The 55,122-nt window shown below is 65.6% G+C and carries 54 protein-coding genes, 1 tRNA gene and 1 pseudogene (2 of these 56 running past the window's edge); 26 read left to right on the top strand and 30 right to left on the bottom strand.

From position 1 onward, the window contains the following. The 4 genes from ALTAJ2_RS16200 to ALTAJ2_RS16185 all read right to left on the bottom strand — a co-directional run. Positions 1-540: the 5' portion of a protein-L-isoaspartate(D-aspartate) O-methyltransferase gene (locus ALTAJ2_RS16200; RefSeq protein WP_007110255.1), read on the bottom strand. 90 nt of this gene lie to the left of the window's left edge; the window shows 540 of its 630 coding nt (coding positions 1-540); the start codon lies at positions 538-540; the stop codon falls past the left edge of the window. A 92-nt stretch (positions 541-632) separates the two neighbouring features. Beyond that, positions 633-1,286, bottom strand: coding sequence for an HVO_0476 family zinc finger protein (locus ALTAJ2_RS16195; protein ID WP_007110254.1), 654 nt, complete (start codon positions 1,284-1,286; stop codon positions 633-635). Between the two features lie 57 nt (positions 1,287-1,343). Next, complete coding sequence (locus ALTAJ2_RS16190; protein WP_007110253.1) at positions 1,344-1,925, bottom strand: LURP-one-related/scramblase family protein; 582 nt, start codon at positions 1,923-1,925, stop codon at positions 1,344-1,346. Positions 1,926-2,050: 125 nt separating this feature from the next. Beyond that, positions 2,051-3,007, bottom strand: a complete 957-nt coding sequence (locus ALTAJ2_RS16185) for an aminopeptidase (protein ID WP_007110252.1) — start codon at positions 3,005-3,007, stop codon at positions 2,051-2,053. 234 nt (positions 3,008-3,241) lie between these two features. Here ALTAJ2_RS16185 and ALTAJ2_RS16180 point away from each other — a divergent pair, with 234 nt between their 5' ends. Together ALTAJ2_RS16180 and ALTAJ2_RS16175 are read left to right on the top strand one after the other, a co-directional pair. Beyond that, positions 3,242-4,258, top strand: coding sequence for a type II glyceraldehyde-3-phosphate dehydrogenase (locus ALTAJ2_RS16180; protein WP_007110251.1), 1,017 nt, complete (start codon positions 3,242-3,244; stop codon positions 4,256-4,258). A 117-nt stretch (positions 4,259-4,375) separates the two neighbouring features. Continuing rightward, the gene (locus ALTAJ2_RS16175) at positions 4,376-4,777 is read left to right on the top strand and encodes an Hsp20/alpha crystallin family protein (protein WP_007110250.1); all 402 of its coding nucleotides are present in this window, start codon (positions 4,376-4,378) and stop codon (positions 4,775-4,777) included. 29 nt (positions 4,778-4,806) lie between these two features. Here ALTAJ2_RS16175 and ALTAJ2_RS16170 read toward each other — a convergent pair whose 3' ends face one another. The 3 genes from ALTAJ2_RS16170 to ALTAJ2_RS16160 all read right to left on the bottom strand — a co-directional run bounded on the left by ALTAJ2_RS16170 (position 4,807) and on the right by ALTAJ2_RS16160 (position 6,852). Next, on the bottom strand, positions 4,807-5,679 hold the full coding sequence (locus ALTAJ2_RS16170; protein ID WP_007110249.1) for an ATP-grasp domain-containing protein: 873 nt from the start codon (positions 5,677-5,679) through the stop codon (positions 4,807-4,809). Between the two features lie 305 nt (positions 5,680-5,984). Continuing rightward, a complete protein-coding gene (locus ALTAJ2_RS16165; protein WP_006182876.1) occupies positions 5,985-6,515 on the bottom strand; it encodes a 50S ribosomal protein L16 in 531 nt (176 codons plus the stop codon). A 103-nt stretch (positions 6,516-6,618) separates the two neighbouring features. Beyond that, positions 6,619-6,852 (bottom strand): hypothetical protein, encoded by a 234-nt coding sequence (locus ALTAJ2_RS16160; RefSeq protein WP_007110248.1) that lies wholly within the window; start codon positions 6,850-6,852, stop codon positions 6,619-6,621. 252 nt (positions 6,853-7,104) lie between these two features. Here ALTAJ2_RS16160 and ALTAJ2_RS16155 point away from each other — a divergent pair, with 252 nt between their 5' ends. The 5 genes from ALTAJ2_RS16155 (at position 7,105) to ALTAJ2_RS16135 (ending at position 11,205) form a co-directional block, all read left to right on the top strand. Further along, positions 7,105-8,319, top strand: coding sequence for a CBS domain-containing protein (locus tag ALTAJ2_RS16155; RefSeq protein ID WP_007110247.1), 1,215 nt, complete (start codon positions 7,105-7,107; stop codon positions 8,317-8,319). A 199-nt stretch (positions 8,320-8,518) separates the two neighbouring features. Next, a complete protein-coding gene (locus tag ALTAJ2_RS16150; RefSeq protein WP_007110246.1) occupies positions 8,519-8,701 on the top strand; it encodes a hypothetical protein in 183 nt (60 codons plus the stop codon). Between the two features lie 142 nt (positions 8,702-8,843). Continuing rightward, positions 8,844-9,857, top strand: coding sequence for an ABC transporter ATP-binding protein (locus ALTAJ2_RS16145; RefSeq protein WP_007110245.1), 1,014 nt, complete (start codon positions 8,844-8,846; stop codon positions 9,855-9,857). After that, positions 9,857-10,660, top strand: coding sequence for an ABC transporter permease (locus tag ALTAJ2_RS16140; protein ID WP_007110244.1), 804 nt, complete (start codon positions 9,857-9,859; stop codon positions 10,658-10,660). Before ALTAJ2_RS16145 ends, ALTAJ2_RS16140 begins: the two co-directional genes overlap by 1 nt. A 59-nt stretch (positions 10,661-10,719) precedes the next feature. Next, entirely contained in the window at positions 10,720-11,205 is a 486-nt protein-coding gene (locus tag ALTAJ2_RS16135) for a zinc ribbon domain-containing protein (RefSeq protein WP_007110243.1), read from the top strand. Positions 11,206-11,332: 127 nt separating this feature from the next. Here the strand turns inward: ALTAJ2_RS16135 and ALTAJ2_RS16130 are convergent, their stop codons facing one another. Together ALTAJ2_RS16130 and ALTAJ2_RS16125 are read right to left on the bottom strand one after the other, a co-directional pair. Next, a complete protein-coding gene (locus tag ALTAJ2_RS16130; protein WP_007110242.1) occupies positions 11,333-12,139 on the bottom strand; it encodes an alpha/beta hydrolase in 807 nt (268 codons plus the stop codon). A gap of 121 nt (positions 12,140-12,260) precedes the next feature. Next, a complete protein-coding gene (locus ALTAJ2_RS16125; RefSeq protein ID WP_007110241.1) occupies positions 12,261-13,277 on the bottom strand; it encodes an NADP-dependent oxidoreductase in 1,017 nt (338 codons plus the stop codon). A 132-nt stretch (positions 13,278-13,409) separates the two neighbouring features. Between ALTAJ2_RS16125 and ALTAJ2_RS16120 the strand changes: the two genes are divergently transcribed. Next, complete coding sequence (locus tag ALTAJ2_RS16120) at positions 13,410-14,129, top strand: carbonic anhydrase (protein WP_007110240.1); 720 nt, start codon at positions 13,410-13,412, stop codon at positions 14,127-14,129. A 15-nt stretch (positions 14,130-14,144) separates the two neighbouring features. On the opposite strand, the gene ALTAJ2_RS16115 is transcribed toward ALTAJ2_RS16120, so the two are convergent. The 3 genes from ALTAJ2_RS16115 to ALTAJ2_RS16105 form a co-directional block, all read right to left on the bottom strand. Beyond that, positions 14,145-16,601 (bottom strand): DUF2309 domain-containing protein, encoded by a 2,457-nt coding sequence (locus ALTAJ2_RS16115; protein WP_007110239.1) that lies wholly within the window; start codon positions 16,599-16,601, stop codon positions 14,145-14,147. Next, the gene (locus ALTAJ2_RS16110; protein WP_007110238.1) at positions 16,591-18,087 is read right to left on the bottom strand and encodes a proton-conducting transporter transmembrane domain-containing protein; all 1,497 of its coding nucleotides are present in this window, start codon (positions 18,085-18,087) and stop codon (positions 16,591-16,593) included. The genes ALTAJ2_RS16115 and ALTAJ2_RS16110 overlap by 11 nt, the downstream gene beginning before the upstream one ends. A 299-nt stretch (positions 18,088-18,386) precedes the next feature. Then, a complete protein-coding gene (locus ALTAJ2_RS16105) occupies positions 18,387-18,848 on the bottom strand; it encodes an Lrp/AsnC family transcriptional regulator (RefSeq protein ID WP_007110237.1) in 462 nt (153 codons plus the stop codon). 83 nt (positions 18,849-18,931) lie between these two features. Here ALTAJ2_RS16105 and ALTAJ2_RS16100 point away from each other — a divergent pair, with 83 nt between their 5' ends. The 6 genes from ALTAJ2_RS16100 (at position 18,932) to ALTAJ2_RS16075 (ending at position 23,233) form a co-directional block, all read left to right on the top strand. Then, positions 18,932-19,150: a hypothetical protein gene (locus ALTAJ2_RS16100; protein ID WP_007110236.1), complete on the top strand. Its 219-nt coding sequence runs from the start codon at positions 18,932-18,934 to the stop codon at positions 19,148-19,150. Between the two features lie 88 nt (positions 19,151-19,238). Further along, positions 19,239-19,433, top strand: a complete 195-nt coding sequence (locus ALTAJ2_RS16095) for a cold-shock protein (protein WP_006184028.1) — start codon at positions 19,239-19,241, stop codon at positions 19,431-19,433. 181 nt (positions 19,434-19,614) lie between these two features. Further along, a complete protein-coding gene (locus ALTAJ2_RS16090; protein ID WP_007110235.1) occupies positions 19,615-19,980 on the top strand; it encodes a cupin domain-containing protein in 366 nt (121 codons plus the stop codon). Between the two features lie 122 nt (positions 19,981-20,102). After that, positions 20,103-21,212: a FecCD family ABC transporter permease gene (locus ALTAJ2_RS16085; protein WP_007110234.1), complete on the top strand. Its 1,110-nt coding sequence runs from the start codon at positions 20,103-20,105 to the stop codon at positions 21,210-21,212. Next, complete coding sequence (locus ALTAJ2_RS16080) at positions 21,212-22,069, top strand: ABC transporter ATP-binding protein (RefSeq protein ID WP_007110233.1); 858 nt, start codon at positions 21,212-21,214, stop codon at positions 22,067-22,069. Before ALTAJ2_RS16085 ends, ALTAJ2_RS16080 begins: the two co-directional genes overlap by 1 nt. 54 nt (positions 22,070-22,123) lie before the next feature. Beyond that, positions 22,124-23,233: an ABC transporter substrate-binding protein gene (locus ALTAJ2_RS16075; RefSeq protein ID WP_049900734.1), complete on the top strand. Its 1,110-nt coding sequence runs from the start codon at positions 22,124-22,126 to the stop codon at positions 23,231-23,233. A 10-nt stretch (positions 23,234-23,243) separates the two neighbouring features. On the opposite strand, the gene ALTAJ2_RS16070 is transcribed toward ALTAJ2_RS16075, so the two are convergent. Beyond that, positions 23,244-25,598, bottom strand: a complete 2,355-nt coding sequence (locus tag ALTAJ2_RS16070; protein ID WP_007110231.1) for a methyl-accepting chemotaxis protein — start codon at positions 25,596-25,598, stop codon at positions 23,244-23,246. Between the two features lie 174 nt (positions 25,599-25,772). Here ALTAJ2_RS16070 and ALTAJ2_RS16065 point away from each other — a divergent pair, with 174 nt between their 5' ends. After that, complete coding sequence (locus ALTAJ2_RS16065; protein ID WP_007110230.1) at positions 25,773-27,839, top strand: DEAD/DEAH box helicase; 2,067 nt, start codon at positions 25,773-25,775, stop codon at positions 27,837-27,839. Between the two features lie 55 nt (positions 27,840-27,894). Here the strand turns inward: ALTAJ2_RS16065 and ALTAJ2_RS16060 are convergent, their stop codons facing one another. Next, positions 27,895-28,149: a pro-sigmaK processing inhibitor BofA family protein gene (locus ALTAJ2_RS16060; RefSeq protein WP_007110229.1), complete on the bottom strand. Its 255-nt coding sequence runs from the start codon at positions 28,147-28,149 to the stop codon at positions 27,895-27,897. A 160-nt stretch (positions 28,150-28,309) separates the two neighbouring features. Here ALTAJ2_RS16060 and ALTAJ2_RS16055 point away from each other — a divergent pair. From ALTAJ2_RS16055 to ALTAJ2_RS16045, 3 genes are all read left to right on the top strand, one after another. Continuing rightward, positions 28,310-28,382: transfer RNA gene (locus ALTAJ2_RS16055), tRNA-Pro, on the top strand. A 430-nt stretch (positions 28,383-28,812) separates the two neighbouring features. Next, entirely contained in the window at positions 28,813-29,412 is a 600-nt protein-coding gene (locus ALTAJ2_RS16050) for a methyltransferase family protein (protein WP_007110228.1), read from the top strand. Positions 29,413-29,879: 467 nt separating this feature from the next. Further along, on the top strand, positions 29,880-33,398 hold the full coding sequence (locus tag ALTAJ2_RS16045) for an LAGLIDADG family homing endonuclease (protein WP_007110227.1): 3,519 nt from the start codon (positions 29,880-29,882) through the stop codon (positions 33,396-33,398). 161 nt (positions 33,399-33,559) lie between these two features. Here ALTAJ2_RS16045 and ALTAJ2_RS16040 read toward each other — a convergent pair whose 3' ends face one another. From ALTAJ2_RS16040 to thrC, 3 genes are all read right to left on the bottom strand, one after another. After that, on the bottom strand, positions 33,560-34,459 hold the full coding sequence (locus tag ALTAJ2_RS16040) for a transcription initiation factor IIB (protein WP_049900731.1): 900 nt from the start codon (positions 34,457-34,459) through the stop codon (positions 33,560-33,562). A gap of 104 nt (positions 34,460-34,563) precedes the next feature. Then, positions 34,564-34,902, bottom strand: coding sequence for a hypothetical protein (locus tag ALTAJ2_RS16035; protein ID WP_007110225.1), 339 nt, complete (start codon positions 34,900-34,902; stop codon positions 34,564-34,566). 90 nt (positions 34,903-34,992) lie between these two features. Then, positions 34,993-36,252 (bottom strand): threonine synthase, encoded by a 1,260-nt coding sequence (gene thrC, locus ALTAJ2_RS16030; protein ID WP_007110224.1) that lies wholly within the window; start codon positions 36,250-36,252, stop codon positions 34,993-34,995. A 272-nt stretch (positions 36,253-36,524) separates the two neighbouring features. Between thrC and ALTAJ2_RS16025 the strand changes: the two genes are divergently transcribed. Further along, complete coding sequence (locus tag ALTAJ2_RS16025; protein WP_007110223.1) at positions 36,525-37,010, top strand: hypothetical protein; 486 nt, start codon at positions 36,525-36,527, stop codon at positions 37,008-37,010. Between the two features lie 42 nt (positions 37,011-37,052). Here ALTAJ2_RS16025 and argF read toward each other — a convergent pair whose 3' ends face one another. From argF to ALTAJ2_RS15975, 10 genes are all read right to left on the bottom strand, one after another. Beyond that, positions 37,053-37,973, bottom strand: a complete 921-nt coding sequence (gene argF / locus ALTAJ2_RS16020) for an ornithine carbamoyltransferase (protein WP_007110222.1) — start codon at positions 37,971-37,973, stop codon at positions 37,053-37,055. A gap of 52 nt (positions 37,974-38,025) precedes the next feature. Continuing rightward, positions 38,026-39,135 carry a [LysW]-lysine hydrolase gene (locus tag ALTAJ2_RS16015; RefSeq protein WP_007110221.1) on the bottom strand — a complete coding sequence of 370 codons (1,110 nt, stop codon included), beginning with the start codon at positions 39,133-39,135 and terminating at the stop codon, positions 38,026-38,028. Beyond that, entirely contained in the window at positions 39,132-40,286 is a 1,155-nt protein-coding gene (locus tag ALTAJ2_RS16010) for an aspartate aminotransferase family protein (RefSeq protein ID WP_007110220.1), read from the bottom strand. The genes ALTAJ2_RS16015 and ALTAJ2_RS16010 overlap by 4 nt, the downstream gene beginning before the upstream one ends. Continuing rightward, positions 40,283-41,155: an acetylglutamate/acetylaminoadipate kinase gene (locus ALTAJ2_RS16005; protein ID WP_007110219.1), complete on the bottom strand. Its 873-nt coding sequence runs from the start codon at positions 41,153-41,155 to the stop codon at positions 40,283-40,285. Before ALTAJ2_RS16005 ends, ALTAJ2_RS16010 begins: the two co-directional genes overlap by 4 nt. Before the next feature lies 1 nt (position 41,156). Next, positions 41,157-42,236, bottom strand: coding sequence for an N-acetyl-gamma-glutamyl-phosphate reductase (gene argC, locus ALTAJ2_RS16000; RefSeq protein ID WP_007110218.1), 1,080 nt, complete (start codon positions 42,234-42,236; stop codon positions 41,157-41,159). Next, positions 42,236-43,111 carry a lysine biosynthesis protein LysX gene (gene lysX, locus ALTAJ2_RS15995; RefSeq protein WP_007110217.1) on the bottom strand — a complete coding sequence of 292 codons (876 nt, stop codon included), beginning with the start codon at positions 43,109-43,111 and terminating at the stop codon, positions 42,236-42,238. The genes argC and lysX overlap by 1 nt, the downstream gene beginning before the upstream one ends. A gap of 2 nt (positions 43,112-43,113) precedes the next feature. Further along, on the bottom strand, positions 43,114-43,278 hold the full coding sequence (lysW, locus tag ALTAJ2_RS15990) for a lysine biosynthesis protein LysW (RefSeq protein ID WP_007110216.1): 165 nt from the start codon (positions 43,276-43,278) through the stop codon (positions 43,114-43,116). Positions 43,279-43,506: 228 nt separating this feature from the next. Continuing rightward, on the bottom strand, positions 43,507-45,045 hold the full coding sequence (gene argH, locus ALTAJ2_RS15985; protein WP_007110215.1) for an argininosuccinate lyase: 1,539 nt from the start codon (positions 45,043-45,045) through the stop codon (positions 43,507-43,509). A 2-nt stretch (positions 45,046-45,047) separates the two neighbouring features. Further along, entirely contained in the window at positions 45,048-46,286 is a 1,239-nt protein-coding gene (locus tag ALTAJ2_RS15980; protein WP_007110214.1) for an argininosuccinate synthase, read from the bottom strand. A gap of 332 nt (positions 46,287-46,618) precedes the next feature. Further along, positions 46,619-47,743, bottom strand: a complete 1,125-nt coding sequence (locus ALTAJ2_RS15975) for a helix-turn-helix transcriptional regulator (protein ID WP_007110213.1) — start codon at positions 47,741-47,743, stop codon at positions 46,619-46,621. Between the two features lie 86 nt (positions 47,744-47,829). Here ALTAJ2_RS15975 and ALTAJ2_RS15970 point away from each other — a divergent pair, with 86 nt between their 5' ends. Together ALTAJ2_RS15970 and ALTAJ2_RS15965 are read left to right on the top strand one after the other, a co-directional pair. Then, positions 47,830-48,024, top strand: a complete 195-nt coding sequence (locus ALTAJ2_RS15970; protein WP_006184830.1) for a DUF7554 family protein — start codon at positions 47,830-47,832, stop codon at positions 48,022-48,024. 72 nt (positions 48,025-48,096) lie between these two features. Continuing rightward, entirely contained in the window at positions 48,097-48,597 is a 501-nt protein-coding gene (locus ALTAJ2_RS15965) for a 2'-5' RNA ligase family protein (protein WP_007110212.1), read from the top strand. A 14-nt stretch (positions 48,598-48,611) separates the two neighbouring features. Here ALTAJ2_RS15965 and ALTAJ2_RS15960 read toward each other — a convergent pair whose 3' ends face one another. Further along, complete coding sequence (locus tag ALTAJ2_RS15960) at positions 48,612-50,783, bottom strand: ATP-dependent DNA helicase (protein WP_007110211.1); 2,172 nt, start codon at positions 50,781-50,783, stop codon at positions 48,612-48,614. 129 nt (positions 50,784-50,912) lie between these two features. On the opposite strand from ALTAJ2_RS15960, the gene ALTAJ2_RS15955 reads away from it, so the two are divergent. Both ALTAJ2_RS15955 and ALTAJ2_RS15950 read left to right on the top strand, forming a co-directional pair. Beyond that, positions 50,913-51,536, top strand: coding sequence for a class I SAM-dependent methyltransferase (locus ALTAJ2_RS15955; protein ID WP_007110210.1), 624 nt, complete (start codon positions 50,913-50,915; stop codon positions 51,534-51,536). Positions 51,537-51,624: 88 nt separating this feature from the next. Continuing rightward, positions 51,625-52,035, top strand: coding sequence for a hypothetical protein (locus ALTAJ2_RS15950; RefSeq protein WP_049900777.1), 411 nt, complete (start codon positions 51,625-51,627; stop codon positions 52,033-52,035). Positions 52,036-52,052: 17 nt separating this feature from the next. Here ALTAJ2_RS15950 and ALTAJ2_RS15945 read toward each other — a convergent pair whose 3' ends face one another. Continuing rightward, positions 52,053-52,997, bottom strand: coding sequence for a cation diffusion facilitator family transporter (locus ALTAJ2_RS15945; protein WP_007110208.1), 945 nt, complete (start codon positions 52,995-52,997; stop codon positions 52,053-52,055). A 154-nt stretch (positions 52,998-53,151) separates the two neighbouring features. Between ALTAJ2_RS15945 and ALTAJ2_RS15940 the strand changes: the two genes are divergently transcribed. Next, positions 53,152-53,727, top strand: coding sequence for a metallophosphoesterase (locus ALTAJ2_RS15940; protein ID WP_007110207.1), 576 nt, complete (start codon positions 53,152-53,154; stop codon positions 53,725-53,727). 384 nt (positions 53,728-54,111) lie between these two features. Continuing rightward, positions 54,112-54,258, top strand: a complete 147-nt coding sequence (locus ALTAJ2_RS19830) for a DUF7859 family protein (protein ID WP_007110206.1) — start codon at positions 54,112-54,114, stop codon at positions 54,256-54,258. Positions 54,259-54,264: 6 nt separating this feature from the next. Here ALTAJ2_RS19830 and ALTAJ2_RS20170 read toward each other — a convergent pair. Beyond that, positions 54,265-54,560 (bottom strand): annotated as a pseudogene (locus tag ALTAJ2_RS20170) (low specificity L-threonine aldolase); the annotation flags it as partial. Between the two features lie 54 nt (positions 54,561-54,614). Here ALTAJ2_RS20170 and ALTAJ2_RS15935 point away from each other — a divergent pair. Then, a protein-coding gene (locus tag ALTAJ2_RS15935) for a hypothetical protein (RefSeq protein ID WP_049900774.1) crosses the window boundary here: on the top strand, positions 54,615-55,122 show its beginning. Its footprint extends 587 nt past the window's final position; only the first 508 of its 1,095 coding nucleotides appear in the window; it begins with the start codon at positions 54,615-54,617; its stop codon lies off the right edge, out of view.

Genomic DNA, 55,122 nt, shown 5'->3' with positions numbered 1-55,122 from the left:
GCGGCCGGCACCGATCGGCCCGAGCAACTGCCCGCCGGCACGGACCTGCTCGACGATCGGTTCGGGAAACGAAACCGCCGCGCAGGTGACGTACGCCGCGTCGTAGGGCGCGTGCTCGGGCCATCCCTGCCGGCCGTCACCGACGCGCACCGAAACGCCGTCGTAGCCGAGCGCCGCGAGTCGATCGCGCGCCTGCTCGGCCAGTTCGTCGCTGTATTCGACGGTGTAGACGTGCTCGTCGCCGACCAGTTCGGCCGTGACGGCGGCGTGATAGCCACACCCGGTGCCGATCTCGAGGACCTCGTCGCCGGGATCGGCGGCGAGCAGATCGGTCATGATCGCGATCATGTGCGGGGCGCTGATCGTTTGCCCGTCACCGATCGACAGGGGTCGGTCCGCGTAGGCGCGGTCCCGGTGGGCAGCGGGAACGAACTCGTGGCGGGGGACCGACGCCAGGGCTTCGAGGACCCGGTCGTCGTCGACGCGCGGCGCGACCGTCTCGACCATCCGCTGGCACGGTGCCTCGTAGCTGTCGGACATGGCTCGAGGGCGACTACGCGCTCGAGAACGGTAGGGTTCCGGGTGGCGCGTCCCGGGTCTCGGGGACGGTGCGAGTCGGCTGCAGGAACGGATTACCAGGCCGACCAGGCGCTGCTCTGCTCGTCGTAGGCGTAGACGCGCTTGACGTCTTTCGCCAGGGCGGTGTCGCCCTCCATCTCGAACCGGTCGCGCCGGTAGCCGTCGGCGTCGCCGCGGACGACGAAGGCGTCGATCTCGAACTCGTCGTCGCCGAAGGACTCGACCGCGCCGACCTCGAACTCGTAGTCGCCGGGGACGTGGACCGTGATGCTCCGGCTGTCGTCCCGCGAGCCGTCCTGTGGGTGGACGGTGACGTTGACGCCGACGTTGTCGACCTCGCGGGTCCAGACGGTTTCGACTTTCTCCGCGGTGGACTCCTCGACACGCTTCTGGCCGTCGAGTTCGACGCTGGTCACGCGGACCGTCGAAAGCACTTCCTCGGTCTCGAGGATGAACTCGTCGCCGACTTCGATGGTCTCGTCTTCGGCCGTGGTGACGTTCGCCGTGAAGGACTCGCCGCCCTGGGAGACGACCACGTCGAGGGTGACTTCAGGCGTGCGCTCGGGGCGGACCTTGTGGACGTGACTACACTCGCTACACCGAACGGTGAGGGTTCCGCCGCCGTCCGTCAGTACTTCGTGGACCGTCTCGAGGTCCGGCGAGCACGACGGACAGGCCGTCGGAACGCGCTCCGGGAGATCGCTCATAGGCCACTGTAACGGCTACGTACCTAAAAGCCGATTGAACCCGTCGTCTCCCACCGGCTAGTTCCCCTGGATCGCGTCGATGACCATCGCCGCGGCGACGATGGGCTCTTTCGGGACGGTACTCGCATCGTCGATGACGATCTCGTAGCGGTCGCGCAGCGAGAACTGTCCCTCGATGGAGCCGACGTGAGTGCCCTTCTGGTCCGTGATCTCGTACTTATGAGGTATCCAGCCGCCGAACGGAACGACGTTCCGGGCCACCGTCACCATCGCGCCGCGGGAGTTGATCTCGGCCAACTTCGCTTCGGTAGTCGCGTCGCGGATCTTCCACGTGTCCTGGAGCAGCGAATAGTCGTTGTCCAGGATCACGATGTCCTCGCCGGTCTGCGCGTCCGAGAGCACGTAGTTGTTCGCGACGTCGATGAGCCCGCCGGCCTTCACGGTGAATACCTCGTTGCCGTCGGCGTCGACGAAGGGGAACTTCTCTTTCATCTTCAACATCTTCTGTTTCCCCCGTAAAACGACGTTCCCGTCGACGTCGAGCGCCTTGTACTTGTTCCGAACGAATCCCTGTTCGACCGTATAGCGGTCGTCAGTGAGCTCGATCCCCTGAATATCGTATCCCCGAGTACCGCTCATCGGACCGATGTCACGCTAGCAGCACTTCAAACCACTCGGTTCTCACATAACGACGAGCGATTTCGCCCTGCCCCCAAGAACCGGCTCGAGAGCCGTTCGAGAGCCCGGGTCGACTGGGGCCGATCTCAGGCGTTGTCCGCCGTCGGCAACTCGACAGGGGTGCCGTCGGCGACGACCGTCGGCTCGCGAAGGATGCCGTCGAGGTGGATCGGCGCTTCCGTCTCGCCCCCGATGCCCGCGTTGTCGCCGATGGCGATATGGACGGTACCGCCCGCCTTCTCGTCTAGGAGGACCGAGCCGACGAGATCGGTGACGGCGACGTTCGTGCCGATGCCGAGTTCTGCGAGGTTGTACGCGGCGTCGCCCACGTCTTCGGCCGCGTCCTCGACCGTCGCTCGAATCTCGTCGTCCGAAATGGTCGTGACGAGGCCGTCCTCGACCTCGAAGGTGAGCCGCTGGTCGGACTCGAGCAGCCCGTGCGGGCGCATCGTCCCGTCGACGACGAAGGTGCCGTCGGCAGTCTCGGGACTGATGAAGACCTCCCCCGCAGGGAGGTTCGACATCTCGCCGGGGTCGTGGACGATGCCGGTATCGGAGAGCCACTCGCGATCGCCGATACCGAACGTGATGTCGGTTCCAGCATCGGTCGTCACGCGGATCTCGTCGGCTCCGTCGACCTGTTCGCGGACCGCCGCACAGTGGGCCGCGATCGACTCGTAATCCGCCGCCAGCCCGGTCGTGAAGACGTCCTCGGTGATCCCCGGGAGCGTCGCGACCCGCGCACCGGCCTCGTTGGCCTCAGTGCGGGCGCGCGTGTGGCTCAGGCTCTTGGTCGTCGGTGCGAGCACCACGTCGGCTCCCGCCATCGCCGCCGCCACCGGTGCCGGCGGTTCGCTGCCGTGGGTCTCGCCCGGCGGATACCGAACGATCACGGCGTCGTCGGTGATCTCGCTCGCTACGTCGTAGATCGCCGTCCCGATCGGCTCGCGTTTGTCGTCGGTGACGACCGCACACGACTCTCCCGACTCGAGGCTCAGACACTGGCGGACCGCCGTCTCCGCCGCGGCTCGAAGTGCTGCCATACCGTAACGTCGGGCAAGCGAGCCGATATGTCTTCCCTTCGACCGCGCTCGCAAGCGTTCGAGCGGGGACGCGGGACCACCATCGCGGTCCCACACCGCGGGACCGTCGGCGAGGTGCGTACGAGGGTGTCCCCCGAAACCGGCCTCGAGAGGGATCGAAAACTCCGATCCGAGTAAACATCGGCTGACAGGCCTCGAAACGATTATCCCGCTCGGTGGTCCACTCCCGAGCATATGCAACAGGTCGCCATCAACGGCTACGGCACGATCGGCAAGCGCGTCGCGGACGCGGTCCGGCAACAGCCCGACATGGAAGTACTGGGCGTCGCCAAGACGCGCCCGAACTTCGAGGCCGAGACAGCGATCGACAAGGGGTTCCCGCTCTACGCGGCCGTCGAAGAGCGCGCGGAGTTGTTCGCCGAGGCCGGCCTCGAGATCGCAGGGCCGGTCGAGGACCTCGTGGCCGAGGCCGACGTCGTCGTCGACGCCACGCCGTCGGGCATCGGCGCGCAGAACAAGGCCCTCTACGAGGAGTACGACACGCCCGCGCTCTATCAGGGCGGCGAGGACGCCGACCTCGTCGACGTGAGTTTCAACGCGCGCTCGAACTTCGAAGACGCCGTCGACGCCGACCACGTGCGCGTCGTTTCCTGTAACACGACCGGGCTCTCGCGGGTCATCGCCCCCCTGCGCGAGGAGTACGGCGTCGAGAAAGTCCGTGCGACGCTCGTCCGTCGCGGCGGCGACCCCGGACAGTCCGATCGCGGCCCGATCAACGACATCCTCCCGAATCCGGTGACGATCCCGTCTCACCACGGGCCGGACGTCGAGACCATCTTCCCCAACCTGGACATCGACACGCTCGGGATGAAGGTGCCCGCGACGCTGATGCACATGCACAGCCTGAACGTCACCCTGGAAGAGGACGTCGACGCTGCGGACGTCCGTAACCTGTTCGCCGACGAGTCGCGCCTGTTCCTGATCCCCGAGCGCATGGACATCGATGGCAGCGGAAAACTCAAGGAGTACGCGCTGGACGCCGGCCGCCCCCGCGGCGACCTCTGGGAGAACTGCCTCTGGGCGGAGTCCATCTCGACCGAAGGCCGGGACTTCTACTGCTTCCAGGGCATCCACCAGGAGAGCGACGTCGTGCCGGAGAACGTCGACGCCATCCGCGCCGTGACCGGCGCTGCCGACGCCGAGGAGAGCATCGCAACGACCGACGAGGCGCTCGGTATCGGCCTCCGATAGAGGGCCGCCGATCGAGACTGATCCGCCGGAGGGCGGTTCCGACGCGAGCCGGCGGTGCGGTCCGGATCGTATAGCGACGACAGAAAGTTTTTGCCACGGGATACCCTAGGGTCCTCCATGCGCCGAGACGACCGCGACGAACCCTTCGACGACCTGTTCCGCGAGATCGAGCGAATGATGAACGAGATGATGAACGGTGCGGACGGGAACGTAAACTTCGACTCTTCGAACAACGTCGATAACGGATTCGGCATGGACACGCACGTCGATATCCACGAAACCGACGAGGAGGTCCGCGTCGTCGCCGACATCCCCGGCGTCGAGAAGGACAACATCGAACTCGAGTGCGACGGCAAGACCCTGACGATCTCCGCGGAAAGCGACCACCGCCAGTACGACGAGCGCGTCTCCCTGCCGACCCGCGTCAACGAACACACCGCCGCCGCGACCTACAACAACGGCGTCCTCGAGGTCGTCTTCGACCGCGCCGAACAGTCCTCGGACATCAGCCTCGAGTAAGCGGACCGTCGCGGTCGTGGTTTTTCCGGTTACCCCTGGGCAGCGGTGCGTATCGCGGCCGCGAGTCGATCGTAGAAGTCCGGGTCGTACTTCGTCTCCTCGTCGATCGTCGGCCGGGCGTTCGTCTCGTTGACCACCAGTCGGTCGTCGGTCTCGAGCAGGTCCACGCCGAGGAAGGGGATCTCGAGTTCGGTCGCGACCGACTCCGCGAGGTCGCGCCACGCGTCGGGGAGGGCAACGCCGGTCGCGTCCGCGCCGCGGTGGACGTTGTGTTTCCACTGGCCCTCGCTGACCGCCTCGTCGGGTAACCGTCGCTCGACCGCGCCGACGTACTCCCCCTCGAGAACCATCACCCGATAGTCGGTCGCGTTCGGGAGGTACTCCTGGACGAGAAAGGACTGGTCGCCGGTCGCTCGGTAGTCGTGGACCAACGAGAGGTAGTCACAGATGCCGAGGAAGGAATCGAGGTCGTGGGCCTTCGCGACGCCGACTCCCCGGGTCGTCGAGTTTGGCTTGACGACTACCGGCGGCTCGAAGCGATCGAAGACCGCCGCCAACTCGGCCTCGCTCACGTCGTTCGAGACGTAGACCGACCGCGGGACCGGGAGGTCGGCTCGCTCGAGACGGGCCAGCACTTCGGCCTTGTTCCGCGACGTCAACACCGTCTCGTGATCGTTGAGCCACGGCACCTCGAGCAGGGCGTCCGCGACCCCACCTTCCATGAGGCGACCGGGATAGACGAACCCCACGTCGTACTCGTCGGGGTCCCACGGCGCGTCCGCACCCAGCGGGACAACGCGCTCGCGCACGGGCACGTGATGAACCTGAATCCCACGCTCGGCCAGCGGCTCCCCCATCCGCTCGAACGTCTCCTGGTCGTTCGCGACCGCGAGATCGATCATACTCGATACTCGAGAAGAGAGGCAAAAAGGTGCTCGAGACGGCGATTCGGCATCGAACTGCAGCGGCCGGGAGTGCGTCTCGAGCAGACGCGAGAGACGCACGACCCGGAGGAGGGCAGGCGGGTCACCGAATCGACCGCGAGTGAGTGCCGAAGGCACGAACGAGCGGGCCGACGACTGATGTGAGTGGGGACTGGACGGACGAGCGAACGGAAGGAAGAGTGCTTTTGATCGAAATTTTACCGAGGGACATCGCGGTCGTGGCGGTTTGCGACCGCGATAGACCGCAGCGTAAAATTTCGTTCTTAGGCGATCAGCTGTTCTTCACCGCGCTCGACGACGACGCGACACGGCGGCGAAATCTTGTTGTAGGAGCGCCGCAGGGCGTCCTTGGCGAACTCGGCGTCGTCGACGTCACACCAGATGGTGAAGATGCGCTCGCCGGCGTCGATGCGCGCGGCGGTCCCGACGATCTTCCCGAAGGCCTGGCGCATCCCGTCGGAGACACGGTCCGCACCCGCGCCCGTCGCCTGCTTGTTCTCCCGGATGACGTGGTGGGGGAACTTGCGCAGGACCATCTTGTAGTTGTTCTCGCCCGCGTTTTTCAGCATGTGACGGTTCGCCGAGAGGCGAGAGGCCTCGAGGCTTCCGTGGCGGATCTGGACCTCTTCCTCCGTGATGAGGCTGATCTGGACGGGGTAGTCCTCGGCGTTTGCCTGGGCGTCGCCCATCTTGTGCTGTGCGATCTTCGACCCCGGGATGCCGGTGATGTATTCGCGGCGCGTGTAGGCCGGCTTACTGATCTCCCGGTACATGGAGGCAGGTTTGTCGGACATGGTGGTTACTTACGAAAACGGAAGCCCACCGAGCGGATAAAGGCTTCGAAGCGCCGCGTCGAGTCGATGGCGGGGCCGACGGCCCGGTTCCCAGAACCAGCGTTCAGTTCGCCGGGACGTACGCGGACCCAGTCTGCTCGATCAGGCCCGCGCTCGAGAGCGAGGAGAGGACGCTCAGGATCGAGAGTTTCCGCATGTTCAGACCGTCGCTCAGGTCCGTGACCGTCGCGCCGCCGGTCGCCTCGAGGGTGAGGTAGACGAGCTTGCTCTGTGCGGAGTCGAGTTCGGTCGGAAGGTGGTCGATCCGATCGGTCGTCTGCGCGGTTTCCGTCAGCATATCTCCACGGTCCACGAATCACCATATAACTCTATGGGGCAGAGGGTATATAGGAGCTAGAAGATATTATTGTGTTAAAATATCACAATTGGTGGCTCGGATCGTCATCACAGCCGGGCACGGATCGCGATCGAATCGAACGCCGCCGGGGACGACATCGGAACTGCCGACACGCGGTTCCGGGCGCCGAACGGCCGGCCGCTCGGCCGACCCGGCGGCGTATTTAAGGTTCCGCCGCCGAAACCAATGTCCATGAGGAGCTTTCGGATCGGATCCCTGTTCGGGATTCCGATCAAACTCGATCTGACGTTCCTGCTGGTACTCCCGTTGTTCGCGTACCTCATCGGGACACAGATCGAGGACGTCGCGGGGATACTGAACGACGGGCTAGCGGCGGGGATCGATATCGGGGCGATTAGCGGCGGGACGACGCCGCTGTTACTCGGGTTGGCTGCGGCGGTCGGTCTGTTCGTCGGCGTCGTCCTCCACGAATTGGGGCACTCACTGACCGCCCAACGGTACGGGTTCCCGATCGACTCGATCACGCTCTGGCTGTTCGGCGGCATCGCCGCCTTCTCCGAGATGCCCGAGGACTGGCGGCAGGAACTCAACATCGCCGTCGCCGGCCCGATCGTCAGCGTTCTGGTCGGCGTCGGCTCCTACGCGCTCTTCGTCGTCACCCCCGAGAGCCTCAGTGGCGTCCGGTTCGTCCTCGGCTACCTCGCCGTCCTGAACGTTGCGCTCGCGTTCTTCAACATGCTTCCGGCGTTCCCCATGGACGGCGGGCGGGTGTTACGAGCGTTGCTCGCTCGCAATCAGCCCTACGCGAAGGCGACTCAGCAGGCCGCCAGCATCGGCAAACTGTTCGCGGTCCTGATGGGACTGTTCGGCCTCTTCTCAGTCAACATCATCCTCATCGGCGTCGCTTTCTTCGTCTACATTGCCGCCTCGAGCGAGGCCCAGCAGGTGACGATGAAGGCGGCCTTTCAGGACGTCACCGTCGGCGACATCATGACGCCGGTCGAGGACCTCCATACGGTCGAACCCGACACGACGGTCGCGGAGCTGATCGAACGGATGTTCCGGGAGCGACACACCGGCTACCCGGTCGTCGAACGCAGCGCGACCGGCGAGCGCCTCGTCGGACTCGTGACCCTGTCCGACGCCCGCGAGGTCGATCAGGTCGAACGGGAGGCCTACACCGTCGCGGACGTGATGACGACCGACCTCCAGACGATCACGCCGGACTCGGACGCGATGACGGCGATCGAACGGATGCAGGAACACGGGATCGGCCGCCTCCTCGTCGTCGAGGTGCCCGACGCGGGCGGATCGTTCGGCGACCCCCGGCCCGAAGACGGCGACCTCGTCGGGCTGATCTCACGAAGCGACGTGATGACTGCCCTCGATATCGTCCAGCAAAGCGGCGCGGTCACGCCCTCGAGTCGGCCGCGGACCGCGGACTGAGAGTCTCCGGCGGTCGGGGACTCGAGACGCCGCTGTACGTGATCGTACCGCCGCAACCGTCGAGTACGGCCGTGGCCGGTATCGTATCCGCAAGTCGTGACTGGAGTGACGATTTTAGTACGTAGACCTCCTCTTTCCATAGAACCAACAAATATAACACGATTCACAATGGTTATATTATAAGAACTAACGGAGAAACATGGAGCGGATAAAAATCCAGAGTGTAAAGGAACTCTCGTTACTCGTAATCGGCCTGGTGTTGTTATCGAACGGCATCTTCGGAGTTCCACAAATCCCCTACGAAGGGCCATTCTTCATAGTAGCCGCAGTGATACTCTTCGCTTCCGCTGTTCATTCGCTGCTTCAGGAGAGGGGGACCTGAGTACGCGGAGACGACAGCGACAGCCCACGTGGGCAATACTCACCGATACAGGAGCGTCTCGTCGGTCATCGGTGACAGCCGCCGTGGCAGGGAGTTACTGCTAACAAACGGTTTAACCGTCGGCGGTGCCGACGCTGTATCGATGCCACCGGCCATCGAGACCGTCGATCTCGTGAAGGAGTACGGCGATCTGCGCGCCCTACAGGAGCTATCGCTGACCGTCGAGAAAGGCGAGTTCTTCGGCCTGCTCGGACCCAACGGCGCGGGAAAGACGACCTTTATCAACACGCTGGTCGGACTGGTCCGCAAGTCCGGCGGCGAGGCGCGGGTCTTCGGCCACGACGTCGAGGACGACTACCAACAGGCCCGCGACGCGATCGGGCTCGCACCCCAGGAGTTCAACGTGGACCGCTTTTTCCCGATCAAGGAAGTCCTCACCCACAAGGCCGGGTACCACGGAATCCCGGCGTCCGAGGCCGCCGAACGGGCCGACGACGTCCTCAAGCGAGTCGGCATCTACGACAAACGCGACGAGCGCTTCGACTGGCTCTCGGGCGGGATGAAGCGCCGCCTACTGCTCGCTCGAGCCCTCGTCACCGAACCCGACCTGCTCATTTTGGACGAGCCGACCGCCGGCGTCGATGTCCAGTTGCGCCACGACCTCTGGGAACTGGTCACCGAACTCAACGAGGAAGGGACGACGATCCTCCTCACGACGCACTACATCGAAGAGGCGGAACGCCTCTGTGACCGCGTCGCGATCATGAACGAGGGTCGAAAAGTGACCGTCGCGACGCCGGCCGAACTGAAACAGCGCGGTACCGATACCATCGCCGTGCGCCTCGCGTCCGCGCCGGCTGCCACACCGGACCTCGGATCCTACGCACACGAAACGACGGTCTCCGGCGACCGGCTCGAGGTACGGGTCGACGACGGCGGTTCGACCGCGCCGCGACTCCTCAACGATCTCGAGGCGATGGGTCACGAGATCGCCGACCTCGAGATCACGCGGACGTCGCTCGAGGAGATCTTCGTGGATCTCACTCGAAGCGAGGATCGGACCGTGACGCGATCCTCGGCGGAGAGCGCGGGCGATGACGACCCGCCGGCGAACGACAATCGGGAGGGCGAACGAGAGCAGGAGGGGGTCGCCTGATGCTCTCGGTCGGCTTCCGAGCGCTCTTTCGGCGCGAGATATTGCGGTTCGTCCGCCGGCCGAAGAACACGTTCATGCCGCCGGCGATTACGAACGTGCTCTACTTCGCCGTCTTCGGCGTCATTCTCGGCGGCCGGATCGACGAAATCGCCGGCTATCCCTACATCCTGTTTATCGTGCCGGGACTCGTCGTCCTGGGCGCGATCTCGAACGCGTTCGAGAACGCCTCGTTCTCGATCTTCCACGGTAGATGGAACGAGTACATTCACGAGACGCTCACCTCGCCGCTGTCGTACGTCGAGATGGTCGTCGCGTACGTCGGTGCCAGCGCGGTCCGGGGCCTCGTCGTCGGCGTCATCATCGCCGCCGTCGGCCGGGCGTTCGTGCCGATCGGGATCGAACACGGCCTGTTTCTCGTCGCCACGATGATCGTCATCACGGCGCTGTTCGCCGGCCTCGGTATCATCGGCGGGCTCGTCGCACGGGACTTCGACGACCTGACCGTGATGAACCAGTTCATCCTCCGTCCCCTGGTCTTCTTCGGCGCGGTCTTCTACTCCCTCGAGACGTTCGAGCAGGCCTGGCAGATCAATCTCTCCTTGCTGAATCCGATGGTCTACATGGTCGACAGCGTCCGGTTCGGACTGCTTGGCCACTCGGATCTGATCGGGGTCGGCATCCTCCCCGGTCCCTACGCCGACTTCGCGCCGCTGGTCTCGCTGGGCGTGCTCACGACGGGGACGCTCCTCGTCATGGCGATCGACGTCTACCTGTTCAAGATCGGTTACGGACTGACCGACTGACCGCGTTCGGTCGGACCGGTCGGGATACAGTTATTCGTCCGGCGACTCGATGTCGGAACATGGTTCGCGACAGCTGCCCGAACTGTGGTACCTCGCTCTCGCCGACCGCGAACTACTGCAGCGAGTGCGGTGACGCGGTCGACGACGACTCGTGGGGCGTCTCGAGCACGGAGAGTAGTTGGGGCTCGGACGGCTCGCGGGGCGACTCGCAGACGGAGTACGGGTCAACCCGCCGGACCGACAGGGACACAACGATGGCGGCGATCACGCACGTCCTCGCGATATTCACGTGGGCAATCGGACCGCTGATCGTCCTCATCGCGACTGACGACCCGTTCGTCGAGGAAAACGCACGGAACGCGCTGAACTGGCAGATCGCGTTCACGGTCTACATGCTCGTCTCGTTCATCCTCGTCTTTGCCGTCGTCGGCATCGTACCGGTACTGCTCTTGCCGTTCGTCGATCTGGCGTTCTGTGCCATCGCCGCGGTCAAGGCCGCCGACGGCGAGTCGTGGTCGTATCCCGCGACCCCTGCGATCGTCTGAATCCCCGAACGACCCCCGTCGACAGCGGGTGTGGCTTATTTCTCGTACTTGGAGACCCGAACCAGTTGCTTCCCGGTGGTGTCGCCCCCGAACAGTCCGAAGAACGGAACGCGTTCACTCGGGTCGATCAGTCGGCCAGCCCGACGACATCGTCGCGGACCGAACACAGGGTGCCCAGGTGATCGTCGTCGATCTCGCGGAGGGTGACGGACGGGCGGCCCTCGTAGGCGGCTCGAACCGGATCGATCGGAGCGTTTTCGTCGTCGACCCCGTGCCACACCGTCACGTCGCCGTCGGGGAGCGACGGCGACCACTCCGTCGCAAACGCGCGACTCTCGCGGACTGCGCCGGACGGACCGGCCGACAGTCCGACGCGGAAATCGCGACCGACGATGCGGGCGGTCTCGTCGTCGACGGACCGATCGGTCAATTGCTCGACAACGGCCCGATCGCCCCGGAGTCGTGCGACGACCGCGCCGAACCGGAACGCGAGGCCCAGCAGACGGGGAAACCGAACGAGCGGGCCGAACGGCCCGCCACCGTGTGCCGGAACCGGAGCGCCGACAACGCCAACGTCGGCAACCCGGTCGGCGTAGTGTGTAGCCACGGCCAGCGCGTAGGGACCGCCGCCCGAAAATCCGGCGACCGCGACCGACTCGAGTCCCAGGGCGTCGACGAGCGCTCGACAGTCCGCGGCCCACGTTTCGAACGTCCCGTCCGGGTTCGGATCGGACCGCCCGTATCCCGGCCGACTCGGCGCGATCACGCGAACGCCGCGAGTGCGGGCGGGGTCCGAAAGCAACGCCCCGAGGTGCGACGAGCCGGGCGTTCCGTGATGGAAAATCAGCGGTCTCCCGTCCGGATCGCCGTACGTCGCGAACGCCAGCGTCCGGCCGTCGGGGAGCGAGATCGACTCCGACTCGGAAACGACCATACGAACCGTCACTCCGCACGACGGATTGCCGTTACGATAGCGATACTAGCGGCTCGAAACGCCGCCGTTCGGTCGCGACGGGTGCCACCCGCGGCTCTCGGCGAACTCGAGTCACATCGCGCTATTCGTCGTAATCGGCGACCTTGACCAGTTGCTTCCCGATGTTGTCGCCCTCGAACAGTCCGAGGAACGCGTCGGGGGCGTTCTCGAACCCGTCGACGACGTTCTCACGGTACTGTACGTCGCCGTTCCGAACGAACGTCGAGAGTCGCTCGAGCGCCTCGCCCCACCGGGGCTGGTAGTCGCTGACGAGCAGGCCCTCGACCGTCGCGCGGGACTCGATGAGTTTGGCGAGCTTTCGCGGTCCGGTCGGCACGTCGGTCTCGTTGTAGAGTGCGATCTGGCCGCAGACGGCGACGCGGGCGTCGACGTTCAGCCGGGGCCAGACGGCGTCAGTGATGGGGCCGCCGACGTTGTCGAAGTAGACGTCGACGCCGTCCGGGCAGGCCTCGTCGACTGCGGCGGCGAGGTCGTCGGTGTCCTTGTAGTTGATCGCGGCGTCGAAGCCGAGGTCGTCGGTGAGCCAGTCGATCTTCGCCTCGCTCCCGGCGGTGCCGACCACTCGCGCACCCGACAGGCGGGCGAGTTGGCCGACGACGGAGCCGACCGCGCCCGCGGCCGCGGAGACGAAGACGGTGTCGCCGGGTTTCGGGTCGCCGACATCGTTCAGGCCCCAGTAGGCCGTCACGCCGGGCATCCCGAGGACGCCCAGCGCCGTCGAGATCGGTCCGTGATCGGGGTTGACCCGCTGGAGTTCGTTCGCGTCCGCGACGGCGTGTTCCGCCCAGAGGAGTTCGCCGGTCACGATGTCCCCCGCGGAAAACTGGCCGGCGTTGGACTCGAGGACTTCGCCGACGACGCTGGCTTTCATCGGGTCGCCGACGTCCCAGGGCTCGGCGTACGATTCCGCATCCCGCATGCGCCCGCGCATGTACGGATCGACTGACTGATACAGCGTCTTGACGAGGACTTCCCCGTTGTCCGGTTCAGGGCGCTCGACGGTGACGAGCTCGAAGTTCTCTTCGGTCGGTTCACCGACTGGACGGCTGGCGAGTCGCCACTGTCTGGTTTCTGCCATACGATTTCATTGTCGCGCCCATAGGAGTATATTTGGCTCGCGGAACTTCGCGTCGTCGACAGGATCGAGCTCATCAGACGGGCGACATCGGTGGGCTCGAACCTTTTTGATCACCGTTCGTGTAGGTCCCGTATGGGAACCGACCGCGAGATCCTCGAGCGGCTGCTCGCCGGGAACCGCCGCCACGTCGCGTCGCTGCCGGACGGCTACTTCGCCGACGTCCAGACGGGCCAGCACCCGACCGTCGTCGCGGTCTGTTGTTCGGACTCGCGGGTCGCACACGAGGGGATGTGGGGGGTCGATCGGCCGGGCGCGGTCTTTACGCCCAGCAACATCGGCAATCAGGTCTGGGACGACGACGGCGGGCAGCGGATCATCGACGGCAGCGTCCTCTACCCGATCCACCACACCGGCACCGACGCCGTCGCCGTCGTCGGGCACACCGGCTGCGGTGCCGTTACCGCCGCCTACCGGGTCGCAACCGGTGCGGACCCGCCCGGGCCGCGGGGCGTCGACAAGTGGGTCGATATGCTCGTCCCCGTCGTCGAGGCGGCCCTCGAGAGCGATCTGATCGATCGCGAGGCAGCCGACGACGCCGTGATCAACCGGCTCGTCGAGTACAACGTCGGCTATCAGGTCCGATCGCTCCGCGATGCCGACGCCGTTCCGGACCGCGTCGACACCTACGGCTTCGTCTACGACTTTCAGGGTGTCTACGGCGACCGGCCCGGTCGGACCTACCTCGTCACCGTCGACGGCGAGACCGCGCCCGACGCGCTCGCAGAGTTGGTGCCGGACGGCTACGAGTCGGCGGTCGAGAGCCTGCTGTACGGCAATGGAGCGGACGACTGACCGCGACGGTCGGGCTCAGTCGTCGGCGGTCGACACCGCGACCGGCGTCGTCCGCTCCGGACCTGTCGCCTCTGCCCGCTCGCGGGTCCACTCGAGGTCGCCCGCGTAGCGGAACGGCTCGTTGCCTCGCTCGGGATCGACGACCGTCAGGTCCCCGATCCAGCCGTTGTCGAGGAGCACCCGGACGTCCTCGTGGTCGCGGAGGATCTCGGTCACGCGCTCGACCGGCGCGTGGATCACCGCGGTCAGGCGCAGCGGCTGGTGGAACGGGCGTTCGTCGTCGCGCTTGAGCGACTGCAGCGGCAGGCCGGTCAGCAGGTCACCGCCGTTGCCCTGCACGACACCGACGTTGCCGACCGGATTTTGGGTGACTTTCGACCCACTCCCGTAGACGCCGGTGTCGACCGTCGCGAAGTAGTACTGGTTGTTGATCCACTGGGTGACCACGAGCGGGCCCGTTAGGATCGCCTTGAGCGCGTCCCCGTCCGGGTCGGTCGTCCACTCGTAGGAGTGGAGGAACGCGCGGCCGTCGAGGTCCCGGTCGGCGGTCAGTTCACGCGGGCCGATGACGAAGGCAGCGTTGCCGGCCAGTCCCCATTCGGGGCGGGTCTCGGCCCAGTCGGCCGCCTTGCGCTCGACCTCGTCGACTGCCGCCTCGTCGTCGGCCGACGCGGTGCGCTCGGCGGCGGCCCCGGCGCGGGCGCGGGCGAGGTCCTCGCGGAGGGACGCGAGGTCCTCGCGGTGGCTCTCGGGAACCGATCCGTCGAAGAGGGAAATCTCGTCGGTCGTCGTGTTGTGTTCGCCCGCGAGGAAGACGGTATCCTCGGGGATGTCGATCCCGCGTTCGCGGAGCGTGGCCCTGACATCGTCGTCGTTACAGATCGCCGCGAGGACGCGGGCGTTTGGTCCGCCGGGGTTGCCGGCACAGGCCCCGCAGTCGAGGCTCGAGCCGAAGGGGTTGTTCGTCGTCTCGCTGGCGTGGCCCGCGAAGACGACCAGTCGGGCGAACTCGGTCCAGCCCATGAGTTCGAAGGCGTTCTGGGCGTACTCGACTTTCTCCTCGTGGCTCAGCCCCTGCGGGAGGTCGTGGTCGGCGTGGTCGTGATCGTCGTACGCGTCGTAGTCGACGGCGGGCGCGGTGACCTCCGGGACGCTCGGGACGCGGTCGGCGATGGCGGACTCGAGCGTCGCGATCGTCGACGGCGACAGCGTCCGTGCGGTCATCGCCGAGCCGTAGGCGCTGCCGGCTCCCTCGACGAAGGTGAACGCGGCGACGAGGTTGGATTTGAGCGTCGTAAAGTGATTGCGGGCGGCGGTGGCGAGTCCGGTCCAGCGATCGCGGGCGGCGGTCGGCTCGGCGTCGGTGGGCCGGTCGACGATCCGGTGTTCGGGCTCGACGATCGGCGGGCAGGCGTCGGTGTCGGCCGCGGCCTCGTAGCCGCGATGGCGCATCGGCACGCCGAAAAAGCCCGCGTAGCCGTGGGTCTCGTAGGGCCCCTGCGCCTCGATGTGGCGGCGGATCACTTCCGAGCGCGTGTCGATACAGAACACGAGCTGGGCGGCCGGACGACCGCCGTCCCCGGCGGTTGCGGGATCGGTCACGGCGTCGTCGATCCCGTCGAGGAGCCGCTCGCGGTAGCTCTTCTCCCAGGCGGTCAGCCAGATCTCGGGCAGCGGGACCTCGTCGGCGTCGTCGCCGTCGCCGTCGGTCCCGTCGTCGGCGTCGAGTTCGATCGGCGCGCCGAGCAGATCCGTGATCGCCAGTCGCACCGCGAGGTACTGGGCCAGCGTGATCGGGTACTCCGACTGCCACGGATCGACACCGTCGTCGGTCCGCTGTTTGACGAACCCGCTCCAGCCCGGCAGCGCCGCGAGGTGGGCCTCGAGAATCTCCACCCAGCGTTCTTCGGGGTATTCGCCAAGCACCGACTCGAGCGCCTCGGTGGCCGTCTCGGGAAGATCGGCGGCGTCAACAGGGCCGGGCACGTCGCCGTCGTGGGGGGCCACCGCGCGCCAGGCTCGGTAGAACCCGTCCTCGCGGTTGGGCATCGGCCACTTGGCTCGACCCTCGTCGAGGAAAGCCGCGAGCCACTTCGAGAGGACCCGATCGACGGTCTCGGTCGCGTCGTCGGGGTCGGCGGCGTCACGGGCCGCTTCGGCCGCGGCCATTTCCTCGAGAAGCATTTCGGGCTCCCGGTCGATCCCGTGGGCCGCGAGTTCCGTCCGGAGCGTCTCCGACTCGATGCGACCCGACTCCCAGGCGCGGCGGAAGACCGACGGGTGGGGGTAGCCCCGGCCGCCGAACAGCTCCTCGGCTTCCGCGACGGCCCGGTGGAACGGTTCGTCCTCGAACCCCGAGAGGGGGTTGGCCGTGACGAACGAGTGCAGCGGCCAGACCGAACCGATGCGGTCGGCCGCGCGGTCGATGTGCTCCTCGATGCGACGGTCGTCGTGTGGTTCCTTACGCGTCATTGTACTCCTCCTTGGCGGTGAGCACGGTCGTCGGAGACGGTTGTGAGACGTTCAGCAGGGCGACGTAGAGGCGTTCGCTCGAGCGGTACCAGCCCAGTTCCGCGACGAGGTAGGCCCCGGCGAAGAGGGCGACGACGAGGTAGTGGACGGCGGTCATCGCGGTCGAGACGTGGGTCATCGGGACGCCGGACAGCATCAACGAGACGGCGTTGAACAGCACGGCGTAGCCGCCGATGGCGGTCAGGACGACGAGCGGGACGCTGACGAACCTGACCGTCGTCGGCAGGGTCGAGCGTCGAAGGATGTCCCGAGCCGCGGTCAGCGTCGTCAGGACCACGACCAGCGTCAGGATCATCCCGCTGTTCAGTGTCAGACTCGTCGCCTTCCCGGTGAGGACGCCGAAGAGTGCGCCGCCGCCGACGGCCGTCACGAGACTAACGGCGACTCCGGCGAAACCGAGTTCGGTGTAACCCGCGTCTTTGGAAGCCACACGCTCGACGCCGGCCCCCGACGAGAGGAAGAGATACGCCTTGTAGAAACCATGCAGGATGAGGTGGGCGATGGCCGCGGCGAAGAAGCCGAGCCCACACTGGAGTATCATAAAACCCATCTGAGCGATCGTCGAACAGCCGAGCTTGCGCTTGACGTCCGTCTGGACCAGGATCATCGCCTGCCCGAGCAGGGCGCTGCCCGCGCCGACGAGGACGATCGCCGACATGACGACGAGTCGATCGCCGACCAACGGGGCGAATCGGGTCAACAGAATCCCGCCCGCGTTGACGAACCCGGCGTGCATCAGGGCGGACGCCGGCGTCGGCGCGGTCATCGACGACAGCAGCCAGTTGTGGAAGGGAAAGAGCGCCGACTGGATGATCGCTGCGAGGACGATCCCCGCGGCGGCGACGAGCCCGACCGGCCGCGGGACGCCCTCGAGCCCCTCGAGAACGCCGGTGAGCGTCGTCGCGTCGGTCGCCCAGACCAGCACCGCGACGGAGCCGGCCAGCAATGCGCTGCTGGCGAGGAAGTAACGGCGGGCGACGCGGCCGGCGGCCCGGGCCTGCGACCAGTCGCGAACGTGGCCGATCAGCGAGGCCATCAACAGTCCCATCGCCAGCCACGCGGCCACGAACAGCGCGACGTGGTTCGCCGCGGTCATCGTCATGACGGCGACGGTGAACCCGAGGACGCGGGCGAAGAAGCGATCGATATCGCTGTCCCCGGCCATGTAGCGCCGCGAGTAACTGTGGACGATCCCGCTGAAGAAGGTCACGACGACCCACATGACCGCGGTCAGTCCATCGATGCGCAGGAGCGGCGAGAGTTCCCAGCCGGCACCCCCTCGAACCGTCAGCGCGAGAACGCCGAGACTGGCCAGAAAGAGCGTCCAGACCGTCCAAGTCGACGCTCGCGGCACGGCCGAACGCGGCGGCGTCGGTTCGGGGCGCTGTGCGATATCGTCGTCGATCGTTGCTGTGTCCTCGGTCATGTATCGGAGTCGACCAGCACGGAATGGGTCCCGTCGCGACGTATCGTTCGCGGCAACACTTGCGTAACCGGTCGCATCTAACCCATATATGAACAGAGCGGTTATTATAGCCTTCGGTTCGAACAAATCGTTCGCAACTCGGCGAGGCTGAACGTCACGACCGTTCGTAATTGAACGCTCGAGCGCCGAGCCGGCAGCTTTCGGGAGACTCGCATGCGGAGTTGTCGCCGGCTGTCGATGCGAGGACCGCGAGTCCGGGCCCGAATCGTTCGTCGGGATCGGCGTCTCCAAGGCTCGCGTTAGGAAGAGAACTCGTCGAACGAGGTCGATCGGTGGCTCCGAACGAGTACTTCGTCGGTGATCGTCAGTCCCATGTCCGCGATCTCCTGTGCGATCGGCGTGACGTCCCTATCGTTTTCGCTGACGACGGTCACGAGGAGGTTCCGCTCACCCGTCACCAGTTCCTGCACCGAGACGACGCCCGAAATCTCGAGCAGGTCGTCGATGTACGCCCCGCGGTCGGGGATCGGGGCCGTACAGAACAGCAACATCCGGATCGGATAGCCGGACTTCGTGTAATCGATGTTCGCGCTGTAGCCTTTGATGACGCCCTCGGACTCCAGTCGCTGAATCCGCTTGCGGACCGTGCTCGAGGAGGCATCGGTCCGGTCGGCGATCTCGCTCGAGGAGAGGTTCCGCGCTTCCTCCTGTAACGCGTAGAGGATCTCCCGGTCGACCGCGTCGAGCTCGTACTCCGCCATACGCGTTCGTTGCCGCGGCGGCTATAAGGTACTTCGGCTCCCGAGGGTTCGAATACTTATACCGGGAGCCGAAAGGGGCACGCATGCGCGAACGACTCGAGTCGGATATCGGCTTCTACTACGCCGTCGGCGGCTTCATCATCGCCGTGTTCGTTGTTGGGCTGGCGGCCTTTGCCGCGATCAACCCCGACGGTGTGGGTACGGTGGAGCTGGTCGGACTCGCCGGCGGCTTCTCCCTGTTCATGCTCGTGTACTTCATCGCCATTTCGGTCCAGCGACTCGAGGACGGCGACAGCATCTGAGGCCGCAAGCGAGCCGTATTCGGCCGATCGACGCGACCGTACACGAGTCGCAGGGTTTATGAGTACCGGGCCGTTCTCTTTAGAAGCAATGGCGCAAGGAACCGTTGATTTCTTCAACGACACTGGCGGCTACGGATTCATCGAGACTGAGGACGCGGACGACGACGTGTTCTTCCACATGGAAGACATCGGCGGCCCGGACCTGGAAGAAGGACAGGAACTCGAGTTCGACATCGAGCAGGCCCCCAAGGGCCCGCGCGCGACGAACGTCGAGCGCCTGTAAGGCTGGTGGCAACTGAAACCACTGTACACCGCTCGCACAACGGTGCGAGCGGGGGAAGCGTTTCAGTTGGAGCCATCGATTCGTAACGGTATCGGCACTTGACTGCAGTATTTTAGACCCTCGAGCGACGGCGTTGACAGTAGAGCAGCACTTTTAGGAGCCGCGGCGTTCACCCTCCGGTATGACCGAGCCGCTGCTCCGGCGTGGCGACGAGATCGAGTACGAGACGGTCGCCGCCGCCGACGGCCTCGAGAAGGGCGTCCTGATCGCCGACGACCACGGCGCACCGAACTTCGCGATTCGCCGGTTCGTCCTCGAGCCCGGTGCCGAAGTGCCAAAACACACCAATGAGGTCGAACACGAACAGTACGTCCTTGCGGGCGAGTACACCGTGGGGCTCGAGGACGAGGAATACGAGGTCGAAGCCGGCGACTCGCTGCTCATCCCTGCGGGAGCGGTCCACTGGTACCGCAACGACGGAGATGACCCGGGCGCGTTCATCTGTGCCGTTCCGAACGGCGACGACGAGATCGACCTGCTCGAGTGAGAACTCGGCGGGCGAGCGCCGACCGGAGCCGGGTCCGATACTGCGGTCGTGTCCCGCGGGCCACTAGCATAGCGTCACTGGACCGCAACTACTATACGGCTTTTAGGCATACCTAAAGGAAGATGGCAGAAGCGGAGTCGGTCGGTGGGTACGCGGCGACTGAACAGCGGGACAGTTGGGTAACGGGGACGCTCGTCCTCTTTTGCCTTGCGAGTACGGTCGTCACGGTCGTTGCAGGCCTGATACAGGTGAGTTTCGGAGAGTACTCGATGACGTTTCTCCAGGCCTGGAAAGCAGTGTTCAACCCCACGGTGATTTTCGACCTCAATGCCTGGGTGTCGTTCCTGTTCGGCACCGAGCGGCCGGACATGAGTACCAACAGTATCGTCGTCTGGAACCTCCGGCTCCCGCGGGTGTTCGTCGGGATCATTACCGGTGCGACGCTCGCGGTCTCGGGTGCGATCTTTCAGGCCGTAACACGAAACGAACTGGCGAGTCCGTTCATTCTGGGCGTCAGTTCCGGTGCCGGGTTCGCCGTACTGGCGACGCTCGTCGTGTTCAGCGGTCTCGCCCCCTTCCTCCCGCTGATCGCGGCTCTCGGGGGAACTCTCGCGTTCGGGGTCGTCTACGCGATCGCGTGGAAAGGCGGGACGAGTCCCGTCCGACTCGTCCTCGCGGGCGTGATCGTCAATATGGTCTTCCAGTCGCTCCAGCAGGGACTGTTTTTCTTCGCGGACGATCTGGGCGTCGTCCAGACGGCGATCGCCTGGATCACGGGCTCGCTGACGGGCACCGGATGGGAAGAAGTCAGAATCGCGATCCTGCCGGCACTTATCTCGATCGGGATCGCGCTCGCCGGTGCGCGCCAGTTGAACGTCCTGATGCTCGGCGAGAATACCGCCAGATCACTCGGCATGCGCGTCGAACGGGTGCGCTTTTTCCTCTCCGGCGTCGCTATTCTGGCCGCCAGCGTCGCCATCGCCGTCGCCGGCGTCGTCAGCTTCTTCGGCCTCGTCGTTCCCCACATCGTCAGGAACACGGTCGGCGGCGACTACCGACGGCTGATGGTCGGCTGCGTCTTCGCCGGCCCCGCGCTGATGGTTACCGCCGACGTCGGTGCCCGGCTCGCGATGGGCGGAACGCAGATGCCCGTCGGCGTCGTGACGGGCCTGATCGGCGGCCCGTACTTCCTCTACCTGATGCGGAAACAGCAATCGATGGGTGAACTATAATGGCACGCACACAGCGGAATACGGACCGGGAACGGACGCGAATCACCGACGACAACGGCGTCGCAATCGAGAGCGCGCTGGTCGGCGACGGGCTGGAACTCAGCTATCCGTCGAGCGACGGCCCCGTCGTGGAATGCACCCGTCTCGACATCCCCGAGGAAGCGGTCACTGCACTCGTCGGGCCGAACGGTAGCGGGAAGAGTACGCTCCTCAAGGCGCTCTCGAGCCACCTCGAGCCGGACACCGGAACGGTCCGGATACACGGCGAGAACCTCGATTCGTTCAGTCAGAAGGAGTTGGCCCGCGAACTGGGGGTCCTCTCGCAGGAAAACGATTCGCTGGGTTCGATCTCCGTCGAAGACCTCGTCTATCACGGCCGCTACCCACACCGGGGGTTCTTCGACGGGACCGACGAGGCGGATCATCGGGCCGTCGAACGGGCGATCGAGCTCGCCGGAATCGACGAGATCCGCGACACAGAACTCGGCCAGCTGAGCGGCGGGCAGAAACAGCTGGCCTGGATCGCGATGGTCCTGGCACAGGACACCGACGTCCTCCTGCTCGACGAACCGACGACGTTTCTCGACGTCCACCACCAGTTCCGCGTCCTCGAGACGATCCGCCAGTTGAACGAGGAGAAGGGCGTCACCGTCGCAGTCATCCTCCACGACATCGCACAGGCGGCCCGCTTCGCGGACTACCTGGTCGCCATGCACGACGGGGAACTGTACGACTGGGGGCCGCCCGAGGAGGTCGTCACCGAACAGTTGCTCGCCGACGTGTTCGGCATCGAGGCCGTGGTCGAATACGAACCGGAACTGCAGGTCCTCCCCAAGCGAGCGCTCCCGGATCGGTGACCGGGCCGTCGGCAGTCGGAACAGTTTTGTATTTTTAGGTTGGCCTAAAGAACGATGAGTGACGAACGTCGCGCAACGAGGCGCCACGTGCTTCGGACGGGAGGTGCGATCGCCGGCGTCGGCACGATGGCCGGCTGTCTCGATTCCCTCGGCTCGTCCGGTGAGGAGATCGAGTACACGGTATCGATGCCGCCGGTCGGCGAAGTCGGGTTCCCGGGGGTCCCGGAAACGTGGGTCGCCAACAACGGGAGTTGGGCCGACATGGGGATCGCACTGGGACAGGATCCGCCCGAAGGGGTCTGGCTGCCCTCCCGATACCACACGCAGTATTACGACGAGATTCCCGGCGTCAGCGTCGACAAGGAGGGGATGACGCAGATCTCCGACGACGGCGTCGATCCGGAGACGTTCTACGAGATGGACGGCGACGTCCACGTCATCGACCCCAACTTCCTGACGAACCGGTTCGGCGACGACGTCAGCGAGAGCGACGTCGAAGACATCGAAAACGATATCGGCCCGTTCTTCGGGAACAGTATCTTCTCGACCGGCTACCCGTGGCACGACGAGTATCGCTACCTGTCGCTGTACGATGCGTTCGGGAAACTCGCCGAGGTGTTCCAGGAAACCGAGCGTTACGAGGCGTTCGTCGAGGTCTACGACGAGTTCCAGTCGAACGTCGAGGAGATCGTCCCGTCCGAGGGCGATCGACCGGAGGTCGCGATCATGTGGGCCAACGAGAGCGATATGAAGTCGTTTTCTCCGTACCTGATCGGCGACGGGACGAGCTTCAAGCAGTGGCGCGACCTCCAGGTCGAGGACGCGTTCGCCAACACGGACGTGCGTGATTTCCACAGTACGCGCGGAAAGGTCGACTACGAAACGCTCCTCGAGATCGATCCCGAAATCATCCTGCTCCGCGGACAGGAGGACAAGACCGCCACGGAGTTCCAGAAGGCGATCGTCTCACGGATAGAAAACGACGACACCGCACGCGAACTGACGGCCGTCCAGAACGGCGACGTCTACCGCGGTGGCCCCCTCTACCAGGGGCCGATCACGAACCTCGTCGTCACGGAACGCGCGGCCAAACAGGTCTACGGCGTCGAGAGCGAACTGTTCGACCGGCAGCGGGTCGGCGACATCGTCAACGGCGACTTCTGACGACCGCCGGCTATCGACTGCGGGTCCGGCCGGTCGCTCGCCCTTCCGACGACTCTCCCGTACTGTCGACCGCGCCCGAATCGACCGCGTAATCGTCGTTCGCAGGCAACTCGAGTTCGGTTTCCCCCGCACCGATCGCGACGGCGTCGGTCGGCTCGGCGGCGACTTCGAACGCCGACAGCGCGTCGGAGAGTGCCTGCGCGCGATCGGACAGGGACGTTGCGGTGTGTGATACCTCGACGAGCGACGAGGTCTGTTCCTCCGCGGCCGCCGCGACCGTCTCCGCCTCGGCGCTGGTCTCCTCGCTGATCGCCGTCACGTCGTCGGTCATCGAGACGAGTTCCTGTGTCGCGCCGGCCTGTTGCTGGGTCGCCGCCGATATCTCCTGGACCCCGTCGTTGGTCTCCTTGGCGTAGGTCGAAATCTCCTCGAGCGCCCCGACCGATGACTCGACCGCCGCCCGGTGGTCGGCGATCCGCTCGTTCGTCTCGCGGACCACGGTTGCCACCTGCGCCGTCTGATCGCTGACCCGCTCGAGGCGTTGCTCGATGTCTTCGGCCGCCGTCTGAGTGTCCGCGGCGAGTGACTTGACCTGATCGGCGACCGCGGTGAACTCCGCATCCGTCGACGTCGAGCGTGCGGCCTCGATGCTCGCGTTGAGTGCGAGCATGTTCGTCTCGTTGGTGACGTCGCCGATGAACTCGAGCAGGTCGTCGATCGCCTCGATCTCCGCCTCGAGTTGGGTGACTTCCGCGACCGCGTCGTCGGCCTCCCGTTCGATGGCGTTCATCCCCTCGATCGCACGCCGGGCGGACTCGCGGGCGTCCGCGCTCGCGGTCGCGGTCCGTTCCGCGAGGGTCGCGACCTGCGACGACGTCGCGGCGATCTCTTCCGTCGTCGTCGAGAGCTCGTCGATCTCGTCGCCGATCGCGGCGAGTTGGTCGCTCTGTTGCTCGGCCCCGTCGGCGATCTGTTGAACGGATGCCGTCACCTGCTCGGACGCGGATCGGACTTCCACGACGCCGTCGGCCGTCGATTCGGCCGCATCGTCGACCGCGTCGGCGAACGCTCGCGTCGCGGCCACCGTCTCCTCGATGTCGTCCATCATCGCGTTGAACGCCGCCGCGACCGTTTCCATGGCCTCGCTGTCGGCGTCCGCCTCGAGCCGCCGGGTGAGATCGCCGTCCGCACAGGCCCGCATCGTCTCGCCGTACTCGTCGGCCGTCCGCTCGAGTTCTCGCGAGAACCGTTCGGACTCGGCGCGGGCCTGTTCGGCCTCGGCGCGTGCGGTTTCGGCCTCCTCGAGACGCTGGCGAAGGGAGCGCCGCATCCGGTCGATCGACCGGTAGAGGTCGCCGAGTTCGTCGTGCCGGTTCGACTCGACCGGCTCGCCGAGTTCGCCGTCCTCGATCGCCGCTGCACGGTCGGACAGCGTCCGTAACTCGGCGGCGGTGTTCCGGCCGACGGTCAGGCCGAGCACGACCATCCCCCCGAAGGTGACGGCGAGCATGGCGAGAATCCAGTTCGAGATCGTCGACTGGAGGGAGTACGCCTGCGATGCGGGGACGCGGGCCGTCAGCGTCCAGTCCTCGTACCCGACCGGCGCGTAACCGACGACGGTCTCGTCGCCGCCCTCCGCGAGCGACGTCGTCCCCGTTTCGTTCGCGACGTCCGCCGACTCGATCGCGTCGTCCTCGAGCAGCAGCGACCGGTCCTCGGCGAGGACGACCGTTCCGCTCCCGTCGGTGACGATCACCTCGTCGGTTTCGTCGCCGCCGATCATGTACCGGGACAGCGACTCGAGGTCGACAACCCCGACGACGACGCGCTCCGACTCGCCGGGGACCCGGCTGACGGCGAGCATCGCGGGGCGGCCGTCAGGGGCCTCGAACGCCGACGAAAAGACGACCTGTGACCCGTCGTCGGTCGCGGTCGACAGTCGGTCGGCGACCGCGTCGCTCAGGCGGCCGTCGTCGGTCAGGACCGCGTTCGTACCGGCGTTGGCCTGCACCTCGCCCGTCTCTTCGTCGACGTAGTACGCGCCGTCGAACGCGGAGCGATCGGTCATCCGGTGTAACGCGTCGGTGATCGCGACCCGGTCGTCGTTGCGAAACGCGACCGAACGGGGCAGCGATCCGAGATACCGTTCGGTCGACCGAAACCAGATCTCGAGGCGGTCGGCATCCTGTCGTGCGTCGGTGACGAGTTGCGATTCGACGTCCGACCGGAGTTCCGCGCCGGTCTGTGCGTAGATACTCCCGCCGAACAGCCCCACGATGAGGACGACGACGACAAGCGCGACGAGAAACCGCAACGCGTAGCTGCGACGAACGACCGGAACACCCTCCCACGGATTCGGATCCATCGAGTGGGACACTCGACGGGGCCAGTATGTAAGTCGCTAAGAGTGTTATATACGCCTATAGATCACACGTGACCCACCGTCTCGGTCGCCGCGGCCGACGAGACGTCCGCGAGCGGTCGAGACGAATCGGCCCAGTCCGAACCGCTGAAATACCGCCCCGTCATAGTGGTGGTCGTGTCGAAGCAGGTCCAGCAGGTCGAAACGATCTTTTGTCACGAGACGGGCGACGACTATCTCGTCGTCGTCGAACGTGACGGCAAACGGCTGTTCCGCGCGAAACTCGGACTCTCGGAGACCTCGGCCGGCCCCCGCCCCGCGAAGTTCCGGCTCAAGGAGGGCTCGAGCGAAGAGCCCCGCCAACCCGACGAGTTCGTCGAACTCGCCCGCCGAGCCAAGCGGCTGCGCATCTCCGAACAGACCTCCGCCGAGGGTCGTCGCGACCTCCGGGAGATGTTCGCGGGCTACCAACTCGAGGACAAGGTCAAGACCGTCCGGACCTGTCGGTACTGTGCCGGTGCGGGCCGGTACTCCCCGATCACGACCGAGACTGCCGTCAAGGACGACACCGACTGGATCTGTCGGGACTGTGCTCGACAGGAACTCGAGCGCCAGCTGTCCTTTTCCGGCGGCGGCGAGGTGACGGGTGCCGCGAAAGAACGGTTAGAAGACCTCATGATGGAGGTCCAGGACCTCGAGCGGATCGTCAACCTGCTCACGGGCCAGCTCGATCCGGACCTAACGAAGTTCGATACCATCTCGGCGACGACCGACGAGGTCGACCCCGTCCGGACCGACTCGTTGTCCCTCCATCCCGGCCTGCAGGACCTGCTCGAGGACCGGTTCGATACCCTGCTGCCGGTCCAGAGCCTCTCGGTCGAACACGGCCTGTTCGACGGCGACGACCAGCTCGTGGTGTCGGCGACGGCGACCGGGAAGACGCTCGTCGGCGAACTGGCCGGGATCAACCGCGTGTTGAACGGCAAGGGGACGATGCTCTTTCTCGTCCCCCTGGTCGCGCTGGCCAACCAGAAGTACGAGGACTTTCAGGACGAGTACGGCCACCTCGTCGACGTCTCCATCCGCGTGGGCGCGAGCCGCGTCGCCGACGAGGGCGAGCGGTTCGACCCCAACGCCGACGTTATCGTCGGCACCTACGAGGGGATCGACCACGCCCTGCGGACGGGCAAGGAGATGGGCGACATCGGAACCGTCGTCATCGACGAGGTTCACACCCTCAAAGAGGAGGATCGGGGCCACCGGCTCGACGGCCTCATCTCCCGGCTGAAGTACACCTGCGAACAACGCGCCAAGCGACGGGACGACTACGGCGGCGCACAATGGGTCTACCTCTCGGCGACCGTCGGCAACCCCGAACAGCTCACCGAAGCGCTCGAGGCGACGCTCATCGAGTTCGAAGAACGGCCGGTCCCGATCGAGCGCCACGTTACCTTCGCCGACGGGCAGGAAAAGGTCCGCGTCGAGAACAAACTCGTCAGACGCGAGTTCGACAGCGAATCCTCCAAGGGGTATCGCGGGCAGACGATCATTTTCACGAACTCCCGCCGGCGTTGCCACGAGATTTCGCGGAAACTCGATTACTCGGCCGCGCCGTACCACGCCGGACTCGATTACAAACGCCGGAAGGAAGTCGAACGCAAGTTCGGCGACCAGGACCTCGCCGCCGTTGTCACGACCGCCGCACTCGCGGCGGGGGTCGACTTCCCCGCCTCGCAGGTCATCTTCGACTCGCTGGCCATGGGCATCGAGTGGCTCTCCGTCCAGGAGTTCCACCAGATGCTCGGCCGCGCGGGCCGACCCGACTACCACGACAAGGGCAAAGTGTACGTCCTCGTCGAACCCGAGACGGTCTATCACAACTCGATGGAGATGACCGAGGACGAGGTCGCATTCAAACTGCTCAAAGGCGAAATGGAGTCGGTCATGACCCACTACGACGAGGCCGCCGCCGTCGAGGAGACGCTGGCGAACATCACCGTCGGCGGCAAAGCCGCCAAAGCGCTCAACGACCGCATGCTCGGCGAAATCCCCACGAAACACGCCGTCGGGAAACTCCTCGAGTACGACTTCATCGACGGCTTCGAACCCACGCCGCTGGGACGGGTCGTCACCGAACACTTCTTGGAGCCCGGTCAGGCGTTCATGCTCATCGACGGCATCCGGAAGGACGCCCACCCCTACGAGTTGGTTGCGGACCTCGAGCTACGCGAGACCGAACTGTAGCGGTTCGGGGTCCGATCCGGGTCGGCCGTGCAGTGACCCACCCCTCGAGCGCCTCTCAGAGCACGAAGGCAACCTCGAGCAGCGAACAGACGATGACGAGTATCGAACCCGGAACGCCGCCGATCGCGACGATCACGACGACGACCGGCGTCACTGCGATCGCGAGACCGAAGGCGGCCTGTGCGACGGACAACACCACGAGTCCGACCACCGTATTGACGATGAACGGACTGACCGCGCGGACGAGTCGCGCTGCAGCCAGGACGGCGACGAGCACGAAAATCAAAAGCAGTATCTCGAGGCCGGTCATACCGGCGCTACCACGGTCGCGGTGAAAACCGTTCGGTCCGTTCCTCTCGGCTGTCAGTCAGCGACGCGATTCGACCGACCCCGACGGCGGCTCCCGCGGCCGGGTACCGCCGACGGGATAACGAAACCCTTTATCATGTGCGACCGGTAGGGAGTGATACGGGATCGTGGGTTAGCTTGGTATACTTCGGGCCTTGGGTGCCCGTGACCCCGGTTCAAATCCGGGCGATCCCATAGCGAGCATAAGGGTTACGCAACCCTTATACACCAGTTTTGTCCAATCAACAAAAACACATCGTGAGGACCCTTCTCGCGATGTGGGACACCCACCGACCAGCCCACCCACGTCGGTCGGTTCTGAGCGTGCTACTGTAACTGCAGCTACTCGAGTTACTACCGCAAGCGGCGGAACCGTCTTTGCCCCCCTCACATGGGGGGCAAACACGGAAGCCCCCCCACACGTCGCCGCCCCCGGCAGCGACACGCCGCGCCACAACGAGGTGGGCGTACGTGACGACTCCCTCGAGCCTGTCGACGTGCGATCAGAGCGAAGTAGCGCGTGGTCCGCTGTCGGAAAACCGCGAGACGACGCCGGGGACGGTGTCTCCACTCGAGATGGACACTGGACAAAACTCAACAGATATCCGGTCGAATCTACCAGCATATGGAACCAGTGCTAAACGATCCGATATATCTCATCGTCTTCTACGCGGCGGTGGCTGTGGTGATGGGACCGGATATCCTCCGGGAGATACGTCGTCATCGCGACGATACCGAAGCCGCTGAGACGCGGGATATGGGGTCGAGACGGGTTATCGGCGTTGCCAGTGGCGGCGGTATCCTTGCGGGCGTTGCCGCTGTCTATCAGGTTCCCTCAATGGCGATCCTGTGGCACCCCCGCCTCGTGTTCGCTGCAGGGATCGCCGTCCTACTCGTTGGCGGTGTCATCCGACAGTATGCGGTACGGACGTTGAATGAGTACTTCACGTCGACGATCAAGGTACACGACGACCAACAGGTCGTCGATACAGGTCCCTATCGATGGGTTCGACATCCATCCTACACTGGGGGCCTCCTCGAATACACCGGCATCGGCCTCGTCCTCGGGAACTGGGTAAGTCTCTTTACGATTGTCAGCGCGCTCGTCATAGCGTACGTCTACCGTATTCGAATCGAGGAACGCACGCTTTCCGAAGAACTCGGCGAGCCGTATCAGCGCTTTCTGGACCGTACGCCCTTCCGGCTGATTCCTTACGTTTGGTGAGCAGGTAACGGATATCCGTTCTAGACGGCTTCTTCCTGATCAAACCCGATCCGAGATCCGTTTTTCTAGCGGCAGCATTCGAGCAGCCATTGGCCCTTCTCTGGAGTCAAGCCGGCTTCAAAAATGCAAGTATAACAACACACATGCAATCTGGCCACTAATTCGATCAGTACAGATGCCTAAGAGAACGGGAGTCGTTACTCATGTCCCTTGAGCGTACGATTGCGTCCCCGTTCGCTGGACAAAGTTGGTAGAGCTATTGTCAGGTCGATCGTGGTGAAGGCGATACAGGAGCACGTCGGCGACATGGTGGCGGAAACTGTTGGCATTGCGTTGACCGTCCGAGAGGAAGGTATACGGATCACATCCAGCGCGACCGTCTCGAGTTGCGACGCGAACGGGACGCGAGTTCAGTTCCGCCCCGGTATACGACCATTTATACCGGATGGCGGCCCTAGGGAGGTGCAATGGCGCAAGCGGGAAATTCCGAACTCGTCGACTCTTTCGAGCAGTTCTTCCGCAACTACTACGACAACGAGATCAAGCAGCTTGCGCAGCAGTATCCCAACGAACAGCGCTCGCTCCACGTCGACTGGCAGGACCTCTACCGGTTCGATCCCGACCTCGCGGACGACTTCATCAATCAACCCGAACAGCTCCAGCGCTACGCCGAGGAGGCGCTGCGGCTCTACGACCTCCCGATCGACGTCAGCCTCGGCCAGGCACACGTCCGGGTCCGAAACCTCCCCGAGACGGAGTCACCCGAGATCCGGGAGATACGCGCCCGGGACATGAACTCCCTCGTCCAGGTCCACGGCATCGTCAGGAAAGCCACCGACGTCCGCCCGAAAATAGAGGAAGCCGCCTTCGAGTGCCAGCTCTGTGGCACGCTTACCCGGGTCCCCCAGTCCAGCGGCGATTTTCAGGAGCCCCACGAGTGTCAGGGCTGTGAGCGACAGGGGCCATTCCGCGTCAACTTCGACCAGTCCGAATTCGTCGACTCACAGAAGCTCCGGGTCCAGGAGAGTCCCGAAGGACTCCGGGGCGGGGAAACCCCGCAGGCCCTCGACATCAACATCGAAGACGACATCACCGGCGAGGTCACGCCCGGCGACCACGTCTCCGCGACCGGCGTCCTCCGCCTCGAGCAACAGGGCGACCAACAGGAGAAGTCGCCCGTCTTCGACTTCTACATGGAGGGCATGTCCGTCGAGATCGACGAAGAGCAGTTCGAGGACATGGACATCACCGGCGAGGACAAAGCGGAGATCGTCCGCCTCTCGAGTTCCGAGGGAATCTACGAGAAGATGGTCGCCTCCATCGCCCCTTCGATCTACGGCTACGAGCAGGAGAAACTCTCGATGATCCTCCAGTTGTTCTCGGGCGTGACGAAGCAGTTACCCGACGGCTCGCGGATCCGGGGCGACCTGCATATGCTCCTGATCGGGGACCCTGGTACTGGTAAGTGCGTCCGTGGCGATACGAAAGTCACGCTCGCAGATGGGCGACCCGTACCGATCCGCGAACTCGTCGAATCGAATCTCGAGGACCCGAAACCAATCGATGACGGCTGGTACGACGAGATTGATCTCACAGTTCCATCGCTGCAAAACGACGGGTCGATTGCCAGCCAACGTGCGACGAAAGTTTGGAAGCGAGAAGCGCCCGATCGGATGTACCGTATTCGAACCTCGAGTGGACGAGAACTCGAGGTGACGCCATCTCATCCGCTGTTCGTCCAGCGAGAGGGACAGTTCTCACCGGTTAGTGCGGACAAACTTAGCGAGGGACAATTCATCGCTGCTCCCCGTACCCTTCCGACGGAACGTGATAAGACGCTTAATGTTGAGTTCCGACGCTCTCAGTCGCGAAACGCAATTCAACTCGAGTTGCCAGATGAGTGGACGCCATCGTTGGCTCGCTTGATCGGTTACATCGTCGCAGAAGGATACGTCGAGCAACGTGACGACAAGACGGGCTTCGTTTCGATCACGAACAACGATCGGGAAGTGCTGGATGACGCAGCAAGTGCGATGACGAAACTCGGTCTGAATACAACCGAGCGCGAGCCACACGAATCAAAAGATGCGCGTGAATTGCTCTGTTCAGCGGGAGAGTTCGTGAGTTTTCTCAACGCTCTAGAGAGCCGTCTTCTTGACTCGTCCGATAACCAGTGTGTTCCCGATCCTATCTTCCGGGCCACTGAACCAGTTAGAGCCGCATTCCTCAAAGCGTTTATCGAAGGAGAAGGCCACGTTTCGGAGTCACAGCGAGAGATCACCATCGCCTCGATGAGTCGTGAACTACTCGAAAACGTTCGGACGCTCCTTCTGTCAGTAGGGATCCGCTCGCAGCTCCATGATCGACAGAATGGAAGTTATCGACTCAGAATCAGCGGCGACGAATTTGCAACGTATGTTTCCGAGATCGGATTCATAACTCAGCGGAAGCAACAGGCGGCCCGCCAATATACTGGGACAGACGGAAATACGAATCTCGATATCGTTCCAGATATCGGAACGGAACTTCGCCGAATCCGAGAATCGCTCTCGCTTACGCAGGCAGAATGTGGGCTTTCCCGATCGACGTATCAGAATTACGAACGAGGATCGCGAAATCCGAGCCGAAATAGTCTGCAGCGGATAGTTTCTGGTTTCAAAGACGCAGTTCCAAAAGCGGAGAACTCGAGCGAAGACGTTGCAGTGACTGACGGAGGTGCAGTAGAACGGGATATCGCTGCTCTCGAACGGTTGGCTAAAGGTGACGTATATTGGGACTGCATCGAGTCGATTGACGAAGTCGAACCCGACTACGACTGGGTGTACGATCTCGAAATTGACGGAACTCACAACTACATTTCGAATGGGCTTGTTTCGCATAACTCCCAGATGCTGGCATACATCGAGAACATCGCGCCCCGAGCGGTCTACACGTCCGGGAAGGGGAGTAGTTCGGCGGGTCTCACCGCCGCAGCCGTTCGCGACGACTTCGGCGACGGCCAGCAGTGGAGCCTCGAGGCCGGCGCGCTCGTCCTCGCCGATCAGGGGATCGCGGCGATCGACGAACTCGATAAAATGAGAAGCGAGGATCGGAGTGCCATGCACGAGGCCCTCGAGCAACAGAAGATTTCGGTCTCGAAGGCGGGGATCAACGCCACGCTCAAGTCCCGCTGTTCGCTGCTGGGAGCGGCAAACCCCAAGTACGGCCGCTTCGATCAGTACGAGCCGATCAGCGAGCAGATCGATCTCGAGCCGGCGTTGATCTCGCGGTTCGACCTGATCTTTACCGTGACGGACACGCCCGACGAGGAGAAAGACCGCAACCTCGCGGAACACATCATCACGACCAACTACGCCGGTGAGTTGACGACCCAACGCGAGGAGATGAATCAACTCGAGGTCAGTCAGGGCGAGATCGACGAGATGACCGAGCAGGTCGATCCGGAGATCGACGCGGAACTCCTGCGCAAGTACATCGCGTACGCGAAACAGAACTGCCACCCGCGGATGACCGAGGAGGCCCGCAACGCGATCCGCGACTTCTACGTCGATCTCCGGTCGAAGGGGACCGACGAGGACGCGGCGGTCCCCGTCACGGCCCGCAAACTCGAGGCGCTGGTCCGGTTGTCGGAGGCCAGCGCCCGCGTTCGGCTGTCGGATACGGTCGAGCAAAGCGACGCCGAACGGGTCATCGAAATCGTTCGGTCGTGTCTACAGGACGTGGGGGTCGACCCCGAGACCGGCGAGTTCGACGCGGATATCGTCGAGGCGGGCACTTCGAAGTCCCAGCGCGACCGGATCAAGAACCTCAAACAACTCATCAGCGACATCGAAGAGGAGTACGACGACGGTGCACCGGTCGATATCGTCATGGAGCGGGCCGACGAGATCGGGATGGAACAGTCAAAGGCCGAACACGAGATCGACAAACTCAAACAGAAAGGCGAGGTCTACGAGCCGAGTACGGACACGCTCCGAACGACGTAGCCACCGACCGCCCGCACAGGCGTGGTCCGGAATCCGGGCGCACTCGGATCTCGAAAGATCGGCGGCGGGTATCGGGGTCGGAGCAACCGACGGAGCCCGTCGAACCACCGGTCGAGAGCGACACCGTCCGTTGCGGTCGGAGACCGCTCGAGGTAGCGTATTCAGAGTTCGTCGATGTTCGTCACGGTCGACCGAATCGTTACCGCCGCGACGTCGGCGACCTCCGCCGCGGCGGTCTGGGTCAGTGACGGCCACTCATCGCGTTCGCCGGCGGCCTTGTAGAGACAACCCGCGGCGACCCCGCTGGGATTGCGGCCGCCGATCAGTCCCGCCTCGAGCAGGGCGTCGACGTGTTCGCGGGCGCGGCGCTCGACGGCCGAGCCAAGGTCGAGTTTCGAGGCGTACCGCGGCAGGTACTGCGTGGGATCGATCGGACCCGTCGGCAGCCCGAGTTCGCGGTTCAGCGCATCGTAGGCGACCTCGAGTTCGTCACCGTCGGCGCGAGCCACGTCGGCGATTTCGTCGATGGTCCGGGGGACCGAACGCGCCCGACAGATCGCGTAGATCGCGGCGGCAGCAAAGCCCTCGAGCGACCGACCCTGAAAGAGCCCGTCGGACTGAGCGGACTCGAAGAGGACACAGGCCTGTTCTCTCGTGGAGTCCGGCAGGGAGAGCAACGCGGTGATCCGTCTGATTTCGGCGAACCCGTAGACCTGATTTCGTTCCGCTTTCGACGAGATCCGTGCGCGATTGTGCTCGCGGCGGAGCCGGGCGATCTGTCGGCGTTTGCGACCGGTGAGCCGAGAACTGTACCCCGAATCCGAGCCGGACCCGTACCCGATCTCCGTCGAGAGACCCCGGTCGTGTCTCGAGCGAGTGAGCGGAGCGCCGGTTCGACGCCGATCGGTGTCGTCGTCCTCGAACGACCGCCATTCGGGTCCGCGGTCGATCGCGTCTTCCGCGGAGACCAACCCGCACTGTTCACAGACGATTTCAGTACCCTCCCTCCGTAATCTGCCGTCACACTCGGGGCAGATCGCAGCCGAATTGGAATCTGCCATTGGTTATTACCTTCTACGTTCGATTCTCCTGGCTTCATATTTAAAGTATTGGAATAGATAAATGATTCGCGGAGAGCCGGCGAGCGCGGGCCGGACGGGAGCGACTATCGATTGACAAGTCGTGAGAGCAGGGTCCGTGAGTTCGATGGGGACCGCGACGACTCCGCCCGCTCGGCCAACAGGCGTTCGTACCGATCGATCACGGCCTGTCGGCGGGTTTCGCTCGTTTCTAACGCGTCCTCGAGCGCGGCGATCCGAGCGTGGAGCCGGGTCCGTTCGATCTCGTAGGAAAGCGGTAGTTCACGACGGCCCGAATCGAGAGTGGCGTGACGCGACGGGCCATCATCGACTCGGTTCGACTCGAGGGTCGAACGCGAGCGATCGATTCGAGTCCGGTGATCGGCGGGGACGGTGAAATCGGAGCCTCGTCGTTCGGCGGACATGGGACGCGTTCGGTTTCGTGTCCGACCCCGAAAAAGCTCAGTCAGTCGGGTGTCAGACGCGTCCGACGCGGGTCGTGCGTCCGACCGACGTTACTCCGCGAGTTGCTCGAGCACGCCGTCGGTATCGGCCGGGACGGGTTCGGGCTCGCTGCCGGCGGCGGCCGCGGCGTCCGGGTCCTTGAGCAGGTGGCCGGTCGTGAGACAGGCGACGCGCTCGTCGTCGTCGACGACGCCCTCGGCCCGGAGTTTTCGCAGGCCGGCGACGGATGCGGCGGAGGCGGGTTCGACGCCGATCCCTTCCCCGGCGATGTCGCGCTGGGCCGCGGTGATCTCCGCGTCGGAGACCGCGACGGCGGTGCCGCCGGTCTCGCGGATTCCCGGTAGTGCCTTCGGCGCGTTGACCGGGTTCCCGATCCGGATCGCGGTCGCACGCGTCTCGACGGTCTCCCAGCGGCGGACCTCGTCGGCCCCGTTGTCGATCGCTTCGACCATCGGCGCGGCCCCCTCGGCCTGCACGCCGGTCAGTTTCGGGACATCGTCCTCGTCGAGTGCGCCGGCCTGAACGAGTTCGCGGAAGGCCTTGTACAGCGCCGACGTGTTGCCCGCGTTGCCGACGGGTAACACGATTCGGTCCGGAACGGTGTCGTAGTCGGCGAGAAAGCCCTCGAGGATCTCGAGGCCGATCGTCTTCTGGCCCTCGAGCCGGAACGGGTTCAGCGAGTTCAGCAGGTACGCCTCGCCCTGGCCCGCGAGTTCCTGAACGATGTCGAGGCAGGCGTCGAAGTTGCCGTCGACCTCGAGAATGCGCGCGCCGTGGAGACTCGCCTGGGCGATCTTCCCGGCGGCGACCTTGCCGGCGGGGAGGAGCACGAGCGTCTGCATCCCGCCGCGGGAGCCGTACGCGGCGAGGGCCGCGCTGGTGTTCCCCGTCGATGCGCACGCGAGCCGACCGACGCCGAGTTCCGTCGCGACCCGCACGCCGACGGTCATGCCGCGATCCTTGAACGACCCGGTCGGGTTCATCCCCTCGTGTTTGATCCGCAGGGCTTCGATGCCGATCTCGTCTTCGAGACGGGGGACCTCGTACAGCGGCGTCGCACCCTCCTGAATCGAGACGCCGGACTCGAAGGGCAAGGCGTCGGCGTAGCGCCAGACGCCCTGCCCCTCGAAATCATCGAAGGTCGGAAGGTCGGCGTATCGAACCTCGAGCAGTCCGTCACACTCGTCGCAGGTGTATCGAACGTCGTCGAACGGAGCGAACGTCTCGCCGCACTCGATACACTCGAGCCAGACGCCGTCGTCGGCGTCGTCGGGTCGTTCCGGCCGGTCGGCCGAGAGACTGAGACTCATTGTCGGGCAGAGGGGGGCGACGTGCAAAAAGCAAGTGGATTCGGCAGTACACCCAGTCACCGGACGCCGATCTCACGTGTCGTCGACTTCCGCGCCGGACCCCATAACCGCCATCGAATCGTGGTCCGTCCGCCGTTCGACAAGCAGCGGCGTGTTCGTCGCCGGCCCGACCACGGCTAACCCAGGTGTAGCGATAGGGGCCGCTGCATGCCGTTCCCATTATATGAAAACGTTACTAGAGGTATATTCGAATATCGTACCACGCTCCACGTATGGCCACCGAACGGAGTCAACACGTCGATCGATCGCTCGTCGTTTACTCGTACTGGCCGTACGCGATCCTCCTCGGCGGGATCGTGGGAGCTATCAGACCGATGCTGACCATACTCGGCGACGTGGGGCCGACCGCGGGCGTCCTCACGACGCTGCCCGAGTTTCAGCTGTGGTGGGTGATCCACATCGGCTACAGCGCCGTCTTCGGTGCCGGGTACGGCCTCATCGCGTACCACCGGCGGCTCCGTCCGCTCTCGGAATCGGTTCCGATGGGTGCCGTCCTCGGTCTCGGCTACGGGACCGCACTGTGGCTCGGCAACGTTGTCATCGGGTGGAACCTCGTCCTTACCACGTACGTCTTTACGCTGGTCGACCCGATCGATCCCCTCGCGGCCGGACCGATCATCGACCACGTCGTCTACGGCATCGCGCTCGGAGTCGTGTACGCCGCCGTCGTCCCGCGGCTCTCCACGTATCGCGGGTAGAACCGCCCCGCAGCGTGGCCCGCTCCCGTCGGGACGGCGGGCTCAGTCGAGCAACCAACTCAGCAACGCCTTCTGGGCGTGGAGCCGATTCTCGGCCTGATCGAAGACGATCGAACGGTCGCCTTCGATGACTGCATCGGTAATCTCCTCGCCGCGGTGGGCCGGCAGACAGTGCATCACCGACGCCTCGGGGGCGTGCTCGAGCAGGTCCGAACACACCTGGAAGCCCTCGAAGTCGTTCATGCGGACGTCGCGTTCGTCCTCCTGTCCCATGCTGATCCAGACGTCCGTGTAGATGATATCGGCGTCGCTGACGGCCTCGACGGGATCGGTCGTGAGCGTCGGGTCGCCACCCAGGTTCCGCGCGCGCTCGAGGACGTCGTCGTCGATCCCGTAGCCCGCGGGCGTCGCGACCGTCAGGTCGATATCGGTCAGCGCCGCGCCGAGCGCGAACGACTGCGCGACGTTGTTGCCGTCGCCGATCCAGACCGCCGAGACGTCCTCGAGCCCGCCCATGTGTTCGCGAATCGTCAGCAGATCCGCGAGCGTCTGGCAGGGATGGGCGTCGTCGGTGAGGCCGTTGACGATCGGCACCGACGCGTACTCCGCGAGCACCTCGGCGTTCTCGTGTTTGAACACGCGGGCCATCACCGCGTCGACGTACCGCGAGAGGGTCCGTGCGGTGTCTTTCAGCGGCTCGCCGCGGCCGAGTTGGATGTCGTCTTCGCCGAGGAAGACGGCGTGGCCGCCGAGTTGGGTCATCCCCGTCTCGAAGGAGACGCGGGTCCGCGTGCTCGGTTTTTGGAAGATCATCCCGAGGGTCTGCCCGTCGAGGTCGGCGTGATCCTCACCCGCCCGCTGGGCGCGCTTGTACTCGCCGGCCTGCTCGAGGATCGTCAGGAGGTCGTCGTGCGAGACATCGTCGATGTCGAGGAAGTGTGTTGGATCGGAATCGGTCGTCATGGCTGATCACCGCGTGTCTGTGGTTGCGCTGCCGTCAGTGTCTTCGTCGCCGTCATTCGTCGTCCTCGCGAAGCGTCGTCGCGACCCGCTCTAAGACCGCGACCGACTGATCGAACTCCGGCAGCGAGAGTCGTTCGTCGGGCGCGTGGTCGAGTTCGGAGTTGCCGGGGCCGTAGGTCACCATGGGGCAATCCCAGGCGTCGGCGTAGAGGTTCATGTCGCTGGTCCCGGTTTTGCGGAGCAAGCGCGGCTCGCCGTCCTCCGCGCGGATGGCCGCCCGAAAGGCGCGGGCGACTTCGGTACGGGGACTCTCCATCACCGGCGGGATCGGCTCGTCCCAGGAGACGGTCCCGATCTCGAGTGCCGCTTCGGCCGTCTCGCGGATCGTCTCGACGTCCATCGACGGGGGGACACGCAACTGGGCCTCGAGAGTCGCTTCCACGGAGAGGCCGTCGTCGGTGATCCCGCCGTCGATGGCGACGGGTTTGGCGGTCACGCGCTCGAAGACGGGCGCGTACTCGTCCTGTTCGAACGCGGCTTCGACGCCCGTCCACCAGTTCGTCGCGTGCTGGATGGCGTTGGGTTCGGGCCGGGAGGTGTGGCCAGACTCGCTGGTCGCGACGTACGTCCCGTTGAGGAAGCCACGGTAGCCGAGCGTGATGCCCGTCGCGCCGCTTGGCTCGCCGTTGACGACGGCGTCGGGTTCGACTTCCCGGTCGGCCACGAGGTGGCGGGCACCAAGGGAACTCGTCTCCTCCTGGACGACGCCGACGAAGGAGACGCCGGTCCGGACGGCCGCGACGGCCATCGCCGCCAGCGGCCCCGTCGCGTCGACGCTGCCTCGCCCCCAGAGGAGGTCGTCGCCCGCGTTGGCGATCTCGGCGTCCTCGTCCGCAGCGTCCGCAGCGTCGACGCGGACCGGAATCTCGCCGGGGACGGTATCGACGTGTGACGTCAGGAGGACGGCGTCGTCCGCCGGCGCGCGAACGTTGCCGACCGCGTCGATCCAGGCTTCGCGGCCGTAGGCGTCGAAGAACTCGACGAGGCGCTCGGCGGCGGCCCCCTCCTCGCCGGACGGCGACGGCGTGGCGACGAGATCGATCAGGAGGTCGCGGGCCGCCTCGAGCGAAACGTCGGCGGTGTCTTCCATGGTCGCACTCATGATTGGGCGTCGGTCTCGGATGCGATGGTCGCCGTCAGTGCGTCCACGAGTTGCGCCGCGTCCGCCTCGTCGATCACGAGCGGCGGCAGCAGGCGCAGCACGGTCCGGCCAGCAGGCAACGCGAGAACCTGCTGGTTCATCGCCAGGTCGCGCGCGACCCGGTTCGCCCCGCGTTTCAACTCGATGCCGACGAGAAGGCCACGACCGCGGACCTCACGGACCGCATCGCCCAGTGCTGCCTCGAGTTCGGTCACGAGGAAGTCACCGAGGTCGGCGGCGTGAGCGGGCCACTCCTCCTCGACCAGCGTCGAGACGGTCGCGTGGACCGCCGCGGCGACGACGGGGCCGCCGCTGAACGTGGCGTTGTGCGAGGCCGCGCCGTCGGCGATCCAGTCCTGGACCGCGACCGCGCCGACGGGCAGGCCGTTGCCGAGCCCCTTCGCCGTCGTCAGGACGTCAGGCGTGACGCCCGCGTGCTGACAGGCCCACATCTCGCCGGTACGACCCATACCGGTCTGGACCTCGTCCAAGACGAGCGCCGCGCCGGCGTCCGCGGTCAGTTCGCGGGCGGTCTCGAGGTACCCCGTCGCCGGGACGTTGATCCCGCCCTCGCCCTGGATCGGCTCGAGGATGACGGCCGCCGTCTCGTCGTCCACGGCAGCGGCGAGTTCCTCGACGTCGCCGTAGGGAACGAATTCCACGTCGCCCGCCAGGGGCTCGTAGGGCTTCTTGTACTTGTCCTTCCAGGTGGCCGCGAGCGACCCCATCGTCCGCCCGTGGAACGAGCGGGTCGCGGCGACGATCTTCGACTCGCCGGTCGCCGACCGGGCGAACTTCAGGGCGGCTTCGTTGGCCTCGGTCCCGGAGTTACAGAACCAGGCGCTCTCGAGGCCGTCCGGCGCGGCCGCGACGAGCGCGGCGTAGGCGTTCTCGCGCGCCGCGACGGGATAGGAGGAGTCGACGAACGTCAGGTCGCCGACCTGTTCCTGGACGGCCTCGACGACCGCCGGGTGCGAGTGACCCAGCGGGGTACAGGCGTAGCTCGCGCCGGCGTCCAGATACGCCGTGCCGTCGGCGGTGTAGAGGGACGCTCCCTCGCCGCGCTCGAGACGGATCGGTTTGCTCCCGGAGACGAAGTCGAGGTCGCTCATTCTGCGGCCTCCTGTTCGGTCTTTTCGTCCCCGTCGGGCTCGAGGACGCCGGGCTCGAGGGTCGTTCCCGCACCCGCGAGCGCGCTACTGATCGGGTCGTCGGCGTTGGCCGTCGCGACCGTGACCGACGCGGCTCCGCCCTCGAGCGCCTCCTCGGCGGCCATGACCTTCTTCGTCATGAACCCTTCAGCGGCGTCCGTGACGGCCGCGAACTCCTCCGGCGTCGCGGCCGAGTCGATCTTGGTCGATTCGTCGTCGGGGTCCTCGTAGATTCCCGTGACGTCCGTCAGCACGACGAGATCGGCCTCGAGCGCACCCGCGATCGCAGCCGCGGCGCGGTCGGCGTCGGCGTTGACCGCGGTGTAGCCGCCGGATTGCTCCGTGCCGAGGATCGGAACGGAAACGACGGGCGTGTAGCCGCCCGCGAGGGTCGTCTCGAGCAGGTCGGCGTTGACCGACTCGATCGTGCCCGAGTGGTCGCCGCGCTTGATCTTCTTCTTGCCGTCCTCTTTCACGCGGACGGCGGACTTCCGTTTGCCACAGAGTAGTTTGCCGTCCGTACCGGAGAGGCCGACTGCGTCGACGCCCTCGTTGTGCAGGCTCTCGACCAGATCGGTGTTGAGCTTGCCCGGCATCACCATCTTGAAGACGTCCATGGTGCGCTCGTCGGTGAAGCGGCCGACGACGCCGCCGGGCGTTTCGACGTAGGTCGGCTCCTCGCCGAGTTCCGCGAGCGTTTCGTCGACGGCGGTCGACCCGCCGTGCGTGAGGACCACGTCCTCGCCGTCCTCGACGAGGCTCGCGACGTCCGCGAGGGCACCGTCGGGGTCGACGGCGCGTGCACCGCCGATCTTCACTACCGTCGTCATGTCAGGGTGCCCCCACGGGGTGAAGCCCCGTAAACTCGAGTCCAGCCGTCTCCTCGAGCCCCAGCGCGACGTTGGCGGCGTGGACCGCCTGCCCCGCGGAGCCTTTCATCATGTTGTCGATCGCCGAGAAGACGACGATGCGCTCGTTCGACGGGTCGAGTTCGAAGCCGACCTCGCCCAGATTCGTCCCGGCGACCGCCTTCGGTTCGGGGTAGCGGTAGACGCCGGAGCCGCCGGCGGCCATGCGGACGAACGGCTCGTCCTCGTAGCAGCCACGATAGGCCTGCCAGAGGTCGCCCTTCGAGACCGGGCTCGCGGGGAAGACGTGGCTCGTCGCGCTGGCACCGCGAATCATGTCCACGGCGTGGCAGGTAAAGGCGACCGACGTACCGAGGAACTGTTCGATTTCGGCCTCGTGGCGGTGACCCGTCGGCGCGTACGGACGCACGACCCCCGAGCGCTCGGGGTGGCTCGAGGCCTCGCCGCCGCCCGCGCCGCCCTCGGAGGAGCCGACTTTCACGTCGACGACGACCCGCTCGGCGCTGCCCTCTAAGATCCCGTGCTCGAACAGCGGGTAGAGCCCGAGGATCGTCGCGGTGGCGTTACAGCCGCCGCCGGCGATCAGGTCCGCACCCGCGAGGTTCTCGCGGTTGATCTCCGGCAGCGCGTACTCGGCCGTTTCGAGGTATTCGGGGGCCTCGTGGCCGTCGTACCACTCGTCGTACTGCGCCTCGGTCTCGAGGCGGAAGTCCGCCGAGAGGTCCACGACCGTGTCCGCCACCTCGAAGAACTCGTCGATCCGCCCCATGGAGACGCCGTGTGGCGTCGCCGCGAAGAGGACGTCGACGGACTCGAGGTCGTCCGGTTCGGTAAAGCGAAGGTCCGACCCGCGCAGCGGCGGGTGGACGGAGCCGACGCTCTTGCCGGCCTTCGACCGACTCGTGACCTCGCTGATCTCGACGTTCGGGTGGCCCGCGAGCAGGCGGAGCAGTTCGCCGCCCGTGAAGCCGGAGCCGCCGACGACGCTCGCGGTTATCGTCTCGGCATTTGCGTCCGCCCCGGTTTCGGTGCCGACCGCCATCAGGCGGTCACCTCGAGTTCGTCGGCGGCCGCGTCGGCTTTCCCCTCGAGCCAGTCGACGACGGTGGCCGCGACGTCCGTCTCGACGGCGTCGTCGAGGGCCTTGAACTCGACCGTGTGATTGACTTCGTGGACCGTATACGAATCGCCGATTTCCATCAGGTCGATGCCCAGCAGGCCGCCGCCGACGGCGTCGCTGGCCTTCCGGACGAGCGCCACGGCCTCGTCGTCGAGGTCGAAGACGTCCGTCTCCGCACCCTTCGCGGCGTTGGTGATCCAGTGGTCCGACGAGCGGACCATCGCGGCGATGGGCTCGCCGTCGGTCGCGAGCACGCGGATGTCACGCCCGGGCTTCTCGACGAACTCCTGGACGTAGAACACCTTGTGCTCGTAGTGGCCCAGCGTCGCCTTGTGCTCGAGGATGGCCTCCGCGGCCGACTCGGAGTCGATCTTGGCCATCAGGCGGCCCCACGACCCCACGACGGGTTTGAGCACGCACGGATACCCGAACTCCTCGATGGCGTCCATCGCGGTCTCTTTGGTGAACGCGACCTTCGTCGCGGGGGTGGGCACGCCCGCCTTCTCGAGGGCGAGGCTGTTTTGTACCTTGTCCGCGCAGATGGCTGCGGTCTCGTGGCTGTTGACCACGGGGATGCCGTAGGCCTCGAAGAACTGCGTGGCGTACAGGCTCCGGCTCGTGGCGAGACAGCGATCGACGACGATGTCGAGGCCGTCGAACGCCGCGGGAGCCGCCGAGATGTCGAAGGTCTGTTTGCGAACGTCGATCTTCGTGACCTCGTGGTCACGCTCGCGAAGCTCGGTGAGGAGGAGCTTCTCGTCCTTGCGGATCCGTGAGTAGAGGAGTCCTACTTGCAAGGTCACTCACCCCAGTCCTCTTCGAGCTCGGGGGCTCGCTCGAGGACTGGCGGCTCCGTGTCGACGACTTCCAGCTCGGCTCCACAGGTCGTACAGTCGATGATCTCTCCCACTTCCAGATCGTCGTGCAGGGACACTTCGGCCCCACACTCGACGCATTCGGTCATTGTACTCCCATGTGTGAACCGAGATACCTTAAATCCTTCGGAGCTACCAGAAAAATTATACTAACTGCACGCCACTCTAACGGAGCCTCAAACCCAACAGACTGCGAATTTACTTCTGAATATCATGTGTTCGGTAATTTGTCCCCTCGCGGGGATCGCCGCCGACCCGGCCGATCGGCGGCATGTGGCTTCGCCCGTCGACCCGTTCCGGACGGGCGACAGCCGACCTCAAACATAGCCGTTCACCTCCGACCGGAGCGCCTCGCGTGCCGTCTCGAGCCCGTCGATCGCGGCCGCACGCGACTCTTCGGCGGCCGCGAGCGACTCGCGAGCCGACTCGATCTGGGGAGCGACCGCGTCGGGTGCGGGACCGCCCTGTGAGTCGCGGCTCGCGACGCTTTCGGCCGGCTCGAGCGCCGTTTCGACGGCCGCAGGTTCGACGTGGGCCGCGAGCGATTCGCCGAGTACCTCCTGGGCTGCGGCCTCGAGGGCGTCGTAGTCGGCACCGTCGTCGGCCGCGAGCGCCACGAGTTCGTGCGCCGTCCGGAACGGGATCCCGTTGGCCGCCAGTAGGTCCGCGACGCCGGTCGCCGTGGAGAAGCCGTCACCGGCCGCCGCGGCGAGGGCCGCCTCGTTCCAGTCGGCCGTCGCCACCGCGCCCGCCGCGACCTCGCTGGCCTCGGTGACCGCGTCGACGGTTTCCCAGGCGTGGGTCGTCGCCCGCTGGAGGTCGCGGTTGTACGCGCGTGGCAGCCCCTTCAGGGTCGTCGTCAGCCCCTGGACGCCGCCGGCGGCGTCGCCCGCGACCGCGCGGACCAGTTCCAGCGTGTCCGGGTTCTTCTTCTGGGGCATGATCGACGACGTCGAGGAGTAGTCGTCGGCCGGATCGACGAAGCCGCGGTTCGCGAAGATGATCACGTCCTCCGCCAGCCCCGACAGCGTCGTCGCGTGGGTCGACAGCGCCTGGGTCGTCTCGAGCAGGAAATCCCGACTCGAGGCGGCGTCCATCGAGTTGACCACCAGTCCGTCGAAGCCCAGCAGATCGGCGACGCGCTCGCGGTCGATGTCGAAGGTCGTGCCCGCGAACGCCGCGCCGCCCAGCGGCGACTGGTTGATCCGGCTGTAGGCCTCGAGCAACCGTTCGGTATCGCGGCGAACCGCACCCTCGTAGGCCAGCGCCCAGTGGGCCACGGTGGTCGGCTGGGCGGGCTGGAGGTGGGTGTAGCCGGGCATGATCGTCTCGGTGTGGGCTTCGGCGACGTCGACGAGCGACTCGCGCAGCGCGAGCGTCGTCTCGATCGCCTCGAGAACGTCCTCGCGCAGGCGATAGCGGATGCAGGCCGCGACCTCGTCGTTGCGCGACCGTGCGGTGTGCATCTTCCCGCCGTCCGCGCCGCTGCGCTGGATGACTGCGGTCTCGATGGCCTCGTGGACGTCCTCGCCGTCGGGCAAGGAGCCGTGGCCGTCGACCTCGATCGCGTCGAGGGCGGTCAGGATCTGCCCGGCGACGTCGTCTCCGATGATGCCCTGTTCGGCGAGCATGACCGTGTGTGCGCGGTCGACCTCGAGGTCGGCCTCGAAGATCCGTTCGTCCGCTGCGAGCGAGGAGAGGAAGCTCCGGGCGGGGCCGCCGCTGAAGCGGTCCCGGCGGACGACACCCTCGTCGCCACCGTCAGAGCGATACGCCGACGAATATCGGGGTTCGTCGGACTGCCCGCCGCCATCGGCCGTGGCCTTATCGCCGTCGTGAGCGCTCTCCTCGGTCATGATTACTGGTCGTCTCCCGTCCCGCTCCCGTCGGTCGCGAGCTCGACTGCCTCGTCGTCGGCGTTGGCCGCGATCGCCTCGTTCGCGAGGCGGCGCTGGAAGCCGTGGTACTTCGCGACGCCGGTAGCGTCTTCCTGTTTGATCTCCCCGACGGTCTCGGTGTCGAAGGAGGCGTGTTCGGCCGAGTAGGCCGCGAACGTGCTGTCGCGAGCGACCGGACGTGCCTGGCCACCCTCGAAGCGGATCGTGACCGTGCCGGTCACACGCTGCTGGGTCTCGTCGATGAAGCTCTCGAGCGCGCTCACGAGCGGTGCATCGATCAGCCCCTCGTAGCCCTTCTGGGACCACTGCTGGTCGATCTGCTGCTTGAACTGGCGCTCCTCCTGGGTGAGGACGAGCCCCTCGAGGGCCTCGTGGGCGTTGAGCAGCGTCGTCGCGCCGGGATGCTCGTAGTTCTCGCGGACCTTCAGTCCGAGCATGCGGTCTTCCATCATGTCGGTGCGGCCGACGCCGTAGCTGCCGGCGAGTTCGTTGAGGTGTTCGATGAGTGCGACCGGCTCGTACTCCTTGCCGTCGACGGCGACGGGGTAGCCGTTTTCGAAGGAGATCTCGATCTCCTCGGTCTCGTCGGCGGGGTCCTCGGTCCAGGCGTAGATCTCCGTCGAGGGGACGTAGTTCGGATCCTCGAGATCGTCGCCCTCGACCGAGCGGCTCCAGATGTTGGTGTCGATCGACCAGTCGCCGCCGCTGCCGCCCTCGACGGGGAGGTCCTTCTCGGCGGCGTACTCCTTCTCCCACTCGCGGGTGAGGCCGAGTTCGCGCACGGGGGCGATGACTTCGAGGTCGGAGCTACGCCAGACGGCCTCGAAGCGAAGTTGGTCGTTGCCCTTGCCCGTACAGCCGTGGGCGATGCCGGTACAGTCCTGCTCCTCTGCGACCTCCAGGATCGCGTCCGCGATCACGGGACGGGCGAGCGCCGTTCCCAGCGGGTAGCCCTGATAGGTCGCGTTCGCGCGAACGCTCTCGAGACAGAGTTGCGCGAATTCCGCTCGCGCGTCGACGACGTAGTGGTCGAGGCCGAGCGCCTCGGCGGTTTCCTCGGCTTCGTCGAACTCTTCGGCCGGTTGGCCGACGTCGACGGTAACGCCGATCACGTCGTCGTATCCGTATTCTTCCTCGAGCAGCGGGACACAGACCGTCGTGTCCAGACCGCCCGAAAACGCAAGTGCCACGCGGGTCATATCGTACTCGAGTAAACCCACAGGACGGACTTAAATTCATTGGTTTCAATTCCGTAAATTAAAGGTATAGATGCTGCTAACCCAAAATACTGCAGTTTCGGGAAATGCGAAACAGACCGGAACAGGGGGAGTAGTATAGTACGGGCTCAAAGGCCCGGTCGGAATCGCCGCGGCCGCCGCCGAGCGACGGACCCGTCGGTACCGAGAACGGCGAACGCGGTACCGGCGAGACGGCTCATTGGTAGAGTGGTACGGACCCACAGTATTAAATCCTGCTACCTCGCGCGCTCGCTGGTCCGGGTCGGGATCGGAGCCGACACGCGCGGACAGCGTTAGTCGTCGTCGGGCAACGTCAGCACGTTCTCCCGTCCGATTCGGAACACCTCGATCTCGTCGCTCTCGCGTAGGTCGCCGACGACCTGACTCGTCTTGGCCTCGGTCCAGTCCAGTTCCGAGACGACCTGCTGTTGTTTGACCCGACCGCCGCGTGCCTCGAGCAGTCGCAGGACGCGTTCCTCGTTGCTCAGTAACTCCGGCGGGGGACCGTCGGGGACGGTCCGCTCGGAATCGGCCGCGCCGTCGGGTCGATGGACGGCCTCGTCCTCGGCGACGGTCGCCTCCTCGTCCGACCGCCTGCGACCGAGCAACCAGCCGGCCGCGCCGACGGTTGCGAGCAACGCGAGCGCGAGCGTGACGATCGTCCACGGCATCGACGGGTCCGCCGCGGACTGTGGCTCGGCCGTGCCCGCATCGCTGTCCCGTATCAGCACGACCCGGGGTTCGCCGTCGGGGAAGTTCCGTTCGCCCTCCCAGCCGACCGACCCGGCGCCCGACTCGTCGGGCGACGGCTTCACCTGTGGCGCACCCTCGTTCTCGTAGACGGCGTACTCCTCGGGCCAGCGGAACTGCAACGTCGTCCCGTCGGTGAGCGTAAAGCCGGAGAGCGCAGCACCCGCCTCGATCCGATTGACCTGGACGTGCGCGAAGTGAGCCCACTCGAAAGAGACCTTCGCGTGGCCGATCTCCTCCGGTCTGGACGTCGTCTCCGTGGTGATGGAGACGTTCGAGAGCGACATCTCCCGGTCGGTCGCGTTTTCCCCTTCGGAAAGCGTCTCGTTCCAACTCCGGCGTTCCTCGGCGACGTACCAGTCGGTCTCGCTCGAGACGTTCGCCGCCAACGACTCCCACTCGGCCGACCGATTCTCGTCGGCGAGGTAGAACTGGTAGTCGACCGTCACCCGCGCCGAACCGTTCTCGGCGATGAACACGTCGATATACGTCTGGTCCGCCTCTCCAAGCGTCGGCGTGCCGTTCACGTCGCCCCCGGGCGCTTCCTGCAGCGCCGCTCGCCGTGTCCCGACATCCGCCGCGACACCGGCCGCCGCCGAGACGAACGCGATCGAAGACGCAACCACCACGAGCACACACAGTAGGGCCCGCAGCCCCCTCGCCTCCATTACTATGATATGCCGGAGCCGTCTAAATAGGTCTTTCCGACCACCGTACCGACGTGTTTTTCAGCTAGTCTCTCAAGCGTGGCCGTATGTTCGACACCCGCGGCGAACTCGAGATCGAGACCCTGCTGAAACTCGTCCTCGGGCTGGTCGCCGTCTTGCTCGTGCTCGAGATCATCGGCGCGGTGATCAACGGTCTCACGAGCCTGCTCGGTCCGTTCGCCCTCGTCGTCCAGTTCGCGATCGCCGTGCTGATCGGCCTCTGGCTGCTCGACCGGCTCTAACCCGGCACCGAATCGCCGCCGCTCCCGCGAGACCAGCAGACTGATAGCCGCCTCGGCCCAACGGCGACCGAAGTGTACAGCGTCAACGTTCCGGTCCCCGGTCGCGTCCGACAGCTCGCGAACCGGCTCCATCCCGACCTGATCGGGTTCGAGACCGTCCGCGAGGACCACTCCTGTCTGCTCAAGCGGCTCGGCGAGGCCGACCACGTCGCACAGCTCCAACACCGTGCCCACCGCGCGCTCGAGGACACCCCTGCCGTCGAGGCCGCGATCACGGGCATCGACTACTTCGAAGACCCACCGCTCGGTTCGGCTCCAGTGGTCTATTTAGCCGTCGACAGTCCCGGACTCGAGGACGTTCACGCCACGCTCACCGAGGCCTTCGACCCCGTCGACGGACTCGAAGGCGGCGACTACGTGCCGCACGTGACGCTGGCCCGCGGCGGCGACCTCGCGACCGCACGCCGGCTGGCCGACCGCGAGATCGACCCGGTTCGATGGACGGTCAGCGAACTCGAGTTCTGGGACGGGACGAACAAGCTGCCGGTGAGCCGCGTTTCGTTGCCGTCCTGATCCCGCAGTTGGGGTCACGGTGTCGGCGGGTCGCCGTCGTAGGCGTCGTGGCCGCCGTAGAAGTTGAGCATCGAGAACTTGAGTTTCTCCGGGTCGATATCGATCAGTTCCTCGCGCTCCTCGTGGGGGAAGATGCCGTTGACGCTGTACTTGCCCAGATCCGGCTTTGCCCGCCTCGAGTAGCGTCGGTCGAGCAGCGCGCGGACGCCGACCTCCTCGGGCGAGCGGATGACCCGGCCCAGGGCCTGCCTGGTCTTGCGGATCGTCGGGATCTCGACGGCGTAGCGCCAGCCCGTGTCGGTGCCGTCGAAGGCCACGTCGTAGGCGTCCTGAACCGCCTCGGCGCGGTCGTCCAGGTGCGGGTAGGGAACGCCGACGACCAGGACCGTGTTCGCGTCGTCGCCGTCGAAGCTCACGCCCTCGGCGAGCGTCCCCCACAGCGAGGTACAGAGCACCGCGCCGTCGTCCGCGACGAACTGCTGCCGGAGTTCCTCGACGGACTGGCCCGGCTCGTCCAGGTAGAGCGTCCGATCGCTGCGGCTCACGAGCCGGTCGGCATACCGGCTCGCCTCGCCGTAGTTGGGGAAAAAGGCGAGCGTGTTGCCCGGCGTCATCCGGACGGCGTCGTGGATCGTCTCCGTGACCGTCTCCTGGACGGCAGGATCGTCGCGATCCGAGGAGAACAACGGCGGCGTCTCGACGGCGTACGTGCGGCGGTTCTCCGCGGGGAACCCCAGCCCGTAGCCCATCGTCACCGCGTCCTCGAGACCGAGCACGTTCTCCGTGACCTCGAACGGCTGGATGGTCGCGCTCATCAGGACGGTCGCGGAGATCTCGTCGAACAACGTGCCGGTCACCTGCCGCGGGAGACAGGAGTACAGCTCCGCGCGGCCGTACACCTCGTCGGTGCCGGCGTCGCGGGTGACGGCGACGACCGGATAGAGCCCCTCCGCCGAGCCCTCGGCCATCCACGCGCTGATGAAGCCGGCAGCCTGGAGGGTCTGACACTCCGTCCGCGTGGCCGTCTCGCCCTCCCGATACGCCTCCTCGTACTGCTCGTCTAGCTTCCGGCCGAGTTTCATCGCGGCCTCGAGATCGTCCTCGATCCCCCGACCGGAGTACCGTTGGAGGAACGCGAGCGTGAGGTCGTCCTTGCGGTCCTCGTTGGCGATCGAGACGTCGGACCACGTGTTGTCGATCCCCTCACGGTCGCCGAACCCGACGGACTCCTCGTAGGTCTCGACGAGCGCGCGGTGGAACGCCGAGAGGACGTTCGCGGCGTCCTCGGCGCGCGGATCGTCCGCGTCGGCGACCTCGTCCAACGCGGCGTCGAACGTCCGCTCGGAGCAGGTTCGAGTCGCGTGCTCGCGGGCGGCGTCCTCGACGTTGTGGGCCTCGTCGAAGACGGCGATGATATCGTCCGGATCGCGGCCCAGCCAGCGGAAGAACTGCTCGCGGATGGTCGCATCGAGCAGGTGATGGTAGTTACAGACGACCAGATCGACGCCCTCGAGCCCTTCCTTCAGGAGCTCGTAGCCGCAGAACTGCTGTCGTTCGGCGTAGTCGTAAATCTCCTCCGGCGTGCGGACATCCTCGAAGAGCCACCCGAAGAAGTCGTCCGTGTTCTGCGTCAGGTTGTTCCGGTAGTAGTCACAGACGGTCTGCTCTTCTAAGTCCTCGAGTCGGTCCTCGATGGCCTCGAGTTCGTCCATCACCGCCGAGCGAGCGTCGGCCGCCGAGCCGTCGCCGTCCTGACTCTCCGCGAGCAGTTCGCGTTGCCGGCGCTCGAGTTGCTCGCGGTCGCGTTCGGCGTCGACGACCGCGCGGGTGTTGTCCCGCAGCGCCTGACACTCCTCGTAGCCGACGTCGATGTGACACATCGACGCTTTTCCCTTGAACACGACCGCGCGGATGGACTCTTCGCGGGTGATCGCGCGGGCCTCGGCGACGAACTGGCGCATCTGCTGGTGGACGTTGGTCGTGATGACGACCGTCTTGTCCTGCTCGCGAGCGATCTCGAGGGCGGGGACCAGCGACGAGAGGGTCTTGCCGGTCCCGCAGGCCCCCTCGAAGAGGACGTCCTGGCCCCGGTGGAGGGAGTTATAGATGCGGTCCATCGCCTCGCGCTGGTTCTCGTACGGCTGGTCGTACGGGAAAAAGCGCATGTACCCGGCAGTCTCGGACACACGAGACGATAGGTTCGCGCTGCGATAAAAGGATTCGTCTCGATTCCACCTGCGAACCCGCGACGGGCCGTCGGACTCGTCACCCGAACATATATTCTGGTACCGTTAGAATCCGTTCGACGAGCCAGCATGGACGAGGTCTCCCGCACGCTCGAGGAATACGAGTCCGACGCTGACGCCTACGTTCGGAAGTACTGTGCCGAGTCGGTCGCAGCCCAGTACGGCGAGCCCTTTTTCGACGCACTCGCCGGCGACCGGCTACTGGATGTCGGCTGCGGGCCCGGCTCGGATCTCTCGACGTTCGAGTCCGCCGGCTACGACACGGTCGGACTCGATCTGACCTCCGCATTCCTGCAAGCAGCCTGCGAACGCGAGCCGACCGCATCACTCGTCCGGGGGGACATGCGTGACCTGCCGTTCGACGATGCCGCGTTCGACGGCCTCTGGAGTTCCGCGTCGTTTCTGCACGTCCCCCGGTCGGATGCGATCGCAACTCTGCGCGAGTTCCGTCGGGTGCTTCGTCCCGACGGCATTGCCTTCCTTTTGATCAAACGCGCCCCGACGACAGCCGGCGAGTCACGCGACAGACATTTCGAGTACTATCGCGCGGACGCGATCCGCTCGATCGTCGAAGACGTCAGGTTCGAGCCACTGCTCGTCGAGACGGAAGAGAACTGGGTCTCGGTCCTCGCTGGTGCCGAGTCGGGCGAGGCGGCTGACGGGAGTCGGTCGGGGGATGGTTCCGAGCGATAGCACGGCCCAGTTTCACGGTGCCGTCGGCGATCACCGGCCGGCTATCGCACGGTACAGCGACAAACGTGTCCGGGCCAACGCCTCGAATATGACCATCCCCGGATACGATTCGAGCAACGTCGTGGAATTCACACTCGAGCAGGCGGGTGCCCATATCGCCGTCGTCGCGGGCGTCGTCCCCGACGGGTTCGGGCTCGTGAAGAACGGTGACGAGGCACCTGTCGACGCCCTCGGTGATCCCGTCGAAATCCAGAGCGTCGGCGGACTGAAGGCCGTCGAAGCGATCGAGATTAGGCTCGTCTACGACCCCTCCCGACTGCCACCGGGTGCGAGTCCGACGGATGTCGCGGTCGCCATCGAGACGGACGAGGGATGGGAGCCCCTCAAATCGACGGTCGATCTCGAGGAGACGACGGTGACGGCGGTGTTGAACGATCGGCCGCCGGGCTCGACGGTCGTGGCGGGCTACGACGACACGGAGGAGGAACGCGCGGAGTAGCGGGGCCGGAGTCGGGGCTACGTCTCGGGTTCGATGTAGACCTTCTGGATCTGGTCGTCGTGCTCCATCAGTGCGAGTTCGATCCGGGTGATGCGCTCGTTGATCGTCTCGGCGTCGAGATCGGGCTCGAACGCCACGTCGGCGGTGACGAGCAACTCCTCGGCACCGAAGTAGACGGTTCGGAAGTCGACGAGTTCGGTGACGCCGTCCCAGTCGGCGACGATCGCTCGGAGTTCGTCCTCGGCGTCCTTCGGCAGGCTCTCGCCGAGGATGAGCCGCTTGTTCTGCCAGGCGAGCGCGATCGCGAATCCCATGAGCATGAGTCCGATGAGGAGCGCAGAGGCGGCGTCGTACATCGGGTTCCCGGTCGTCCGCGTGAGATACACGCCGAGGAGGGCGATCCCCGCGCCGGCGAGCGCGATGGTGTCCTCGGTGAGCGCGGTCAGGGTCGTCACGTCGCTGGTCTTGCGGAACGCCTCGCGGAGAGTCGTCCAACCGTACTCGTCCATCTGACGGCTGATCCCCTGGTAGGCCTTCCAGAGCGCGTAGGACTCGAAGGCGATCGCCCCGAGCAACACGGCGTAGTTGACGAAGACCGGGTCGAACGTCTGTCCCAGCAGCGTCACGTCCTCGCTCGCCCGGTGGACGCCGCCGTGGGTCAGGGCGTCGTACCCGTGACGGGCGCTCTCCCAGCCGGCGATCCCGAAGAGCATGACGCTCACGAGGAGGCTGTAGAAGAACTGGGCCTTCCCGTGACCGAACGGATGCTCGCGGGTCGCCTCTTGTGCGCCGTACTTGATCCCGATCAGCAGGAAGATCTGGTTCCCCGTATCCGAGATCGAGTGGTAGGTCTCCGACAACATCGCTGGACTCCCGGTCAACAGAAACCCGCCGAACTTCAGGACCGCGATCGCGCCGTTCGCGAACAGTGCGGCGAGCACGACGGAGGTACTACTGGCCATCGACGGCGACTACGAAGGGGCGGCCTAAAAGTATAAGCCGCTCTAGATCGAGTCGGCCGCCGACCGAAGCCGATCGACGCCTCCAAACCGCGCTCCCGGACGTATCGCCGACCGCATCCGAAAGGGACCTGTCAGTGACGGGCGAAGGCCGATCATGATCGCGATTTTCTCCGACACGCACAGCAGCCGCGGCCACGAACTCGAGGGCGACGCACTGACCGCGGCCCGGGAGGCCGACACCGTCATTCACGCCGGCGACTTCACGACCGAGACGGCGCTCGAGGCGTTTCAGACGGAGTGTGATCGGCTGTACGCGGTCCACGGAAACGCCGACAGTGCGACGGTACGCGACCGGCTCCCGGCGGCACGCGTCGTCGAGGCCGGTGGCGTCCGGGTCGCCGTCACGCACCGACGGGACGGCGGCGAGACGGGACTCGCGATGTTCGGACGCTCGCGAGGGGCCGACGTCGTCGTCTTCGGCCACAGCCACCGACCGACGGTCGTCGAGAGCGACACCGTCCAGTTGCTCAATCCCGGCAGCCACGCCGACCCGCGCGGGAATCGGCCGGGGTTCGCCGTGCTCGAGGAGCGATCGGACGGCGGTCTCGCCGGCGAGATCCGCGACCCGAACGGAACGGTCATCGAAACGGTCCGGATTTCGGGGGAGACGGGGACACTTGCGGAGGACGGTGACGGGAATGAGTCACACGGGAAGCGCGAAGACCGGTGACAGAGAGCGGTCTGCCGTGGGTCGCCACAGCGTCAGCGGGGGCTCGGGTGCGGGACCGGTGCGGTGGATCGACGGGGACCGCTAGCAGGGGGAGGCGACCCGCCGTCGTGCCGGCCGTCAGACGGGACCGAAGTCGCGGGCGGGCCGCCGTGATCGGCACCGGGATGATCGAAGGGGGTGGGAGCTGGCCTCGATCTCGAGGGCGGCCCTCGGAACGGATTCGGGAGGGTGAGGACCGACGATCGAGGCACACATCGGGCTACGACCCGACCGACGTTATAGGTAGCCCAAGCTGAAAGACGGGTTTTAGTTACCGACCCGCCGGACGGATGCAACCGACCGAGGTCGAAACGGTTAACCACGCTGACAGTGTAACCGCGACGTATGCTGGACACCATCATCGGCTTCCTCCCCGACGACCCGGTCATCATCGCGGTCGTCCTGATCCTGCTCGGGTTGGTCTTCTTCGCGTACCTCCTCCTCCGGCGGACGGTCCTCGAGTTCCGCGACGGGATGCGCGGCGAGCGCTGACCGGCGTCAGGCGAACGCGGCCTCGAGTCGCTCGAGCGCCCGCTCGATGGCCGCGCGGTCGACGTCGCGGTGCGTACAGAATGGACCGTCGTCGGACCGAACGGCGTTACCAGCACGTCCCGCTCGCCGAGTCGTTCGACGACGGTCGACGGCTCGAGCCCCGTTTCCGACACGTCCGCGAGGACGATGTTCGTTTCCGGCGCCTGTACGTCGAACCCGTCGATGCCGTCCAGCCCCGCCGCGAGCAGGCGGGCGTTTTCGTGATCCGTATCGAGGTCGGTGACGTTCGAGAGGGCCTCGAGCGGCGACGATCGCCGAGGGAAACGTTCACTGTCCCGTCATGTGTACGGCGACGTATGGCCCCTGCTTCCGGTTCGGAATCCCCTCCCGACGACGACCCACCGACGGCGGCCGATGGGGTGGGCAGCGAGCGTTCACGCCCGTTTCAGCGGCACGTTGCTCGTGTCATCGACCGGTTCGGTGACTTGCAACTGTTCGGCGTGGTCCCCCTGATCGCCGCGCTGTTCGAGTTCGAAAAGGTGCGACGGGCGCTCGAGTCCACCGGTCGCGGTCTCTCGCTCAACCTCGAGTTCGCCTTCCCGTCGCCGCTCGTGACCCTGTGGCAGTTGGTCAACCCCCCGGACCCAGCCACGGCGACCACGCGGTCCCGGTATGGGGAGCCGTCCGGCGCTCCCTCCTTCGGTGGTGCGCCCGGAGAACCGACGCCAACCGGCGGGTCGACGACCCCCGCCGGGACCACCGGCTCCGGCGGCACCGACGTGACGATCGAGACGCCTGTCGAAACCGTCGAGGTGCCTCTCGAGGCCCTCACGGCCGAGATGTTGGGGTGGTTCGCACTCACAC

The organism is Natrinema altunense (assembly GCF_000731985.1).
Taxonomy (GTDB): Archaea; Halobacteriota; Halobacteria; order Halobacteriales; family Natrialbaceae; genus Natrinema; species Natrinema altunense.
Note: the sequence above shows the minus strand (reverse complement) of the source record. Positions and strands in the feature narration are given on the sequence as shown.

Bases quoted from the DNA above. Each gene is read 5' to 3' on its own strand.
- ALTAJ2_RS16195 (WP_007110254.1), bottom strand. From the start codon at position 1,286: ATGAGCGATCTCCCGGAGCGCGTTCCGACGGCCTGTCCGTCGTGCTCG.
- ALTAJ2_RS16190 (WP_007110253.1), bottom strand. From the start codon at position 1,925: ATGAGCGGTACTCGGGGATACGATATTCAGGGGATCGAGCTCACTGAC.
- ALTAJ2_RS16185 (WP_007110252.1), bottom strand. From the start codon at position 3,007: ATGGCAGCACTTCGAGCCGCGGCGGAGACGGCGGTCCGCCAGTGTCTG.
- ALTAJ2_RS16180 (WP_007110251.1), top strand. From the start codon at position 3,242: ATGCAACAGGTCGCCATCAACGGCTACGGCACGATCGGCAAGCGCGTC.
- ALTAJ2_RS16175 (WP_007110250.1), top strand. From the start codon at position 4,376: ATGCGCCGAGACGACCGCGACGAACCCTTCGACGACCTGTTCCGCGAG.
- ALTAJ2_RS16170 (WP_007110249.1), bottom strand. From the start codon at position 5,679: ATGATCGATCTCGCGGTCGCGAACGACCAGGAGACGTTCGAGCGGATG.
- ALTAJ2_RS16165 (WP_006182876.1), bottom strand. From the start codon at position 6,515: ATGTCCGACAAACCTGCCTCCATGTACCGGGAGATCAGTAAGCCGGCC.
- ALTAJ2_RS16160 (WP_007110248.1), bottom strand. From the start codon at position 6,852: ATGCTGACGGAAACCGCGCAGACGACCGATCGGATCGACCACCTTCCG.
- ALTAJ2_RS16155 (WP_007110247.1), top strand. From the start codon at position 7,105: ATGAGGAGCTTTCGGATCGGATCCCTGTTCGGGATTCCGATCAAACTC.
- ALTAJ2_RS16150 (WP_007110246.1), top strand. From the start codon at position 8,519: ATGGAGCGGATAAAAATCCAGAGTGTAAAGGAACTCTCGTTACTCGTA.
- ALTAJ2_RS16145 (WP_007110245.1), top strand. From the start codon at position 8,844: ATGCCACCGGCCATCGAGACCGTCGATCTCGTGAAGGAGTACGGCGAT.
- ALTAJ2_RS16140 (WP_007110244.1), top strand. From the start codon at position 9,857: ATGCTCTCGGTCGGCTTCCGAGCGCTCTTTCGGCGCGAGATATTGCGG.
- ALTAJ2_RS16135 (WP_007110243.1), top strand. From the start codon at position 10,720: ATGGTTCGCGACAGCTGCCCGAACTGTGGTACCTCGCTCTCGCCGACC.
- ALTAJ2_RS16130 (WP_007110242.1), bottom strand. From the start codon at position 12,139: ATGGTCGTTTCCGAGTCGGAGTCGATCTCGCTCCCCGACGGCCGGACG.
- ALTAJ2_RS16125 (WP_007110241.1), bottom strand. From the start codon at position 13,277: ATGGCAGAAACCAGACAGTGGCGACTCGCCAGCCGTCCAGTCGGTGAA.
- ALTAJ2_RS16120 (WP_007110240.1), top strand. From the start codon at position 13,410: ATGGGAACCGACCGCGAGATCCTCGAGCGGCTGCTCGCCGGGAACCGC.
- ALTAJ2_RS16115 (WP_007110239.1), bottom strand. From the start codon at position 16,601: ATGACGCGTAAGGAACCACACGACGACCGTCGCATCGAGGAGCACATC.
- ALTAJ2_RS16110 (WP_007110238.1), bottom strand. From the start codon at position 18,087: ATGACCGAGGACACAGCAACGATCGACGACGATATCGCACAGCGCCCC.
- ALTAJ2_RS16105 (WP_007110237.1), bottom strand. From the start codon at position 18,848: ATGGCGGAGTACGAGCTCGACGCGGTCGACCGGGAGATCCTCTACGCG.
- ALTAJ2_RS16100 (WP_007110236.1), top strand. From the start codon at position 18,932: ATGCGCGAACGACTCGAGTCGGATATCGGCTTCTACTACGCCGTCGGC.
- ALTAJ2_RS16095 (WP_006184028.1), top strand. From the start codon at position 19,239: ATGGCGCAAGGAACCGTTGATTTCTTCAACGACACTGGCGGCTACGGA.
- ALTAJ2_RS16090 (WP_007110235.1), top strand. From the start codon at position 19,615: ATGACCGAGCCGCTGCTCCGGCGTGGCGACGAGATCGAGTACGAGACG.
- ALTAJ2_RS16085 (WP_007110234.1), top strand. From the start codon at position 20,103: ATGGCAGAAGCGGAGTCGGTCGGTGGGTACGCGGCGACTGAACAGCGG.
- ALTAJ2_RS16080 (WP_007110233.1), top strand. From the start codon at position 21,212: ATGGCACGCACACAGCGGAATACGGACCGGGAACGGACGCGAATCACC.
- ALTAJ2_RS16075 (WP_049900734.1), top strand. From the start codon at position 22,124: ATGAGTGACGAACGTCGCGCAACGAGGCGCCACGTGCTTCGGACGGGA.
- ALTAJ2_RS16070 (WP_007110231.1), bottom strand. From the start codon at position 25,598: ATGGATCCGAATCCGTGGGAGGGTGTTCCGGTCGTTCGTCGCAGCTAC.
- ALTAJ2_RS16060 (WP_007110229.1), bottom strand. From the start codon at position 28,149: ATGACCGGCCTCGAGATACTGCTTTTGATTTTCGTGCTCGTCGCCGTC.
- ALTAJ2_RS16050 (WP_007110228.1), top strand. From the start codon at position 28,813: ATGGAACCAGTGCTAAACGATCCGATATATCTCATCGTCTTCTACGCG.
- ALTAJ2_RS16045 (WP_007110227.1), top strand. From the start codon at position 29,880: ATGGCGCAAGCGGGAAATTCCGAACTCGTCGACTCTTTCGAGCAGTTC.
- ALTAJ2_RS16040 (WP_049900731.1), bottom strand. From the start codon at position 34,459: ATGGCAGATTCCAATTCGGCTGCGATCTGCCCCGAGTGTGACGGCAGA.
- ALTAJ2_RS16035 (WP_007110225.1), bottom strand. From the start codon at position 34,902: ATGTCCGCCGAACGACGAGGCTCCGATTTCACCGTCCCCGCCGATCAC.
- thrC (WP_007110224.1), bottom strand. From the start codon at position 36,252: ATGAGTCTCAGTCTCTCGGCCGACCGGCCGGAACGACCCGACGACGCC.
- ALTAJ2_RS16025 (WP_007110223.1), top strand. From the start codon at position 36,525: ATGGCCACCGAACGGAGTCAACACGTCGATCGATCGCTCGTCGTTTAC.
- argF (WP_007110222.1), bottom strand. From the start codon at position 37,973: ATGACGACCGATTCCGATCCAACACACTTCCTCGACATCGACGATGTC.
- ALTAJ2_RS16015 (WP_007110221.1), bottom strand. From the start codon at position 39,135: ATGAGTGCGACCATGGAAGACACCGCCGACGTTTCGCTCGAGGCGGCC.
- ALTAJ2_RS16010 (WP_007110220.1), bottom strand. From the start codon at position 40,286: ATGAGCGACCTCGACTTCGTCTCCGGGAGCAAACCGATCCGTCTCGAG.
- ALTAJ2_RS16005 (WP_007110219.1), bottom strand. From the start codon at position 41,155: ATGACGACGGTAGTGAAGATCGGCGGTGCACGCGCCGTCGACCCCGAC.
- argC (WP_007110218.1), bottom strand. From the start codon at position 42,236: ATGGCGGTCGGCACCGAAACCGGGGCGGACGCAAATGCCGAGACGATA.
- lysW (WP_007110216.1), bottom strand. From the start codon at position 43,278: ATGACCGAATGCGTCGAGTGTGGGGCCGAAGTGTCCCTGCACGACGAT.
- argH (WP_007110215.1), bottom strand. From the start codon at position 45,045: ATGACCGAGGAGAGCGCTCACGACGGCGATAAGGCCACGGCCGATGGC.
- ALTAJ2_RS15980 (WP_007110214.1), bottom strand. From the start codon at position 46,286: ATGACCCGCGTGGCACTTGCGTTTTCGGGCGGTCTGGACACGACGGTC.
- ALTAJ2_RS15975 (WP_007110213.1), bottom strand. From the start codon at position 47,743: ATGGAGGCGAGGGGGCTGCGGGCCCTACTGTGTGTGCTCGTGGTGGTT.
- ALTAJ2_RS15970 (WP_006184830.1), top strand. From the start codon at position 47,830: ATGTTCGACACCCGCGGCGAACTCGAGATCGAGACCCTGCTGAAACTC.
- ALTAJ2_RS15955 (WP_007110210.1), top strand. From the start codon at position 50,913: ATGGACGAGGTCTCCCGCACGCTCGAGGAATACGAGTCCGACGCTGAC.
- ALTAJ2_RS15950 (WP_049900777.1), top strand. From the start codon at position 51,625: ATGACCATCCCCGGATACGATTCGAGCAACGTCGTGGAATTCACACTC.
- ALTAJ2_RS15945 (WP_007110208.1), bottom strand. From the start codon at position 52,997: ATGGCCAGTAGTACCTCCGTCGTGCTCGCCGCACTGTTCGCGAACGGC.
- ALTAJ2_RS15940 (WP_007110207.1), top strand. From the start codon at position 53,152: ATGATCGCGATTTTCTCCGACACGCACAGCAGCCGCGGCCACGAACTC.
- ALTAJ2_RS19830 (WP_007110206.1), top strand. From the start codon at position 54,112: ATGCTGGACACCATCATCGGCTTCCTCCCCGACGACCCGGTCATCATC.